The 56,110-nt window shown below is 71.1% G+C and carries 57 protein-coding genes and 2 riboswitches (2 of these 59 running past the window's edge); of the genes, 35 read left to right on the forward strand and 22 right to left on the reverse strand.

The window, feature by feature from the left end; translation table 11 throughout:
- A protein-coding gene (locus ACIBI9_RS29195; protein ID WP_397226284.1) for a hypothetical protein crosses the window boundary here: on the reverse strand, positions 1-1,308 show its 5' end (the start). The gene continues 3,054 nt to the left of window position 1, outside the view; the window shows 1,308 of its 4,362 coding nt (coding positions 1-1,308); its start codon is at positions 1,306-1,308; its stop codon lies beyond the left edge, outside the window.
- A 241-nt stretch (positions 1,309-1,549) separates the two neighbouring features.
- Between ACIBI9_RS29195 and ACIBI9_RS29200 the strand changes: the two genes are divergently transcribed.
- Positions 1,550-1,720, forward strand: coding sequence for a hypothetical protein (locus tag ACIBI9_RS29200; protein ID WP_397226286.1), 171 nt, complete (start codon positions 1,550-1,552; stop codon positions 1,718-1,720).
- On the opposite strand, the gene ACIBI9_RS29205 is transcribed toward ACIBI9_RS29200, so the two are convergent.
- Positions 1,713-2,216, reverse strand: a complete 504-nt coding sequence (locus ACIBI9_RS29205) for a MarR family winged helix-turn-helix transcriptional regulator (RefSeq protein ID WP_397226288.1) — start codon at positions 2,214-2,216, stop codon at positions 1,713-1,715. The two genes, ACIBI9_RS29200 and ACIBI9_RS29205, sit on opposite strands and share 8 nt — an antisense overlap.
- Positions 2,217-2,293: 77 nt before the next feature.
- Here ACIBI9_RS29205 and ACIBI9_RS29210 point away from each other — a divergent pair, with 77 nt between their 5' ends.
- Entirely contained in the window at positions 2,294-3,193 is a 900-nt protein-coding gene (locus tag ACIBI9_RS29210; RefSeq protein ID WP_397226290.1) for an EamA family transporter, read from the forward strand.
- A 1-nt stretch (position 3,194) separates the two neighbouring features.
- Positions 3,195-3,833 carry an NAD(P)-dependent oxidoreductase gene (locus ACIBI9_RS29215; RefSeq protein WP_397226292.1) on the forward strand — a complete coding sequence of 213 codons (639 nt, stop codon included), beginning with the start codon at positions 3,195-3,197 and terminating at the stop codon, positions 3,831-3,833.
- A gap of 21 nt (positions 3,834-3,854) precedes the next feature.
- Here the strand turns inward: ACIBI9_RS29215 and ACIBI9_RS29220 are convergent, their stop codons facing one another.
- Positions 3,855-5,018, reverse strand: coding sequence for a cytochrome P450 (locus tag ACIBI9_RS29220; RefSeq protein WP_397226294.1), 1,164 nt, complete (start codon positions 5,016-5,018; stop codon positions 3,855-3,857).
- Between the two features lie 140 nt (positions 5,019-5,158).
- Between ACIBI9_RS29220 and ACIBI9_RS29225 the strand changes: the two genes are divergently transcribed.
- Both ACIBI9_RS29225 and ACIBI9_RS29230 read left to right on the forward strand, forming a co-directional pair.
- Positions 5,159-5,641: a GbsR/MarR family transcriptional regulator gene (locus tag ACIBI9_RS29225; protein ID WP_397226296.1), complete on the forward strand. Its 483-nt coding sequence runs from the start codon at positions 5,159-5,161 to the stop codon at positions 5,639-5,641.
- A 121-nt stretch (positions 5,642-5,762) separates the two neighbouring features.
- A complete protein-coding gene (locus ACIBI9_RS29230) occupies positions 5,763-6,956 on the forward strand; it encodes a cytochrome P450 (protein ID WP_397226298.1) in 1,194 nt (397 codons plus the stop codon).
- A gap of 14 nt (positions 6,957-6,970) precedes the next feature.
- On the opposite strand, the gene ACIBI9_RS29235 is transcribed toward ACIBI9_RS29230, so the two are convergent.
- The gene (locus tag ACIBI9_RS29235) at positions 6,971-7,705 is read right to left on the reverse strand and encodes a dienelactone hydrolase family protein (protein WP_397226300.1); all 735 of its coding nucleotides are present in this window, start codon (positions 7,703-7,705) and stop codon (positions 6,971-6,973) included.
- A gap of 116 nt (positions 7,706-7,821) precedes the next feature.
- Positions 7,822-7,969, forward strand: a riboswitch (adenosylcobalamin (AdoCbl) riboswitch).
- A gap of 2 nt (positions 7,970-7,971) precedes the next feature.
- Between ACIBI9_RS29235 and ACIBI9_RS29240 the strand changes: the two genes are divergently transcribed.
- From ACIBI9_RS29240 to ACIBI9_RS29265, 6 genes are read left to right on the forward strand one after another with little or no spacing between them, the layout of a single operon-like run.
- Positions 7,972-8,160 (forward strand): CbtB-domain containing protein, encoded by a 189-nt coding sequence (locus ACIBI9_RS29240; protein WP_397226302.1) that lies wholly within the window; start codon positions 7,972-7,974, stop codon positions 8,158-8,160.
- A 9-nt stretch (positions 8,161-8,169) separates the two neighbouring features.
- Entirely contained in the window at positions 8,170-8,901 is a 732-nt protein-coding gene (locus tag ACIBI9_RS29245; RefSeq protein ID WP_397226304.1) for a CbtA family protein, read from the forward strand.
- A gap of 5 nt (positions 8,902-8,906) precedes the next feature.
- A complete protein-coding gene (locus ACIBI9_RS29250) occupies positions 8,907-9,464 on the forward strand; it encodes a histidine phosphatase family protein (protein WP_397226306.1) in 558 nt (185 codons plus the stop codon).
- Positions 9,461-11,593 carry a VWA domain-containing protein gene (locus ACIBI9_RS29255; RefSeq protein WP_397226309.1) on the forward strand — a complete coding sequence of 711 codons (2,133 nt, stop codon included), beginning with the start codon at positions 9,461-9,463 and terminating at the stop codon, positions 11,591-11,593. Before ACIBI9_RS29250 ends, ACIBI9_RS29255 begins: the two co-directional genes overlap by 4 nt.
- A 2-nt stretch (positions 11,594-11,595) precedes the next feature.
- Positions 11,596-12,198: a cob(I)yrinic acid a,c-diamide adenosyltransferase gene (gene cobO / locus ACIBI9_RS29260; RefSeq protein ID WP_397226311.1), complete on the forward strand. Its 603-nt coding sequence runs from the start codon at positions 11,596-11,598 to the stop codon at positions 12,196-12,198.
- Complete coding sequence (locus tag ACIBI9_RS29265; RefSeq protein ID WP_397226313.1) at positions 12,192-13,520, forward strand: cobyrinate a,c-diamide synthase; 1,329 nt, start codon at positions 12,192-12,194, stop codon at positions 13,518-13,520. The genes cobO and ACIBI9_RS29265 overlap by 7 nt, the downstream gene beginning before the upstream one ends.
- On the opposite strand, the gene cobN is transcribed toward ACIBI9_RS29265, so the two are convergent.
- A complete protein-coding gene (gene cobN / locus ACIBI9_RS29270; RefSeq protein WP_397226315.1) occupies positions 13,475-17,074 on the reverse strand; it encodes a cobaltochelatase subunit CobN in 3,600 nt (1,199 codons plus the stop codon). The genes ACIBI9_RS29265 and cobN overlap by 46 nt on opposite strands.
- Before the next feature lie 53 nt (positions 17,075-17,127).
- Positions 17,128-17,253, reverse strand: a riboswitch (cobalamin riboswitch).
- A gap of 70 nt (positions 17,254-17,323) precedes the next feature.
- Between cobN and cobG the strand changes: the two genes are divergently transcribed.
- From cobG to cobJ, 3 genes are read left to right on the forward strand one after another with little or no spacing between them, the layout of a single operon-like run.
- A complete protein-coding gene (cobG, locus tag ACIBI9_RS29275; protein WP_397226317.1) occupies positions 17,324-18,526 on the forward strand; it encodes a precorrin-3B synthase in 1,203 nt (400 codons plus the stop codon).
- Complete coding sequence (locus tag ACIBI9_RS29280; protein ID WP_397226319.1) at positions 18,523-19,143, forward strand: precorrin-8X methylmutase; 621 nt, start codon at positions 18,523-18,525, stop codon at positions 19,141-19,143. The genes cobG and ACIBI9_RS29280 overlap by 4 nt, the downstream gene beginning before the upstream one ends.
- Before the next feature lie 5 nt (positions 19,144-19,148).
- Positions 19,149-20,627 (forward strand): precorrin-3B C(17)-methyltransferase, encoded by a 1,479-nt coding sequence (gene cobJ / locus ACIBI9_RS29285; protein WP_397226321.1) that lies wholly within the window; start codon positions 19,149-19,151, stop codon positions 20,625-20,627.
- On the opposite strand, the gene ACIBI9_RS29290 is transcribed toward cobJ, so the two are convergent.
- The 4 genes from ACIBI9_RS29290 to ACIBI9_RS29305 are packed head-to-tail and all read right to left on the reverse strand — an operon-like array spanning position 20,618 to position 23,743.
- Positions 20,618-21,370 carry a cobalt-precorrin-6A reductase gene (locus ACIBI9_RS29290; protein ID WP_397226323.1) on the reverse strand — a complete coding sequence of 251 codons (753 nt, stop codon included), beginning with the start codon at positions 21,368-21,370 and terminating at the stop codon, positions 20,618-20,620. The genes cobJ and ACIBI9_RS29290 overlap by 10 nt on opposite strands.
- Entirely contained in the window at positions 21,355-22,110 is a 756-nt protein-coding gene (cobM, locus tag ACIBI9_RS29295; protein ID WP_397226325.1) for a precorrin-4 C(11)-methyltransferase, read from the reverse strand. The genes ACIBI9_RS29290 and cobM overlap by 16 nt, the downstream gene beginning before the upstream one ends.
- Positions 22,107-23,360: a precorrin-6y C5,15-methyltransferase (decarboxylating) subunit CbiE gene (gene cbiE, locus ACIBI9_RS29300; RefSeq protein WP_397226327.1), complete on the reverse strand. Its 1,254-nt coding sequence runs from the start codon at positions 23,358-23,360 to the stop codon at positions 22,107-22,109. The genes cobM and cbiE overlap by 4 nt, the downstream gene beginning before the upstream one ends.
- Positions 23,357-23,743, reverse strand: coding sequence for a TIGR03618 family F420-dependent PPOX class oxidoreductase (locus tag ACIBI9_RS29305; RefSeq protein ID WP_397226329.1), 387 nt, complete (start codon positions 23,741-23,743; stop codon positions 23,357-23,359). Before ACIBI9_RS29305 ends, cbiE begins: the two co-directional genes overlap by 4 nt.
- Positions 23,744-23,805: 62 nt before the next feature.
- On the opposite strand from ACIBI9_RS29305, the gene cobF reads away from it, so the two are divergent.
- The 5 genes from cobF (at position 23,806) to ACIBI9_RS29330 (ending at position 26,523) form a co-directional block, all read left to right on the forward strand.
- Positions 23,806-24,549, forward strand: a complete 744-nt coding sequence (cobF, locus tag ACIBI9_RS29310; protein WP_397226331.1) for a precorrin-6A synthase (deacetylating) — start codon at positions 23,806-23,808, stop codon at positions 24,547-24,549.
- Between the two features lie 181 nt (positions 24,550-24,730).
- Positions 24,731-24,955 carry a hypothetical protein gene (locus ACIBI9_RS29315; protein ID WP_397226333.1) on the forward strand — a complete coding sequence of 75 codons (225 nt, stop codon included), beginning with the start codon at positions 24,731-24,733 and terminating at the stop codon, positions 24,953-24,955.
- Positions 24,952-25,380: a Fur family transcriptional regulator gene (locus tag ACIBI9_RS29320; RefSeq protein WP_397226335.1), complete on the forward strand. Its 429-nt coding sequence runs from the start codon at positions 24,952-24,954 to the stop codon at positions 25,378-25,380. The genes ACIBI9_RS29315 and ACIBI9_RS29320 overlap by 4 nt, the downstream gene beginning before the upstream one ends.
- Positions 25,381-25,432: 52 nt before the next feature.
- A complete protein-coding gene (locus ACIBI9_RS29325; protein WP_397226337.1) occupies positions 25,433-26,035 on the forward strand; it encodes a superoxide dismutase in 603 nt (200 codons plus the stop codon).
- 161 nt (positions 26,036-26,196) lie between these two features.
- Complete coding sequence (locus ACIBI9_RS29330; protein WP_397226339.1) at positions 26,197-26,523, forward strand: hypothetical protein; 327 nt, start codon at positions 26,197-26,199, stop codon at positions 26,521-26,523.
- 68 nt (positions 26,524-26,591) lie between these two features.
- Here ACIBI9_RS29330 and ACIBI9_RS29335 read toward each other — a convergent pair whose 3' ends face one another.
- The 3 genes from ACIBI9_RS29335 to ACIBI9_RS29345 form a co-directional block, all read right to left on the reverse strand.
- On the reverse strand, positions 26,592-27,653 hold the full coding sequence (locus ACIBI9_RS29335; RefSeq protein WP_397226341.1) for a helix-turn-helix transcriptional regulator: 1,062 nt from the start codon (positions 27,651-27,653) through the stop codon (positions 26,592-26,594).
- A gap of 310 nt (positions 27,654-27,963) precedes the next feature.
- Positions 27,964-28,842 (reverse strand): hypothetical protein, encoded by an 879-nt coding sequence (locus tag ACIBI9_RS29340; protein WP_397226343.1) that lies wholly within the window; start codon positions 28,840-28,842, stop codon positions 27,964-27,966.
- 1 nt (position 28,843) lies between these two features.
- Positions 28,844-29,191, reverse strand: a complete 348-nt coding sequence (locus tag ACIBI9_RS29345) for a hypothetical protein (RefSeq protein WP_397226345.1) — start codon at positions 29,189-29,191, stop codon at positions 28,844-28,846.
- Between the two features lie 36 nt (positions 29,192-29,227).
- On the opposite strand from ACIBI9_RS29345, the gene ACIBI9_RS29350 reads away from it, so the two are divergent.
- From ACIBI9_RS29350 to ACIBI9_RS29365, 4 genes are all read left to right on the forward strand, one after another.
- Positions 29,228-30,232 carry a tetratricopeptide repeat protein gene (locus ACIBI9_RS29350; RefSeq protein ID WP_397226347.1) on the forward strand — a complete coding sequence of 335 codons (1,005 nt, stop codon included), beginning with the start codon at positions 29,228-29,230 and terminating at the stop codon, positions 30,230-30,232.
- A complete protein-coding gene (locus ACIBI9_RS29355; RefSeq protein ID WP_397226348.1) occupies positions 30,229-32,286 on the forward strand; it encodes a CHAT domain-containing protein in 2,058 nt (685 codons plus the stop codon). The genes ACIBI9_RS29350 and ACIBI9_RS29355 overlap by 4 nt, the downstream gene beginning before the upstream one ends.
- A gap of 403 nt (positions 32,287-32,689) precedes the next feature.
- Positions 32,690-34,048: a hypothetical protein gene (locus tag ACIBI9_RS29360; RefSeq protein WP_397226350.1), complete on the forward strand. Its 1,359-nt coding sequence runs from the start codon at positions 32,690-32,692 to the stop codon at positions 34,046-34,048.
- A gap of 94 nt (positions 34,049-34,142) precedes the next feature.
- Positions 34,143-34,379, forward strand: coding sequence for a hypothetical protein (locus tag ACIBI9_RS29365; RefSeq protein ID WP_397226352.1), 237 nt, complete (start codon positions 34,143-34,145; stop codon positions 34,377-34,379).
- 131 nt (positions 34,380-34,510) lie between these two features.
- Here ACIBI9_RS29365 and ACIBI9_RS29370 read toward each other — a convergent pair whose 3' ends face one another.
- A complete protein-coding gene (locus ACIBI9_RS29370) occupies positions 34,511-34,723 on the reverse strand; it encodes a hypothetical protein (protein ID WP_397226353.1) in 213 nt (70 codons plus the stop codon).
- Between the two features lie 195 nt (positions 34,724-34,918).
- Here ACIBI9_RS29370 and ACIBI9_RS29375 point away from each other — a divergent pair, with 195 nt between their 5' ends.
- The 3 genes from ACIBI9_RS29375 (at position 34,919) to ACIBI9_RS29385 (ending at position 36,727) form a co-directional block, all read left to right on the forward strand.
- The gene (locus tag ACIBI9_RS29375; RefSeq protein ID WP_397226355.1) at positions 34,919-35,686 is read left to right on the forward strand and encodes a hypothetical protein; all 768 of its coding nucleotides are present in this window, start codon (positions 34,919-34,921) and stop codon (positions 35,684-35,686) included.
- 352 nt (positions 35,687-36,038) lie between these two features.
- The gene (locus tag ACIBI9_RS29380) at positions 36,039-36,416 is read left to right on the forward strand and encodes a pentapeptide repeat-containing protein (protein WP_397226357.1); all 378 of its coding nucleotides are present in this window, start codon (positions 36,039-36,041) and stop codon (positions 36,414-36,416) included.
- Complete coding sequence (locus tag ACIBI9_RS29385; RefSeq protein WP_397226358.1) at positions 36,413-36,727, forward strand: hypothetical protein; 315 nt, start codon at positions 36,413-36,415, stop codon at positions 36,725-36,727. Before ACIBI9_RS29380 ends, ACIBI9_RS29385 begins: the two co-directional genes overlap by 4 nt.
- On the opposite strand, the gene ACIBI9_RS29390 is transcribed toward ACIBI9_RS29385, so the two are convergent.
- The 4 genes from ACIBI9_RS29390 to ACIBI9_RS29405 form a co-directional block, all read right to left on the reverse strand.
- A complete protein-coding gene (locus tag ACIBI9_RS29390) occupies positions 36,717-37,493 on the reverse strand; it encodes a maleylpyruvate isomerase family mycothiol-dependent enzyme (RefSeq protein ID WP_397226360.1) in 777 nt (258 codons plus the stop codon). The genes ACIBI9_RS29385 and ACIBI9_RS29390 overlap by 11 nt on opposite strands.
- Before the next feature lie 430 nt (positions 37,494-37,923).
- Entirely contained in the window at positions 37,924-38,361 is a 438-nt protein-coding gene (locus tag ACIBI9_RS29395; protein WP_397226362.1) for a hypothetical protein, read from the reverse strand.
- A 16-nt stretch (positions 38,362-38,377) separates the two neighbouring features.
- Positions 38,378-39,562, reverse strand: coding sequence for an aminotransferase class V-fold PLP-dependent enzyme (locus tag ACIBI9_RS29400; protein ID WP_397226364.1), 1,185 nt, complete (start codon positions 39,560-39,562; stop codon positions 38,378-38,380).
- Between the two features lie 43 nt (positions 39,563-39,605).
- Positions 39,606-41,060 (reverse strand): aminopeptidase P family protein, encoded by a 1,455-nt coding sequence (locus tag ACIBI9_RS29405; protein ID WP_397226366.1) that lies wholly within the window; start codon positions 41,058-41,060, stop codon positions 39,606-39,608.
- A 566-nt stretch (positions 41,061-41,626) separates the two neighbouring features.
- On the opposite strand from ACIBI9_RS29405, the gene ACIBI9_RS29410 reads away from it, so the two are divergent.
- Positions 41,627-42,445, forward strand: coding sequence for a patatin-like phospholipase family protein (locus ACIBI9_RS29410; protein WP_397226368.1), 819 nt, complete (start codon positions 41,627-41,629; stop codon positions 42,443-42,445).
- A 432-nt stretch (positions 42,446-42,877) separates the two neighbouring features.
- Here the strand turns inward: ACIBI9_RS29410 and ACIBI9_RS29415 are convergent, their stop codons facing one another.
- Together ACIBI9_RS29415 and ACIBI9_RS29420 are read right to left on the reverse strand one after the other, a co-directional pair.
- Positions 42,878-43,087 (reverse strand): hypothetical protein, encoded by a 210-nt coding sequence (locus ACIBI9_RS29415; RefSeq protein WP_397226370.1) that lies wholly within the window; start codon positions 43,085-43,087, stop codon positions 42,878-42,880.
- Positions 43,088-43,306: 219 nt separating this feature from the next.
- On the reverse strand, positions 43,307-43,819 hold the full coding sequence (locus tag ACIBI9_RS29420) for an NUDIX hydrolase (protein WP_397226372.1): 513 nt from the start codon (positions 43,817-43,819) through the stop codon (positions 43,307-43,309).
- A gap of 1,443 nt (positions 43,820-45,262) precedes the next feature.
- Between ACIBI9_RS29420 and ACIBI9_RS29425 the strand changes: the two genes are divergently transcribed.
- The 4 genes from ACIBI9_RS29425 (at position 45,263) to ACIBI9_RS29440 (ending at position 47,867) form a co-directional block, all read left to right on the forward strand.
- Positions 45,263-45,883 (forward strand): dihydrofolate reductase family protein, encoded by a 621-nt coding sequence (locus tag ACIBI9_RS29425; protein WP_397226374.1) that lies wholly within the window; start codon positions 45,263-45,265, stop codon positions 45,881-45,883.
- Positions 45,884-45,934: 51 nt separating this feature from the next.
- Positions 45,935-46,258, forward strand: a complete 324-nt coding sequence (locus ACIBI9_RS29430; RefSeq protein WP_397226376.1) for a YciI family protein — start codon at positions 45,935-45,937, stop codon at positions 46,256-46,258.
- Positions 46,255-47,487 (forward strand): RNA polymerase sigma factor, encoded by a 1,233-nt coding sequence (locus tag ACIBI9_RS29435; RefSeq protein ID WP_397226378.1) that lies wholly within the window; start codon positions 46,255-46,257, stop codon positions 47,485-47,487. The genes ACIBI9_RS29430 and ACIBI9_RS29435 overlap by 4 nt, the downstream gene beginning before the upstream one ends.
- 164 nt (positions 47,488-47,651) lie before the next feature.
- A complete protein-coding gene (locus ACIBI9_RS29440; RefSeq protein ID WP_397226380.1) occupies positions 47,652-47,867 on the forward strand; it encodes a hypothetical protein in 216 nt (71 codons plus the stop codon).
- A 191-nt stretch (positions 47,868-48,058) separates the two neighbouring features.
- Here ACIBI9_RS29440 and ACIBI9_RS29445 read toward each other — a convergent pair whose 3' ends face one another.
- The 3 genes from ACIBI9_RS29445 to ACIBI9_RS29455 all read right to left on the reverse strand — a co-directional run bounded on the left by ACIBI9_RS29445 (position 48,059) and on the right by ACIBI9_RS29455 (position 51,114).
- Entirely contained in the window at positions 48,059-48,574 is a 516-nt protein-coding gene (locus tag ACIBI9_RS29445; protein WP_397226382.1) for an AAA family ATPase, read from the reverse strand.
- A 366-nt stretch (positions 48,575-48,940) separates the two neighbouring features.
- A complete protein-coding gene (locus tag ACIBI9_RS29450) occupies positions 48,941-49,903 on the reverse strand; it encodes an ankyrin repeat domain-containing protein (RefSeq protein WP_397226384.1) in 963 nt (320 codons plus the stop codon).
- A gap of 566 nt (positions 49,904-50,469) precedes the next feature.
- Complete coding sequence (locus tag ACIBI9_RS29455) at positions 50,470-51,114, reverse strand: CAP domain-containing protein (RefSeq protein WP_397226385.1); 645 nt, start codon at positions 51,112-51,114, stop codon at positions 50,470-50,472.
- A 460-nt stretch (positions 51,115-51,574) separates the two neighbouring features.
- Here ACIBI9_RS29455 and ACIBI9_RS29460 point away from each other — a divergent pair, with 460 nt between their 5' ends.
- From ACIBI9_RS29460 to ACIBI9_RS29475, 4 genes are all read left to right on the forward strand, one after another.
- Positions 51,575-51,874: a hypothetical protein gene (locus ACIBI9_RS29460; protein ID WP_397226387.1), complete on the forward strand. Its 300-nt coding sequence runs from the start codon at positions 51,575-51,577 to the stop codon at positions 51,872-51,874.
- A 105-nt stretch (positions 51,875-51,979) separates the two neighbouring features.
- Positions 51,980-53,140 carry a TolB family protein gene (locus ACIBI9_RS29465; RefSeq protein ID WP_397226389.1) on the forward strand — a complete coding sequence of 387 codons (1,161 nt, stop codon included), beginning with the start codon at positions 51,980-51,982 and terminating at the stop codon, positions 53,138-53,140.
- A gap of 599 nt (positions 53,141-53,739) precedes the next feature.
- Positions 53,740-55,554 (forward strand): asparagine synthase (glutamine-hydrolyzing), encoded by a 1,815-nt coding sequence (asnB, locus tag ACIBI9_RS29470; RefSeq protein WP_397226391.1) that lies wholly within the window; start codon positions 53,740-53,742, stop codon positions 55,552-55,554.
- Positions 55,555-55,810: 256 nt separating this feature from the next.
- Positions 55,811-56,110, forward strand: partial view of an NADP-dependent oxidoreductase gene (locus ACIBI9_RS29475; protein ID WP_397226393.1) — the 5' portion only. It continues 624 nt past the right edge of the window; 300 of the gene's 924 nt are visible here — the first part of the coding sequence; the start codon lies at positions 55,811-55,813; the stop codon falls past the right edge of the window.

A 56,110-nucleotide genomic window follows, 5' to 3' on the forward strand; every position in this document is an offset into this window, starting at 1 on the left:
GTCCAGCGCCTCGGCCAGCACGGGGTGGGCGTTGCACTCGGTGGCGAAGTCGCCGCGCACGCCCAGGACCACGAGCGCGGACGAGCGGGCCGCCGCCACCAGGGCGGTGGCGAACGCCTCCCGCTCCTCCCGCCCGGCCAGGAGGAACACCTCCTCGAACTGGTCCACGACGAGCACGAGCCGGCCCGGGTCGCGCCGCTTCAGCCGCCCGGCCTCGGCCAGCACGGCGTGCTGCACGGTCAGGTGGGCGTCGCGAGGGTTGGCCCCCAGCGAGCGGCGCACCGCCCCGGCCTCCAGTTCGCCGAGATGGCTCAGCCGGACCGCCAGCTCATCGAGCGGATGCTCTCCCGGCGTCATCAGCAGCTGCGGCCAGTGCTCGCTGCCGGGCGCGCCGGGCAGCAGGCCCCGGGAGATCGCGGGCAGCAGCCCGGCCCGCAGCAGCGAGGACTTGCCCGCTCCCGACGCCCCGGCCACCATGGCCAGGCCCGATCCGGTCAGGCGCTCCGCCAGCCGGCCCAGCAGCCGGGCGGTGTCCCGCTCACGGCCGTGGAAGATCGGTGCGTGCTCCCGCTCGAACGGCCACAGGCCCCGGTACGGCGCCCGCCCGGCACGCCAGCGGGGACCGGGTGCCCCCTCCGGCCGCGCGGCGTCCAGACGCCCGTTGAGCAGCGACAGCTCTTCGAGGATCCGGATCGAATGCTCGTACTGCCTGAGCATGAGATCGCGGTCGCTCCGAGCCCGCGCCTCCTCGCGGTGCCGTGCCCGCAGAAGCTCCGCGACCTTGCGCGACATGTCCTCCAGGAGCAGGCGGAACTCGGCGAAGTCGCCGCTCAGCTCGCCGAACGCCTCGGTGAGGCGCTCCTGGATGCGGCGGTCGCCGCTGACGACCGCCGCCTCGATGGCGGCGCCCGCCGCGTCCACCCGGTGCAGCACCGCCGCCATCGCGCGCCGCAGCTCCCCGGCGCCCTCCCCGCCTTCCTCCAGGCCCGCGAGGAGCCGGGCGACGACTTCGTCCTCGAGCTCCTCCTGCGTGGGGGGACGGCCGGAGGTACGCCGCCGCAGCGCGTCCGCCGCCTTGATCAGCACGTCGGCGAGCACGTTGCCACCCACCCCGCCGAGCACGTCGGCCCCGGCGGCGAGCAGGCTGCCGGAGGTCAGCGGGATGAGGGCGCACGCGCACAGCGTCACCACGATCCCGTGCGGCGACAGCTTCAGCAGACCGCCGCCCATGCGCCGCACCACGACGGCGATCCGTTCCCGGGCCGCGCGTGCCTGCCGGGCTCCGGGCTCCTCCCCGGTCGGCTCCATGCGCGCTCCCGTCCGTCCGCGAAGGCACCCTGCCGTACCGGTTCATCGCCGCCGGAGGACCCGCCGCTACGTCCCGGTTCGAGCGAGCTCCAGCGGGCCCGTGCCGCCCAACCGCGCCCGGCCGCGGGCAAATCGGATAAGGACGGCGTCGTCGTTTCGGGTCGGCCAGGCGCGGCGGCATCGCGGGCTGCTCGTGGACGCCAGTGGGACGGGCGGCGCTGCCGGCGTCAATCGGCTCACCTTGAGCACCAGAGCCGACGGCGCCAGGCCATATCGCCACCTGCTGTCGTCGGAGCCGTTCCATGTGCTCGACGGGCAAGCGGAGTTCCTGCTGGTCTGGAAGCGCCGGAAGCTGCCCGAGCAGCACCGCTACGACGTCCATTTCCGTGTCATGAGGTGCCCGGTCAGGTGAGCGTGGTGGTGTCCCCGAGAGACTCCAGCAGGTCGCGCAGCGTGTGGGCGAGCTCGTCCCGGCGCTCCTTCGGCAGGGCCGAGAGCACGCGGTCCTCGGTCGCGACGTGGTCCGGCAGGGCCCGGTCGATCAGGGCGTGCCCCTCGTCGGTGAGCGTCACGTAGACCACCCGCCCGTCGGCCTCGCTGGGCGTACGGGTCACCAGGCCCCTGGACTCCAGGCGGTCGAGCCGTTGCGTGATCGCCCCCGACGTGACCATGGAGGCCCGCATCAGCTCGGCCGGCGTCAGCCGGTGCGGCGGGTCGCTGCGGCGCAAGGTGGCCAGCACGTCGAAGGAGGCCCGGTCGAGGCCGTGCGCGGCGAACGTACGGCCCAGCTCCGCGTCGATCAGCCGGGTCAGCCGTGACAGCCGCCCGATCACCGCCATCGGTGAGACGTCCAGGTCAGGGCGCTGGGCGTCCCATTGCTTGAGTATCAGGTCGACGTGATCAGCCACCACTCCAGCCTAACGATGCCTTAGCGGTGAGGTAAATCACCTCGCCAAGTACCTTAGCGCTGAGATACTTTGTCTTAGTGCTAAGAAATCAATCGGGAACCGTCCTGCTGACCGCGCTGACCCCCGCCATCTGGGGGACCACGTACCTCGTCACCACCGAACTGCTGCCGCCCGGCCGCCCCCTGCTGGCCGCCGTGATCCGCGCGCTGCCTGCCGGGCTCCTCCTGGTCGCCGTCACCCGCCGCCTGCCCTCGGGCAGCTGGTGGTGGCGCGCCCTGGTGCTCGGCGCGCTGAACATCGGAGTGTTCTTCGCGCTGCTGTTCGTGGGGGCGTACCGGCTGCCCGGAGGGGTGGCCGCCACTGTGGGCGCCATCCAGCCCCTGCTGGTCGCGTTGCTGTCGGCCGGGCTCCTGGGGGAACGCCTGTCCGCGCGTACGACGCTGGCCGCCGTGGCGGGCGTGGCCGGGGTGAGCCTGCTCGTGCTGCGGGCCGACGCCCGGCTGGACGCGCTCGGCGTGGCCGCGGCGCTCGGCGGCGCCGTCGTCATGGCCCTGGGCGTGGTGCTGAGCAAGCGGTGGCAGTCGCCCGCGCCGCTGCTGGCCACCACCGGCTGGCAGCTCGTGGCCGGCGGCATGCTGCTGCTCCCGGTGGCGCTCCTCGTCGAGGGCGCGCCGCCGGCCACCCTGACCGGCGCGAACCTCGCCGGGTACGCCTACCTCACGATCATCGGATCCGCGCTCGCCTACGTCCTGTGGTTCCGGGGCCTGCGGCTGCTGTCGGCGACCAAGGTCACGTTCCTGGGCCTGCTCAGTCCCGTGGTCGCGACCGCGCTCGGCTGGCTCGTCCTCGGCCAGGAGCTCACCGCGGCCCAGGCGCTCGGCGCGCTCGTCGTCCTGGCCGCCCTGGTCGTGGCCCAGCGCCAGCCCGCCCGTACGTTGACCGCGACGCCTCGCGTCCTGGTCGGAAAGGAGTCCTGACATGCGCATCACCGTCTTGGGAGCCGCCGGAGCCGTGGGCAGCAGGGTCGTGGCCGAAGCGCTGACGCGCGGCCACGAGGTCACCGCCGTCGTCCGCGACCCCGCCCGCTTCCCCCTGCTGCCTCCCGCCGCCCACGCCCGCGCCGGCGACGCCTCGGACGTCGAGGACGTGGCCGCGCTCAGCGCCGGGCAGGACCTCGTCATCGGCGCCACCCGGCCCGCGCCCGGCCACGAGGCCGACCTGGTCACGACCGCCAAGGCGCTGCTGGCCGGGGTGGCGAGGGCCGGCGTGCGGCTGCTGCTCGTCGGCGGCGCGGCGGGGCTGACCGTGCCGGGCACCGGCGGCCTCACCGTCGTCGAGACCCCCGGCTTCCCGCCCTCGTGGCGGCCCATCGCGCTGGCCTGCAACGCTCAGCTGGAGGTCTGCCGGGCCGAGCCGGGCGCCGACTGGGCGTACGTGAGCCCGCCCGCGCTGCTGGAGCCGGGGGAGCGTACCGGCCGCTACCGGCTCGGGGGCGACGAGCTGCTGGTCGACGCCGAGGGCCGGTCGGCGATCTCCATGGAGGACCTCGCCGTCGCGCTGCTCGACGAGGCCGAGCACCCCCGGCACCACCGCGCCAGGTTCACCGTCGGCTACTGACCGCTCGGCGCGGGGTCCACCTCATAGGGTCACGGGCAGCGACGTCAGGCGCCAGGTGCCCGGGTCGGGCATGTGCCGCACCTCGCCGGCGAGCGCCAGGCCGGGGAAGCGGCGCAGCAGGGCGCCGAGCGCGATCCCGGTCTGCACGCGGGCCAGCGAGGCGCCGACGCAGAAGTGCGGCCCGTGCGCGAACCCGAGATGACCCGACGGCTCGCGCCGCAGGTCGAACCGGTCCGGCTCGTCGAAGGCGCGTGGGTCGCGGTTCGCCGAGGCGATCGAGGCCGTGACCGGCACGCCCTTGGGGACGTTCACGCCGCCGATCTCGATGTCCTCCGCGGTGAAGCGGGGGATGGTCAGCAGCTGCGGCCCGCACCAGCGCATCAGCTCCTCCACCGCCCGCGGCATGAGGGCCGGGTCGGCCCGCAGCGCGGCGAGCTGGGCGGGGTGGGACAGCAGGGCGGCGACGGCGTTGGCGATGAGGTTCGTGGGCGTCTGGCCGGCCAGGACGAGCGTCCAGATCATGGTGATCAGCTCGGTCTCGGAGAGCCGGTCGCCGTCCTCCTCCATGACGCGGGCCAGGTCGGAGATCAGGTCCTCGCCCGGCTCCGCGCGGCCCCTCGCGACCGCGGCGGTGGCGCCCTCGAGGATCCGCGGGATGGCGTTCCCGAAGCTCTCGCCGTGCCCGGCCGCGACGGCGGCGCCGTACTCGCGCCATCGGGGACGGTCGGCGACGGGGATGCCGACCAGCTCGCAGATCACCTCGATCGGCAGCGGGCCCGCGAAGTGCGCCAGCAGGTCCGGTTCGGTGGGCAGCTCGTCGAGCAGCCGCTCCACGATCGCCTCGATGCGCGGCCCGAACTCGGCCGCCCTGCGCCGCGTGAACGCGGGCGCGACCAGCCGGCGCAGGCGGGCGTGCTCGGCGCCGTTCATCTCCGACATGGTCCGCAGGTACGGCAGGCAGTGCTCCGGCACGTCCGGCCGCTGGTAGCTGTGCTCGTTCGTCGTCAGCCTGGGGTCGCTCAGCATCGCCCTGGCCTCCTCGTGCCGGGTCACCGCCCAGAACGGGCCGAACCCGGGCGCCACCAGCCGCGCCACGGGCGACTGCTCCCTGGCGCTCGTGTACGCGGTGAACGGGTCCGCCAGCACGGCGGGGTCGGTCAGGTCGATCTCGGGCACGTCGGTCATGCCGCTCCTCAAGCGCGAATGATTACATCATCTGAATGCTGACGGTATCTCGATTTGCGAATCTCCGGCAACGCGCGGCGGAAGGCATCGACGTAGACTTCGTGAAGTACGTGCTTTACGACGCTCACGGAGTTGGCAAGGTGGATCAGAAGGAGACCGAGTTCGTCGACCGGATGGGGCTCGTCATGGAGCGCCTCGCCGGCACCCGGACGATGGGCCGCCTGTACGCGTGGCTGCTGATCTGCGACCCGCCGGACCAGTCGCTCACCGATCTGGCCGCCGAGCTCGGCGTCAGCAAGACCATGGTCAGCACGGTAGCCAGGCAGCTGGAGGCCGGCGGGATGGTGGAGCGCGTCCCCACGTCGGGCCGTGAGCACCGCTACCAGGTCGTCCGCGGTGGATGGGCCCAGATCATGCGGGGCCGGCTGGCCGTCGTCGAGCCGATCACCGAGGCACTGGGCCTCGGACTGTCGATCGTCGGTGACGACCGCGCCGAGCAGCGGGCGCTGCTGGAGGAGACCAGGGACTTCTTCGACTTCCTCGTGCGCGACGCGGACGAGTCGCTCCAGCGCTGGAAGGAGTATCGCAAGCGGCTGAAAGACGACGATCAGGGCTCCGGGTGAACACGATCGTCGAGGAGCACGTGCCGTTCACCGCAGGACCCCGGCACGACGCCACCGCGTCCCCTGCCGGGTCGTGTGATCCGCTCAACCGGGAAATCATCCAACGATCAAGGGAGTGGCGATGTCTGACATCGTCGAGCGGTACAACATCCCCGAACAGCTCTTCTGGCTGCACGGCCCGCGGCCGGGCGGCCCGGTCGAGCACAACGCCGCCGCCGGAATGTGGAACGTCTACGGTTACTCCGAACTGCACGAGGTCTTCGGCGACCCCGCGACGTTCTCCTCCGACGTCCTTCGCGTGACCCCCAAGGAACAGAAGCCGGAGGGGCTGTCACTGGAGGGCTTCATCACCCAGATCGACCCGCCGGAGCACGGCAAGCTGCGCAAGCTGGTCAGCAGCGCCTTCACCCGCAAGGTCGTCGCGGACCTCGAGCCGAGGATCGCCGCCGTCACCCACGAACTGCTCGACGCGGCGCGCGAGCGCGGCGGGTTCGAGCTGGTGCGCGACCTGGCCTACCCGCTCCCGGTCATCGTCATCGCCGAGCTGCTGGGCGTGCCCAGCAGTGATCGCGCGCTGTTCAAGCAGTGGGCCGACACGCTGTTCCGGCAGGACACCAAGGTCTCGTTCGACGACCTCTTCGAACGGCGGGAGCAGGACAGGGAGACCACCATGAAGTCGTGGTGGGAGATGTCCGCCTACCTCGCCGGCCACGCCGCCGAACGCCGGCGGCAGCCGCGCGCCGACCTGCTCACGAAGCTGGTCGAGGCCGAGGTGGACGGCGAACGCCTGCCCGACGAGCAGGTGGTCAACTTCGCGATCGTCCTGCTGCTGGCCGGGCACGTCACCACGACGATGCTGCTCGGCAACACGGTGCTGGCCCTGGACGCCTTCCCCGAGCACCAGGAGAGGGCACGGGCCGACCGCGCCACGATCCCGGCGGTCATCGAGGAGTCCCTGCGCTTCTTCACCCCGTTCGCCCTGCTCGCCCGCGCCACCACCCGCGAGGCCGAGCTCGGCGGCATGACGATACCGGCCGATCAGACGGTCCTGGTCTGGCTCGGGGCGGCCAACCGCGATCCCCGGCAGTTCACCGACCCCGACGTCTTCGACCCCGGCCGCGACCCCAACCCGCATCTCGCCTTCGGCCGCGGCATCCACTTCTGCCTGGGCGCCCCCTTGGCCCGGCTGGAGGGCCGGGTCGCCCTGAACATCCTGCTCGACCGGTTCGACCACCTGCGCACCGATCCGGACGACCCCGTGGTGTTCATGCCCATGCCGACCATGACCGGCGTGCGGCGCCTGCCCCTGGTCTGATCCTTGCCCCACCCCTACTCGCGGCCTGCCACGTACCTGTCGAAGAAGGCGAACGTGCGCCGCCACGCCTCGTCCGCCGCCGCGCGGACGAGGCCGTGACGCAGCGGGAACAGCGCGAGCTTGGCGACGGGGTGATGGCCGTCGGTCATGAAGGAGTGCCCGGCGTCCGGATAGATCTCGACGTCGTGCTCGATGCCGAGCGCCCGCATGTGCTCCCGCAGCCGCGTGCCGTGCCGCCGGAAGCCCTGGTCGCGGCCGCCGTAGGAACCTACGACCGGGCACACCGGCCGCAACTGCTCCTGGTCGCTGGGGACCGCGCCGTAATTGACCGAGGCGGCCCGTACGCCGGGCGGCGCGCTCGCCGCGTACGCGAGGGCGAACCCGCCGCCCATGCAGAAGCCGATCACACCGAGCCGGTCGCCGTCGACGTCGTCGCGGCCGGCCAGCCATTGGCGGGTGGCGTCGATGTCGGCGGCCGGCTGGCCCGGCTTCTCGGTCACGAACTGGTGCATGGCCCGCGCCAGGCACGCGACCCTGGTGCCGTGGCTGTAGAGGTCCGGTAAGACGGCCGCGTACCCGTGCTCGGCGAACAGGTCCACCACGTCCAGCATGTCCGGTTCGATGCCGTAGATCTCGTGCACGACCACCACGCCCGGCCACCCGGCCGCGGGCGCGGTCCCCTGCGGCAGCGCCACCGTCGCGTCCAGCGAACCGCCGTCCGGCAGCGGGATGCGTACGTCCTGTCTCATCAGCAGTCCTTAACCGACCCAAGAACAAGAAACGTAACGTAACACCTCAGCCGTCCTGCCCGGCGAGGGCTGCGATGGCGATGGCGTCATTGACGCGAACGGGAGGAAGGGATACATTCCGGTAGATTTCACGGTTGTCCAAGGGAAATCCGGTGAGATGCCGGTGCGGACGCGCCACTGTATCCGGGACGTAGATCCCGGGAGCCAGGTCGCTTGGACATTCGTGACCTCGTTGGTTGGGACGCGTCATCCCTGAGGAGGCATGTATGAGTGGTGTGTCCACTCCTTCGGCAATCCCCTTTCCCCGTCTGCGGCTGTGGCTGCTCGCCGTTCCGGTGCTGCTGCTGGTCGCCTATCTGGTGCTGATGGACAACGGGGCCATCTCGCAAACCGGTGCCTACCTGCACGAACTCATGCACGACGGGCGGCACCTGCTCGGCGTCCCCTGCCACTGAGGCACGCGCATGGTACGCACCCTGCTGGTCAGGGGCCTGCTTCTGGGCCTGCTGGCCGGATTGATCGCGGGCGGCTTCGCCTTCGCCTTCGGGGAACCGGGGGTGGACAGCGCCATCGCGCTGGAGGAGGCCCACGCCGCCCAGGAAGCGCCCGGCCATGACCACGGCGAGGAGGCACTCGTCAGCAGGCCGGGACAGAAGGCCGGGCTCTTCCTGGCCACGGGCCTGTACGGGCTGGCCGTAGGAGGGATCTTCGCCCTCGTGTACGCGGGCCTGCGCGGACGGGTCGGCCCCCGGTCGGACGGCGGGCTGGCCCTCGCCGCCGCCGGGACGGCGTTCGTGGCGGTGATCCTTGTGCCGTTCGTGAAATATCCGGCCAACCCACCGGCCGTGGGCGATCCGGAGACGATCAACAGCCGCACCCTGCTCTACGTGGTCACGACCCTCGTCGGACTGGCCGCGACGGCGATCGCGGTGGCCACCGCGCGCCGGGTCACCGCCGGGCCGTGGGCGCGGTGGGGTGCGGCGGTGGCGGCGTTCCTGGTTCCGGTGATCGCGGCGTGGACCCTGCTGCCGACCGTGGACGAGGTGCCCGAAGGTTTCCCCGCCACGCTGTTGTGGCAGTTCAGGCTGGCGTCGCTGGGGACGCAGTTCGTCTTCTGGGCGGCCTTCGGCGTGCTGTTCGGGTGGGTCGCCGACCGCGCGGCCCGTCGCACGGCGACCGCCGCCTCGCTGGGCTGAGCGGGGTGCTGTTCGTACGGCACGCGAGCACACCGGGGATGCGGGCCGCCTGCTTCCCCGCGTCCGACGAGAACGCCGACGCGGCGAGCCTGACCAGAGCCACCGCCTTGACCCGGACGGTGGCCGGGGCGGTGGTGTGGGCGGCTCCCAGTGTTGCCGCTTGTCAGACCGTCGCCGCCCTTGGGCTGGAGGCGCGGGTGGTCCCGGCGCTGGTGGAGGTGGATTGCGGCCGGTGGCGGGGCCTGCCGTACGAGCGGGTCGCGCGGGAGGAGCCGGACGCGCTGGCGAGGTGGCTGACCGACCCGCACGCGGTCCCGCACGGCGGTGAGAGCCTGGCCGCGCACGCCGAGCGGGTCACCGCCTGGCTCGAGTCGGTACGCGCTGAGCCCGGCGGAGTCGCCGTCTGCGACGCGGGCACCATCCGGGCGGCGCTCGGCCACGCGCTCGGCCTGGACCCGCTGAGCGCCGCCCGTTTCGATCTCGCGCCGCTGTCCGGCACCGAGCTGACCGTCATGCGCACCGGCTGGCGGGTCGCCCATGTCAACCGGAAGGTCCTGATTTGATCGTCACATATCCGTTCAGCGCGGTCGTCGGGCTCGACGACCTGAAGCTGGCGCTGGTGCTCAACGCGGTCTCTCCCCGGGCGGGCGGCGTGCTCGTACGCGGGGAGAAGGGCACCGCCAAGTCGACCATCGTGCGCGCGCTGGCCGCCCAGCTGCCCGCCGTGAACGTGGTGCCCGGATGCCGCTTCGCCTGCGACCCGGCCGCGCCCGACGCCGGATGCCCGGACGGGCCGCACGAACCCGGTGGCCAGGGGCTGGAGCGCCCGGCCGCGCTGGTGGAGCTGCCGGTCGGCGCCTCGGAGGACCGGCTGGTCGGCTCGCTGGACGTGGAGCGGGCGCTGACGGAAGGGGTGAAGGCGTTCGAGCCGGGCCTGCTGGCCGCCGCCCACCGCGGCGTCCTGTACGTGGACGAGGTGAACCTCCTCCACGACCACCTCGTCGACCTGCTGCTCGACGCGGCGGCCCTGGGCACGTGCTACGTGGAACGTGAGTCGGTGTCGGTACGGCATGCCGCCAGGTTCCTGCTGGTCGGGACCATGAACCCGGAGGAGGGCGAGCTCCGGCCGCAGCTGCTGGACAGGTTCGGGCTGACCGTCGAGGTCAAGGCGTCCAGGAACCCGGACGAACGCGCCGAGGTGGTGCGCAGACGGCTCGCCTTCGACGCGGACCCCGGCGCGTTCGCGGCCCGGTGGGCAGCCGAGGAAGCGGCCCTGGCGAGCCGGATCGCCCAGGCCCGCGCCCGGGTGCCGGGCGTGCGGCTGCCCGACGCGCGGCTGCGGCAGATCGCGACCGTGTGCGCGGCGTTCGAGGTGGACGGTCTTCGGGCCGACCTGGTGACGGCGAGCACCGCCATCGCCCACGCCGCCTGGCAGGGCAGGGACGTGGTGACCACCGAGGACGTGCGCGCCGCGGCGCGGCTGTCGCTGCCGCACCGGCGGCGGCGCGATCCGTTCGACGCGCCCGGGCTGGACGAGGCCCTGCTGGACGAGCTGCTGGCGAGGACGTCGGGGGATGAGGAGGATCCGGACGATCCCGACGGCAGAGGTCCTGATATTTCCGGACCTAGCGGGCCGGAGGGCTCGCCCACGGCTGCCGGAGACGGCACCCCGCCGCCCGGCGGTCCCCAAGGCGGATCTGACGATGGCGGCCTCGAGAGCAGCGACGGTCCCCAAGGCGAGCTCGAAGGCGGACCCGAGGGCGGCGGGGGCGGGGCGGATGGCGGGCGGGGGCGGGAACGTCCGTTTGATGGCAGGTACTCATCGTCAGCCGACGACCCCGAGGGCACAGCGCCGTCGGTGACCGGCGAAGGCGCGTTGAAGGAACAGAGCGGGCAAGTGGCCGGGGTGGCGGTGCCGTACCGGGTGCCGTTGCTGGAGGTGCCGGGCGTCGGCGAGGGCGCGGCGGGGCGGCGGTCGCGCTCGCGCACCCCGCACGGCCGGGCCACCGGCTCGCGCCGCCCCGCCGGACGCGTGCGCGACCTGCACGTGACGGCGACGGTGCTGGCCGCGGCGCCCCATCAGCTGCGGCGCGGGCGGCGAGGTCCCGGGCTAATACTGCGCGAGGACGACCTGCGCGAGGTGGTGCGCGAGGGCAGGGAGGGCAACCTCGTGCTGTTCGTGGTCGACGCGAGCGGCTCGATGGCGGCGCGCAAGCGGATGACCGCGGTCAAGACGGCGGTGCTCAGCCTGCTGCTCGACGCCTACCAGCGGCGCGACAAGGTCGGCCTGGTCACCTTCCGCGGCCAGGGCGCGGCGGTCGCGCTGCCGCCGACCTCGTCGGTGGAGGCGGGCGCGGCGCGGTTGCGTTCGCTGCCGACCGGCGGGCGCACCCCGCTGGCGGCCGGGCTGGCGCGGGCCGCCGAGGTCCTGCGCGTGGAGCGGCTGCGTGACCCGGCGCGGCGGCCGCTGCTGGTGCTGGTGACGGACGGGCGCGCCACGGCGGGCGGCGACGTGGACCGGGCGGCGGCGCTGCTGGAGGGCACGGCGGCAGTGGTCGTGGACTGCGAGAGCGGCCCGGTACGGCTGGGCCTCGCGGTCCGCCTGGCGGCCCGGTTGCGGGCCCGGCTCGTCCCCCTCGACTCCCTGGCCGATCTCGGGTCGGTCGTGCGCGATCACAGGAAGGCGGTCTGACCATGCCGCAGGGAAAGCCCGCCATAGTGCCCGACGACGGCCTCACCACCCGGCAGCGCCGCAACCGGCCGCTGCTGATCGTGCACACCGGTCCCGGCAAGGGCAAGTCGACGGCGGCGTTCGGGATGGCGTTGCGGGCCTGGAACCAGGGCTGGCCGGTCGGGGTGTTCCAGTTCGTGAAGTCGGCCAAGTGGCGCATCGGCGAGGAACGGGCGCTGAAGGTGCTCGGGGAGACGGGCGAGGGCGGCTCGGTGACCTGGCACAAGATGGGCGAGGGCTGGTCGTGGATCCAGCGGCCGGGCACCGAGGAGGACCACGCGGCCGACGCCCGTGAGGGCTGGGAGCAGATCAAGCGGGACCTGGCGGCCGAGACGTACCGGTTCTACGTGCTGGACGAGTTCACGTACCCGCTGAAGTGGGGCTGGCTGGAACTCGACGACGTGGTGGCCGCGCTCGCCGGGCGGCCCGGCAACCAGCACGTGGTGATCACCGGCAGGGACGCGCCCGAGCGGCTGATCGAGGTGGCGGACCTGGTGACGGAGATGGGCAAGGTTCGCCATCCCATGGATGCCGGGCAGAAGGGGCAGAAGGGTATCGAGTGGTAGTTCCCCGGCTCGTCATCGGGGCGCCGTCGTCGGGCAGCGGCAAGACGACGGTGGCCACGGGGCTGATGGCGGCGCTGCGGGCGCGGGGGCTGCGGGTCTCGCCGCACAAGGTGGGCCCCGACTACATCGACCCCGGCTATCACGCGCTGGCCACCGGCCGTCCCGGCCGCAACCTGGATCCGTGGCTGGTGGGTGAGGAGCGCGTGCGGCCGCTGTTCCTGCACGGGGCGGCGGGGTGCGACGTGGCGGTGGTCGAGGGCGTGATGGGGCTGTTCGACGGCAAGGGGGACACCGATTTCGCCTCGACCGCCCACGTGGCCAGGCTGCTGGACGCCCCGGTCGTGCTGGTGGTGGACGCGGCGCGGCAGAGCAGGTCGGTGGCGGCGGTGGTGCACGGGTTCGCCACGTTCGACCCCCGGGTGCGGGTGGGTGGGGTGGTGCTGAACCGGGTGGGCTCCGACCGGCACGAGGAGCTGTGCCGGTCCGCGCTGGCCGCCGCCGGGGTGCCGGTGCTGGGGGCGATCCGCCGCGACGACGCCGTCTCCACGCCGTCGCGGCATCTGGGGCTGGTGCCCGCCGCCGAACGGGAGGCCGAGGCGCTGGCCGCGGTGGACCGGCTGGCCGCGCTGGTGACCCGCTCGTGCGACCTCGACGCGCTGCTCCGGCTGGCGGCGTCGGCTCCACGGCTCGACGCGGTCCCCTGGGAGCCCGCGCGGGGGGAGCGCAAGGACCGGCCGGTGGTGGCGGTGGCGGGCGGGGCGGCGTTCACGTTCGGCTACGCCGAGCACGTCGAGCTGCTGCGGGCGGCCGGCGCGGACGTCGCGGTGTTCGACCCGCTGCGGGACGAGCGGCTGCCGGACGGGACCGCGGCGCTCGTGATCGGCGGCGGCTTCCCCGAGGTGTACGCCGCCGAACTGGCCGCCAACGAGCCGCTGCGCGAGCAGGTGGCGGCCTTCCGCGGCCCGATCGCCGCCGAGTGCGCCGGGCTGCTCTACCTGTGCGAGGAGCTGGACGGGCGGCGGATGTGCGGGCGGATGCCGGGCCGGGCGCGCATGACGTCGAGGCTGACGCTCGGCTACCGGGACGCGGTCGCGCTCAGGCGTTCGCCGCTGACGGAGCCGGGCGAGCGCTTCCGCGGGCACGAGTTCCACCGCACCGCCGTTGAGCATGCAGGCGAGCCGTTGTTCCAATGGGAGGGCGGCGCCGACGGCTTCGGCGACGCCCTGGTGACCGCGTCCTACCTGCACCTGCACTGGGCAGGACAGCTGATGACGGCTCAGCGGCTGGTGTCGTCCTCCAGGTCGCCCTCGGTCTTGAGGTAGACCTCCTGCAGGCCGCGCAGGACCTCCGGGTCGGGGTGCTGCCACATGCCCCGCTCGGCGGCCTCCAGCAGGCGTTCTGCGATGCCGTGCAGCGCCCAGGGGTTGGACTGCGCCATGAACGCCTGGTTCTCCGGGTCGAGCACGTACGCCTCGGTGAGCTTGTCGTACATCCAGTCGGCGATCACCCCGGTCGTGGCGTCGTAGCCGAACAGGTAGTCGACCGTGGCGGCCAGCTCGAAGGCGCCCTTGTAGCCGTGGCGGCGCATCGCGGCCAGCCAGCGCGGGTTGACGACCCTGGCCCGGAAGATGCGCGAGGTCTCCTCCGACAGGGTGCGGGTGCGGACGGCGTCGGGGCGGGTGCTGTCGCCGACGTACGCGGCCGGGGCCCTGCCGGTCAGCGCGCGGACGGTGGCGATCATCCCGCCGTGGTACTGGAAGTAGTCGTCGGAGTCGGCGATGTCGTGCTCGCGGGTGTCGACGTTCTTGGCGGCCACCGCGATCCTGCGGTAGGCGTCCTCCATCTGCGGGCGGGCCGCCACGCCGTCGAGGTCGCGGCCGTAGGCGAAGCCGCCCCACACCGCGTACACCTCGGCCAGGTCGGCGTCGTCGCGCCAGTTGCGGCTGTCGATCAGGGGCAGCAACCCGGCCCCGTACGCGCCCGGCGCCGACCCGAAGACACGCATGGTCGCCTGGCGCTCGTCGCCCCCGGTCGCGGCGACGTGGGCGCGCACGTAGTTGTCCTCGTGCGGCTCGTCCAGCCCGGCGGCCAGCCGTACGGCGTCGTCGAGCATGGCCACCACGTGCGGGAACGCGTCGCGGAAGAAACCGCTGATGCGCACCGTCACGTCGATCCTGGGACGGCCCAGCTCGGCGAGGGGGATCGGCTCCAGGGACGTGACGCGGCGCGAGGCCTCGTCCCATTCGGGGCGGATGCCGAGCAGGGCCAGCACCTCGGCCACGTCGTCGCCCGCCGTGCGCATGGCGCTGGTGCCCCAGACCGACAGCCCCACCGAACGCGGCCACTCGCCGGTGTCCGCCCGGTAGCGCTCCAGCAGCGACTCGGCCATCGCCTGGCCGGTCTCCCAGGCGAGCCGGCTCGGGACCGCGCGGGGATCGACGGAGTAGAAGTTACGGCCGGTCGGCAGCACGTTGACCAGGCCACGCAGCGGCGAGCCGCTCGGCCCGGCGGGAACGTAGCCGCCGTCCAGGGCGTGCAGGACGTGGTCGAGCTCGTCGGTGGTGCGGGCCAGGCGCGGCACCACCTCGGTGGCGGCGAAGACGAGGACCCGCGTCACCAGGTCGCGCCGCTCGTCCGGCAGCCCGCGCGTGACCTCCCGCGTGACCTCCGCTGGCGCGTCCGGCGCCCAGCCGCGTTCCTCCATGGCCTCCACCAGCGCCCGGGCGGTCGCCTCGGCCCGGTCCACGCTGCCGAGCCCCGCCGTGCCGTCCTCGGCCAGGCCGAGCGCCTCGCGCAGGCCGGGCAGCGTCTCGCGGCCCGACCACATCTGCCGGGCGCGCAGCATCGCCAGGACCAGGTCCACGCGCACCTGCCCGGCCGGCGCCTGCCCGAGCACGTGCAGGCCGTCGCGGATCTGCGCGTCCTTGACCTCGCACAGCCAGCCGTCCACGTGCAGGATGAAGTCGTCGAACTCGCTGTCGTGCGGCCGGTCCGCCAGCCCCAGGTCGTGGTCGAGCCGGGCGGCCTGGATGAGCGTCCAGATCTGCGCCCGGATGGCGGGCAGCTTGGCCGGGTCCATGGCCGCGATCGTGGCGTGCTCGTCCAGCAGCTGCTCCAGCCGGGCGATGTCGCCGTACGTCTCCGCCCGCGCCATCGGCGGCACCAGATGGTCCACCAGCACGGCGTGCGCCCGCCGCTTGGCCTGTGTGCCCTCGCCCGGGTCGTTCACCAGGAACGGGTAGACCAGCGGCAGGTCGCCGATGGCCGCGTCGGTGCCGCACGCGGCGGACATGCCGGCCGACTTGCCCGGCAGCCACTCCAGGTTGCCGTGCTTGCCCACGTGCACCATCGCATGGGCGCCGAACTCGGCAGACAGCCAGCGGTAGGCGGCCAGGTAGTGATGGCTGGGCGGCAGGTCGGGATCGTGGTAGATGGCGATCGGGTTCTCCCCGAAGCCGCGCGGCGGCTGCACCATCACCACCAGGTTCCCGGCCCGCAGCGCCGCCAGCACGATGTCTCCCTCGTGCACGAACAACTCTCCCGGCGGCGGCCCCCAGTGCCGCTCCATCGCCGCCCGCAGCTCCTCGGGCAGGGTCCGGTACCAGCGCTCATAGGACGCGGCGGAGATGCGTACCGGATTGCCCGCCAGGTGCTCCTCGGTCAGCCAGTCCGGGTCCTGGCCGCCGGCCGCGATCAGCGCGTGGATGAGCGCGTCGCCGTCCTGCTCGGCCACGCCGGGGAAGCCCTCGCCGAGGTCGTAACCCGCCTCGGCGAGCCTGGCCAGCAGCCGGACCGTGCTGGCCGGGGTGTCCAGGCCGACCGCGTTGCCCACCCGGGAGTGCTTGGTCGGGTACGCCGACAGCATCACGACCAGGCGGCGCTCGGCGGGCGGGGTGTGCCGGAGCAGCCCGTGCCGTACCGCGATGCCCGCCACCCGGGCGGCCCGCTCGGGGTCGGCGACGTAGACGGTCAGCCCCTCGGGGTCGATCTCCTTGAACGAGAACGGCACCGTGATGATCCGCCCGTCGAACTCCGGGATGGCCACCTGCGAGGCGGCGTCCAGCGGCGACAGCCCGTCGTCGTTCTCCTCCCACGCCCCCCTGCTGGTGGTCAGGCAGAGCCCCTGCAGGATCGGCACGTCGAGGGCGGCCAGCGCGCCCACGTCCCACGCCTCGTCGTCGCCGCCCGCGCTCGCCGTCGCGGGGCGCGAGCCGCCCGCCGCCAGCACGGTCACCACCAGCGCGTCGGCGGCGCGCAGCGTGTCGAGCAGTTCGGGCTCGGCGGTGCGCAGCGAGGAGCAGAACACCGGCAGCGCCTGCCCGCCCGCCTCCTCGACGGCCGCGCAGAGCGTCTCCACGAACGCCGTGTTGCCCGCCAGGTGATGCGCCCGGTAGTAGAGCACCCCGATCACGGGCCCCTCTCCGGGCCGCGCGTCGCGTTCCAGCAGCCCCCAGGAGGGCGTCTGCTCCGGCGGCGCGAACCCGCGCCCGGTCAGCAGCACCGTGTCCGACAGGAACGCGTGCAGCTCGGCCAGGTTCGGCGGCCCGCCGTGGGCCAGGTAGGCATGGGCCTCGGCGCAGACGCCGCCGCTGACCGTGGACAGCTCCATCAACTCGGCGTCCGGCGCCTGCTCGCCACCCAGCACCACCACCGGACGAGGGCCGGCCAGCAGCGCGTCCAGGCCCTCCTCCCAGGCGCGGCGCCCGCCGAGCAGGCGCACCACGACGACGTCGACGCCCTCCAGCAGGGCGGGCAGGTCCTCGGCCGCCAGCCGGGCCGGGTTGCCCAACCGGTAGGCGGCACCGCTCGCGCGAGCGCTGAGCAGGTCGGTGTCGGAGGTCGAGAGCAGCAGGACGGTACGGCTGTCGCCAGGCACGGCGCAATCCTCCCTCGGGGTCCTCGCCCCGGTCGCGGGTGTCGCGGCGGCCGGAGTCTCCTGGCTCCCGGATCAGCGCTCACCCCGGCCTTCCCACCCGTCGCCGGGCAGTGGCCTGCGGTGGGGTTCGCTCCCCGGTCACAGTGGCGGGACCGCGCCGGATTCGCACCGGCTTCCTCCCTAGCCATCGCCTACAGGGAGCCTACGACAGGAGCGACCCCCGCCAGAAGTGGCGTTACCATCCTGATCGTGTCCATAGCCGACTTTTCCGGACGTTTGCGTCCCGACGCCTGTCCGGGGGCGCTACAGGTGCACGAGGCCGCCGACGGCCCGCTGGCCCGGGTCCGCCTGCCCGGCGGCGCGATCTCACCCGTCCGCCTCCGCGAGCTGGCCGCCTGCGCGGCCGACCTCGGCTCGGACGTGATCGAGCTGACCTCCCGGGCGAACGTCCAGGTGCGCGGCCTGCGCTCACCCGCCGCCTTCGCCGAGCGGATCGCCGCCGCCGGCCTGCTGCCGTCGGAGGCGCACGAGCGCGTACGCAACATCGTGGCCTCGCCGCTCGGCGGTCGCACCGGCCCCGGCCTACTGGACCCGCAGCCCCTGGTGGAGGCGCTGGACCGGGCGCTGTGCTCGCGGCCCCGTCTGGCCGGGCTGCCGGGGCGGTTCCTGTTCGCGGTGGACGAGGGCAGCGGCGACATGCTCGCGCTGGGGGCCGACGTCACGTTCTTCGACGGGCGGCTGCTGCTGGCGGGCGTGGACTTTGGGCTCGCCGTGGGGGCGGACGCGGCGGCCGGACGCATGGTCGCCGCCGCCGAGGCGTTCCTCGACGAACGGCCGGAAGGGGATCGGGGCGCGTGGCGGATCGCGGAGCTGGACAACGGCCCCGCCCGCATCGCCACCCGCCTCCACGTCACCGGCACCCCCGACCGCGCCACAGCCACCCCCCTGTCGCGGCCGACGGCGCCGCGTGCCGGGCGGGTCGGGCAGTGGGACGGGCGGGTGGCGCTGGAGGTCGTGGTGCCGCTGGGACGGCTGTCCGCCGCCCAGGCACGCGCCATCGCCGCAGCGGCCGAAGTGAACGGCCCGGCCGGCACCATTGGCGCGCCCGGTCCGGGCGGCGTGCCCGTCCGGTTCACGCCGTGGCGGACCGTCGTACTCCTCGACCTTCCGCCCACCACCATCGACCGGGCGGCGCGAATGCTGGAGGCGGCCGGGCTGGTGACCGACCCGGCGTCGCCGTGGGCCGGCGTGAGCGCCTGCACCGGCCGTCCGGGCTGCGCCAAGTCCCTGGCCGACGTCCAGGAGGACGCGCGGCGCTGGGTGGCGACCCTGGACGGCCCTCCGGCGACGCCCGTGCATTGGGCCGGTTGCGAGCGGCGCTGCGGGCTGCCGCGCGGCCGGGTCGTCCAGATGGTCGCCACCGGCGACGGATACCAGGAAAGGCATCAGTGAGCGACTACATCCGCGACGGGGCCGAGATCTACCGGCGCTCGTTCGCGACCATCCGTGCCGAGACCGACCTCACCGGGCTGCCGCCCGAGGTCGCGCAGGTGGCGGTGCGGATGATCCACGCCTGCGGCATGACCGACCTCGTGGCCGACCTGGACTGGTCGCCCGCCGTGGTCGTCCGGGCGCGCGAGGCGCTGCGCGGGGGCGCGCCCGTGCTGTGCGACGCGCAGATGGTCGCCTCCGGCGTGACCAGGCGACGGCTACCAGCGGACAACCCCGTGGTGTGCACGCTGGGCGACCCCGGCGTGCCGGGGCTGGCCGAACGGCTCGGCACCACGCGCAGCGCCGCCGCCCTTGAGCTGTGGCGCGACCGCCTCGACGGCGCGGTGGTGGCGATCGGCAACGCGCCGACCGCGCTGTTCCGGCTGCTCGAACTGGTCGCGGAGGGCGCGGGCAGGCCCGCCGCCGTGCTCGGCATCCCGGTGGGGTTCATCGGCGCGGCCGAGTCCAAGCGGGCGCTGGCGGACAGCGACCTGGAATATCTGGTGGTGCACGGCCGCCGCGGCGGCAGTGCGATGACGGCGGCGGCGGTCAACGCCATCGCGAACGAGACGGAGTGATGGCGATGACGGGACGGCTGTACGGGGTCGGGCTCGGTCCCGGGGATCCCGAGCTGGTCACGGTCAAGACGGCCCGGCTGATCGGCGAGGCCGACGTGATCGCCTACCACGCCGCCAGGCACGGCCGCAGCATCGCCCGCTCGATCGCGCTGCCGTACATGAAGGAAGGGCAGATCGAGGAGCTGCTGCTCTACCCGCTGACCACGGAGACCACCGACCACCCCGGCGGCTACCAGGGCGCGCTCGACGACTTCTACGCCGACTGCGCCGAGCGGCTGGCCGCCCACCTGGACGCGGGCCGGACCGTGGTGGTGCTGTCCGAGGGAGACCCGCTGTTCTACGGCTCGTACATGCACATGCACAAGCGGCTCGCCCACCGCTACCCGACCGAGGTGGTGCCCGGCGTCACCTCCGTCAGCGCCGCCTCGGCCGTGCTGGGCCGGCCGCTGGTGGAACGGGACGAGGTCCTGACCGTGCTGCCCGGCACGCTGCCCGCCGAGGTGCTGGCGGACAAGCTGCGCGGCACCGACTCGGCGGCGGTGCTCAAGCTGGGCCGGACGTTCGAGAAGGTCCGCGACGCGCTGGCCGAGGCCGGGCGGCTGGACGACGCCTGGTACGTCGAGCGCGCCACCATGGGAGCCGAACGGGTCGCGCCGCTCAAGGACGTGGACGCCGACGGCGTGCCGTACTTCTCGCTGGCCCTGCTCGCCAGCCCCGCCGAGCGGACCTTCGTCCCCGAACCGCCCGCGGCCGAGGCCCGGGGCGAGGTGGTCGTGGTGGGCCTCGGGCCCGCCGGGCGGCCGTGGCTCACGCCCGAGGCCCAGGAGGCGCTGGCGGCGGCGACCGACCTCGTCGGGTACGGCCCGTACGTGGACCGGGTCGCCCCGAACCCGCGCCAGCGCCGCCACCGCACCGACAACCGGGTCGAGGCCGAGCGCGCCCGGCACGCGCTGGAGCTGGCCCGCGAGGGTGCGCGGGTGGCCGTGGTGTCCTCCGGCGATCCGGGAGTGTTCGCCATGGCCAGCGCGGTGCTGGAGGCGGGGGCGGACTTCCCGGACGTACCGGTGCGGATCGTTCCCGGACTGACCGCCGCCCAGGCCGTGGCCAGCCGGGTGGGCGCGCCGCTGGGCCACGACTACTGCGTGCTGTCGCTGTCGGACCTGCTCAAGCCGTGGGAGGTGGTGGCCGACCGGCTGAGCGCCGCGGCGAAGGCGGACCTGGTGCTCGCGATCTACAACCCGGCTTCGCGCAGCCGTACGTGGCAGGTCGCCGCCGCCCGTGACCTGCTGCTGGAGCACCGCGACGCCGCCACCCCGGTGGTGGTCGGACGCGACGTCGGCGGCGAGCGGGAGAGCGTCACCGTAACCACGCTCGGCGAGCTCGACCCCGCGCAGGTGGACATGCGCTGCCTGCTGATCGTCGGCTCCTCGACGACCCGGGTCACCGAGCGCGGCGTCGTCTACACCCCGCGCCGCTATCCCTGAGCCCAGGCGGCCGCCTCCACGGCGGTTTCCACCAGCCGGACATCGGCGGGGAGCGGCGGCCGGTCCACCATGATCACCGCCAGGCCGAGCTCGCGGGCCGCGACCAGCTTGGCGGTGGTCATCGGCCCGCCGCTGTCCTTGGTGGCCAGCACGTCCAGCCGGTGCTCGCCGATGAGGGCACGTTCGCCCTCGACCGTGTACGGGCCGCGGTCCAGCAGGACGTGCACGTTGTCCGGGACCGGCGGCTCGGGCGGATCGACGGACCTGGCCAGCAGCCACACCCCGGCCAGGCCGGTGAAGACCGGCAGGCTCCGGCGGCCGGTGGTCAGGAACACCCGCACCGGGCCGCCGCTCTGGCGTGATGCGGCCTTGGTCAGTCGTGCGGCGGCCGCGTGCAGGGAGGGCACGCGCTGCCAGGCGTCGCCCGGCCCCTCCCGCCAGCCCGGGCGGCGCAGGACCAGCAGCGGCACCCCCGTCCTCGCCGACGCCTCGGCCGCCGAGGCCGTCATCCGCGCGGCGAACGGGTGCGTGGCGTCCACCAGGGCGTCGATCCGCTCGGCCGCCAGCCAGGCGGCCAGCCCGTCCGGCCCGCCGAACCCGCCCTCGCGCACCTCCCCGACCGGCAACCGCGGGTTGCTCACCCGCCCGGCCAGCGACGACACCACGTGAACGCCGCGGCCGGTCAGCTCGGCGGCCAGCGCCCGCGCCTCGGCCGTGCCGCCCAGGATCAGGACCCGTCGCACGGCCGTTCCCGCTCCGCGCTGTAGAGGTGGCTGTCGGGGAACTGCGTGGCCGACAGCACCCGGCCGACGACGATCATCGCCGTACGCCGGATCCCGGCCGCGTGGACCTGCTCCGCGATGTCCGCCAGCGTGCCACGCAGGATCACCTCGTCGGGCCTGCTGGCCCGGGCCACCACCGCCACCGGGCAGTCCGGCCCGTAGGAGGGCAGCAGCTCCGCCACCACCGCGTCGATCCGCTGCACGGCCAGGTGCAGCACGATCGTGGCGCCGCTCGCGCCCAGGGTCTTCAGGTCCTCGCCTTCGGGCATCGGCGTGGCCCGCGCCGAGGTGCGGGTCAGGATGATCGTCTGGCCGACGCCGGGCACGGTCAGCTCCCTGCTCAGCGAGGCCGCCGCCGCCGCGAACGCCGGCACCCCTGGGACCACCTCGTACGGCACGCCGAGCTCGTCCAGCCTGCGCATCTGCTCGGCCACCGCGCTGAACACCGACGGGTCGCCGGAGTGCAGCCGCGCCACGTCCAGGCCCGCGCGGTGGGCGGTGAGCAGCTCCACCACGATCTCGTCGAGGGTCAGGTTCGCGGTGTCGACGAGCTTGGTTCCCACGGGGCAGGCGTCCAGGAGTTCGCGGGGCACGAGCGAGCCCGCGTACAGGCAGACCGGCGACGACTGCAGCCGCCGCAGGCCGCGCAGGGTGATCAGATCGGCGGCGCCGGGGCCCGCCCCGATGAAGTACACGGTCACGGCACGTCCTTCCTGGTGACCGACCACACGGTCACCGGCATCGCGGCCCGCCAGCCCGTGAAGGAGCCGACGGGCGAGGCCCGTTGGACGGACATACGCACCAGGTCGCCGCCGAGCCGGGCGTACCACTGGGCAATGACGGACTCGGACTCCAGGGTGACGGCGTTGGCCACCAGCCTGCCGCCGGGCCGCAGCGCCGCCCAGCAGCTCTCCAGCAGCCCGGGCACGGTCGCGCCGCCGCCGACGAACACCGCGTCCGGCGCCGGCAGGCCCGCCAGCGCGGCCGGCGCCCTGCCTTCGACGATCCGCAGCGACGGCACGCCGAGCCGGTCGGCGTTGCGCGCGATGGCGGCGGCGCGGTCGGCCCTGCTCTCGATCGCCACGGCCGCGCACGCCGGGTGGCTGCGCATCCACTCGATGGCGATGCTGCCCGCGCCCGCGCCCACGTCCCACAGCATCTCCCCGGGCAGCGGGGCGAGCCGGGACAGGGTGACGGCGCGGACCTCGCGCTTGGTGAGCTGCCCGTCGTGCTCGAACGCGGCATCGGGCAGGCCGGGGACGCGGGGGAGAGGTTCGGCACCGGGTGCGGGGACGCATTCGAGGGCGATCGCGTTCAGCGCGGACGGTTCAGGTCCCTGCGCCGCCCAGGTCTCCGCCGTTCCCGTCAGGACGCTCTCCGAGTCCGCGCCCAGGTCCGACAGGACGGTCATGGGGCTGGGGCCGTACCCGAGGCCGGTTGCCAGCCCGGCCACGAGGGACGGGGAGTCGCGACCGGCGCCGAGCACGACGAGCCGCCGCCCGGGCAGGATCGCGGCGTTCAGCGCGGCCGGGGGACGGCCCACGAGGCTGACCACGTCCACCTGCTCCACCGGCCAGCCGAGCCGGGCGCACGCCAGCGACAGCGACGACACGTGCGGCATCACGCGGATGTTCGCCGTGCCCAGCAATCGCACCAGCGTGGTGCCGATGCCGTAGAACATGGGGTCGCCGCTGGCCAGCACGCACACCTCGCGCCCGGCGTACGTCTCCATGAGCGAGGGCAGCGCGGGCAGCAACGGGGAGGGCCAGGCCACGCGCTCGGCCGCCGCCGCGGGCACGAGGTCGAGTTGCCCGCGCCCGCCCACCGAGGCGGGTACGAGGTCGAGCTGCCTGCGCCCGCCCATGAGGACCTCGGCGGCCTCCAGCGCCCGCCTCGCGTCCGGGGACAACCCGTCCCAGCCGTCCGCGCCGACGCCGACGACCGTGATCACACGTTGCCCAGGACGCGCGTCACCTGGATCTCCACGACCACCCGCGACGGGTTGGGGCGGGGCGGCTTGTAGCGGGCGGCGTAGCGGTGCTCGGCGTCGGCCACCTGCTCAGGCTCGGTACGCAGCACCGCCCGGCCCTCCAGCGTCGACCAGCGGCGGCCGTCCACCTGGCAGAGGGCCACCGGCGCGCCGTCGGCGCCGATGAGCCGGGCCTTGACCGAGGTGCCCGAGGTGATCACCCGGGCGATGCCGGTGGCCAGGTCCAGCGTCGCGCCCACCGGCACCACGTGCGGCGGGCCGTCGGGACGCGTGGTGGAGAGCGTGCACAGGTGCCGCTCCTGCCAGAACGCGGCGAAGGCGTCGCCCTGTTCGACGAGATTCACGGCCCTCCTTGGGTGATTTGCGAGGCATATCGTATATCTGCCGTTCTGGCAGACTCTTGCGAGTGAAGCGGCTACTCGTCATCGGCATCGGCGCAGGCGATCCCGACCATCTCACCCTGCAGGCGGTCAAGGCCATCGGCGCCACGGACGTGTTCCTCATCGTGGACAAGGGTGAGGTCAAGCACGAACTGGTCCAGCTCCGGCTGGATCTCATCGCCGAGCACGGCCGCGCGCCGTACCGGATCGCGGAGGCCCGCGACCCCGAGCGCGACCGGTCCACCCCGGCGTACACCGCCGCCGTCGAGGACTGGCGCTCGCGCCGCGCGCTCGCCTGCGAGGCGCTCATCCGGGACGAGCTGGGCGACGGCCAGACCGGGGCGTTCCTGGTGTGGGGCGATCCGGGCGTGTACGACAGCACGCTCGCCATCGTCGAGGAGATCCTCCAGCGCGGCAACGTGACGTTCGAGTACGAGGTCATCCCCGGGATCAGCAGCGTGGCCGCGCTCACCGCCCGCCACCGCACCAGCCTCACCCAGGTCGGACGGCCCGTGCACCTCACCACCGGGCGGCGCCTGGCCGAGCACGGCCCCACCGCCGACGACGTGGTCGTCATGCTGGACGCCCACTGCTCCTTCGCCGGTCTCGACGAGTTCCACATCCATTGGGGCGCCTACCTGGGCACGCCCGACGAGATCCTGGTCTCGGGGCCGGTGGCCGAGGTCGGCGACCGCATCCGCGAACTGCGCGCCGAGGCGCGTGCCCGCAAGGGCTGGATCATGGATACGTACCTCCTGCGCCGCCTGTAGTCCTGACGGTCCGTCCTGGTTCGTTTAATCGCCTGTTGTTCGCAAGAGCATATTCAATGCAGACTGATCATCTGAAGGCGGACCGGGGAGGTGGTCGCACATCGAGGTGCCCGCATTCGGAAGCTCGGGGGGTGGCGCGTACCGGGCCTGGTCGCCGTACGCGGCGGCGCAGCCGCTCCCGATGAGGACCCCACGGGAGCAGCCCTGGAACCCGCCACTGCCCCTACCGCCCCCCGACCACCGCCTCCAGTCCTCCCCACCCGCCATCCGCACGCCCGTCACTCGTGCACCGGTGCGGGGCGTGCTCTCGACGGTGGCCGGGTCGCCCGCGCCCTCCTGGGCGGCGGCGTACGTCATCCTGGCGGTGCTCCGTAAGCCGTTCGTCTTCCGTCCGCGGCCGGCATGAGCGGAGAGGAGGACCTGGGGGAGACGCTGACCCGTCTCGGTCTGCGCAAGACCGTGCCGAGGCTGACGATCCTGATCGCCTTGCGCGAGGCGGCGACCCACCTCAGCGTGCCGCGCCTGCACCGGTTGGTGACCTCCACGTACGAGATGATCAGCGTGTCCACCGTCTACCGGAACGTGACGGTGATGACCGCCCGCGGCGTCCTGCACAGCATCGACCACGCCGGTGAGACGCTCTTCGGGCTCTCGGTGACGCCTCACCACCACCTGATCTGCCGCCGCTGCGACGTACTCGTCGAGCTCCCCGCGGACCGCCTCGCCGCGGCGGAGGCGGCGGTCATGGAGAGCACCGGCTTCGCGATGGATCCCGTCGGCCAGGTGCTGCGCGGCTACTGCCGCCGATGTCGACGGCAGCTACTTGCATGATTATTGTTCTTGCAAGGTATTTGCAAGTAACAGCTTTCGAGGAGAGACGCCCATGGGTGAGTACACCCTTCCGGACATGCCGTACGATTACGCGGCCCTGGAGCCCGCGATCACCGGGGAGATCCTGGAGCTGCACCACGCCAAGCACCACGCCGCCTACGTCAAGGGCGCCAACGACACCCTTGAGCGGCTGGCCGAGGCGCGTGACAAGGGCGAGTTCGGCGGCCTGGTCGGGCTGGAGAAGACGTTCGCGTTCAACCTGTCCGGCCACGTCCTGCACACGATCTTCTGGGAGAACCTGTCCCCCGAAGGCGGCGACCGCCCCGATGGCGAGCTGGGCGAGGCGATCATCGAGCACTTCGGTTCGTTCGACGCGTTCAAGAAGCAGCTCACCACCGCCACCGCCACCGTGCAGGGCTCCGGCTGGGGCGTGCTGGCCTGGGAGCCGCTCGGCCGCCGCCTGGTGGTCGAGCAGGTCTACGACCACCACGGCAACGTCGGCATGAACACCACCCCGCTGCTCGTGTTCGACGCCTGGGAGCACGCCTACTACCTGCAGTACCGCAACGTGCGCCCGGACTACGTCGAGAAGCTCTGGGGCCTGATCAACTGGAACGACGTCATCGCCCGCTACGACGCCGCCCGCGGCGCCTGACGTCCCGACACCGGCGCCGCCCGCCCATCGGTGGGTGGGCGCCGCTCATCTCGACCTCCGCCTCATCGCGCCCGCGTTGCCGAAGCGCCTGTCGATCTGATCAGCGGCCGTTCGTATGAAAGACGAAAGAAGGGCGTGGCGCGCGTCGCGTCGTTGCGACTGTGCGAGGCAGCCTCCTGATCGTCTCGTCCCCGGACGGCCGGCTGCTGCGCGTGGAGCCCGATGGGGCGCCGGCCACCCATGCGGATCTCGGCCATGGAACGACATCGTGGTGGACGGCCGCGGCAACGCCCACGTCAACCGCGGCGGACGGCTCGCTGTCCAACCGCCGGATCTGGGCCGAACTCGGCGAGGGCACCCCGGACGGGAGGGCGCTGTTCGTCGTGGCGGCGGAGTGGCAAGGCATGATCGAGCCCGACCTGGTGGTGCCTGGCTCCGGGCGGGTGCTCACGGTCGAGGTCGAGGTGCCTGGGGCCGGCCGGCCGTGAGGTGCGTCCGGGGGTGGGTGCCGGTCGTTTGCCGATGTGCCCGGCCCTCTCTGGCCAGGCAGCGGTGGTCAGCCGGCGATCGCCGCGATGAGCTCATCGCGGCTCTGTGCCCGGGTCTTCCGGTACACCGATTTCAAGTGGTCGTTGACGGTGTACGTGGACAGGTCCAGGATTCGGGCGATCTGTTTCGCCGAGGCCCCGGCGTACAGATATTCGATGACGCGGCGTTCGCCGTTTGTGATGCCGTACCAATCGCAAAAAGACGGCAGGAGCAGTTTGCCGCCTGCCGCCTGGATGAGAATGGCCACGTCGCTGTCGCCGTTCTCATCCAGTGGCTGGCCATGGATCAATATCCAGCGCCCGAAATTCGCCGCCGGCGCGCAGATCAGCGGTGTCCAGGCGCGCGGATCGCGAGTATGTGCCCGTACGTGCAGCGACAGGCCGACCCAGAATGCGTCGGCGATCCAATCCGGCACCCCGCTCCCGGCGGCGGGCCACATTTGCCGCACCCATGCTCGCGCCTGAGGCGAGATCGATCGGACCGTGTGGTCAGGGCTGATCGTGATGACCCCCGTCGGCAGCGCCGGAACGGTGGGTGTCAGCGGACCGGCTGTCACATATCCGCGCAATGCCGCCACCAGAGCAGGGCCGAGCTGCTGGATCCGGTGAAAGTCCCTTTCGTCGAAGGGCCGGCTGCCCTCGGCGCGAAGCAGGCCGAGCAGCCCCCACACTCCGTGGCGGTCCCGTATCAGCAGGCGCAGTTCGCTGCCCGCTCCGTGGGAGGCCAGGACCCGCCGGATCAGCGTGTTGCGCCGGCCGTCGCCGGCACCGGCGCCGACGACGCACACCGGCACGCTCTGCCGGGCGAGGGCCGGCAGCGGGCAGGGGTCGCCGTGCAGATACCGGTTGAGCACCAAGGCGCTGATCAGCGCGGGCTGGTATTCGTGCCAGAAGCTGAACGCGCCCAGGCCGATGCCGATCGCCGGGTTCAGGCCGACCAACCGGAGCGCGTCGTGCGCCACCTGGCGGCTGACGATCCGCGAAATCGCCGCGCCCACCTCGGCCGGAGTGGCGGGCGGGCCGAGCGCCGCGCACAGTTCACGGGCGATTCGCCCCTCACCGTCTGTCACCCGGCCTCCGTTCTGGTGGTGCGGGTCTCGATCATCGCAGTTCCCCTTCCGTTGGGCCTTCCTGTGATTTCGCGGAAATCGGGATTGGCGGAGCTTTCCGGCCGGTCGGGAAGTCGCTGCATATGGCCAAATTTGTCGCTATAGGATGATTGGTGCGGCTCGTTTCTTGCGTGCCAGGCTTTTTATTTTAGGTCCCTTGGGAAAAGGTGGCTACGTGGTGGAATTAAAGAACGTCCGGCTTCCTGCATAGGAGTTTTGTGGTCTTGACAGAGTGCTCACGACACCCTCGCCTGCCCTGAGCCGGCGACGGTCACGTTCCCTTGCGGAGGAGACGGGTGATCTTCAGGCCGACGTCCCGGCTGAACGAGATATCCGACTCCAGGAGCCCCAGTTCGATCGCCAGCAACTTCGCGTTCAAGTCGGTCGTGGCCTCGACCAGGTCGGCGTAGGCGGCCACGGCGAGGCGGGTGCGATACCAGCCGGTCAGCGCGGTCATCAGGCCCGCGACCGCGGCCGGCCACCAGAAGGCGCCGAGGGCGACGTACAGCAGGCCCCAGCCGACCAGGCCGCCGGCCTGGTTGAACGCGTCGCGGGCTGCCATGATCTGGGCGCGGGTCGAGTCGGTGACGATCAGCCACAGCCGGGGCCAGGCTGAGCCGAGGTCGAGGCCATGCGTGTGCCAGACCCGGACTTCCACGCTGCGGGCCCGATCGCCGATCCAGGTGGGATGGGCCGGGAAGGCAAGCGCGATGTTGTTCCGTACCGCTGCGAGCTCGTGTTCACGCGCGGTGTCCTCCCGGGTGTCGGCCAGGTGGTCCGCGAGCTCGTCATCGGCCGCCGTCCAATCGGCCTGCCGCCTCTCGACCAGGCGGCGGGCGAGCGGCCCGCGCCACTGCCGCAGCCAGAGTCTCTGGATGAGAAAGCCGCCCCCTCGGGCGGCGAGGGCCGCCGCTGACGCGCACACCATCATCACGGTGACCGCCAGGATGACGGGAACGGTTCCGCCCCTCCCCACCCCGGCTGTCACGGCACCGATCTGGACGAGAAGGAAGCGCGGGTCGAGAGCGTGCTCGTGCGACAGCGACCACGCGATCAGGACGGCTCCGGCGAAGAGAAGGCCGGGCAGGACGAGCGTCGTCAGCCACTTCTCCGCGATCTTGCCACCCAGGCCGGAGAGGAACGACTCCACGCTAGTCCTTGACCATGGTGGTGCCCACGAGCGAGCACAGCGGGGGCGGGCCCTTTCCCGGGACGTTGAGCCAGGTTCGTGAGCACAGGTCCGCCGGGCACACATAAAGGTCCGAGGCGCTGTACCCGCCGCTCAGCCCGAACACCCCGGCAATGGTCCGGTTTCGGGGAGGCTCGGAGACGCCGAGCCGTGCGGCCAGGGCGGCCCGGTCGGCCTCGACGTCCGCACCGTTCCTGGCGGCCGTCGCCAGAGCCTCAAGGGTGGCCATGTCGGGCGCCGAGATCGCTTTCGCGTGTAATTGCGCGAACTGCTGGCACAGCCGCCGAATGCTGGACCTCGGTTCGGACACGCTCGTACGATAAACCCAAATGGCTGGGGGTGGTAGGTGGACCCGAGTACGGCACGGGAGCATCTCGCCGGAATGATCCAGTCGGGGGAGGCCGCGGTGGTGGTGCTGGCCGAAGCGGAGAAATTCCTCAAGGAATTCGACTGGCATGTGGGACTGGTTTCCGACGTCGGTTCGTACGCCAGCAACGAGGGTGTCTTCGACATGGCGATCCGCTGTTTCGAGGCCGCCATCGATCTGGAGCCCGACAACCCCCTCCACCACTATGACCTCGGGGTCGTTCTCCAGCGTTGTGATGAGCACGCCCGGGCCAGGCGTTCGCTGGAACAGGCGGTCATGCTCCTGCCTTATTACACCGACGCGCTGGTCAACCTCTGCTACGCCTATCTCGTCACGGACGACCTGGTGGCCGCCTATTTCGCCTCCGTCCGGGTCATGGCCCTCTACGCCGATCAGCCAAGGCCGGAAAACGTGCAACTCCTCCTCTCTCTCATCGGTGAGTGGCTCCGGTCGGATCGGCAGGAGCGGTCAGCACTGCTCACCGCGGCCCTGGGACCTTTGAACGAGGGAGATCTGGACCTCGCGTACGAGCGCATGACCGCGCTCGCCGCCGGCCTGGACCCGGGCAGTGCCGGCAGGGCGATCAGCGAGGAGTTCGCGGCCACCATCGGTTTTCACCTCGACCGGCACACCGAATACCTCATGGGAGCGCGGGAGCGCCGCGAGACGGTGCCGTGCGCGCAGGCGTTCATACCTCCACTGGCCGTTCGTATCCTCGAGGCGGGAATGCACAAGGACGTCAACAAGCTCTGCCATGAACTGGTCCGCCAAGTGGACCCCGGCCATATCGCGGAAGGTCCGGTCACCAACGAACGGGGCCTCGATAAGAAGGGCGAGACGGCCCGGGTTTTCTCGGTCCTGGGAACCGACGGCTTCTATAGGCTGACCCCCATTGGCAACGTGGTCGACGTGCGCACTCCGGCGGGTGAAATCCATCGCTTCATCGACTACACCGGCGCCTACAACGCGTTCTACGAGTCATGACCGGTTTCGACGCCGCGTTGCGGGCGGGACGGATCGAGGACGCCCTGCGTCTGGCCGAGGAGTCGGTCGCCAGGGGAGGCCCCGAGGTCGCGGGGGCGTTTCGTGACCTCGCACGCGCCCGGATCCGGGTGGGCCAGTTGCCGGCGGCGGTGGCGGCCGCCGAGAAGGGCCTGCACAACGACACCGGTGCGTACGAGCCGGAGTTGCGGATGGTCCTCGCCGACGCCTATGAACGCCTTGGCGAGTTCGCCTGCGCGGAGGCGCTGTGCGTGCAGGTCAGTAAGTTCGTCGCCGACCTGCCGTACACGCTGGAACGGTTCACGACGCTGGTCCACCGCAACGTGGCCACCGCGCGGCTGAACGAACGGCGCGGCCAGTTACATCGGGCCGCGTACCTGCTCAAGGCGACTCTGATCGCGGGGCGGCAGGCCACCGCTCCCGCCAGCGAGGCGGTCGCGCGCGCGGCCGCCGTCGCGTTCTTCGGTGAGATCGAGCATCTCGTGCACCTGCATCTCGGCCGGGTGGCCCGCAAACTCGGCGATCCCGAGCTGGCCCGTACCGAACTGAGCTCGGCGCTCGCCGGTGCACGGGCCATCGGTGACGCCGAGGTCATGATGCAGACGCACGTCGAGTTCGCCCTGCTGGCGGGCGGCCCCGCGGAAGGGCTGAACCACCTGCTCGAAGCGCTCTGGTGGCACGAATCCCCGCTGTCGGCCGTGCGTGACGATGAGCTGCGGGCGGCAGTGCGCTCCACCCGCGAGGAACTCTTCCAGCATGCGATCGACCAGGCGTACGCCTGCGGAGCAGGGGCCATGGTGTGGCGATTGAGCGAGCACGCCCGAGCCAGGGTGTTCCTCGCCCGCATGCGCCTCACACCTCCTGTTCCCGCCCCGGACACGCGCGGGCAGCGTGCCCGAGCCTCCCGCGAGGTCGTCGCCGCGGCGCGCAAGTTCTCCGCCAGGCCCGGGCAACGGCGGCACGACCATCTGGTGAAGGCACTGGAGACCAAGGAACGAATCGTCCTCGGCGACTCGCCCGGCCCGTTCGCCCCGCGGCCTTGGGGGGCCGGGACCGGGGTGCTGGAGTTCTTCGTCAGTGAATCCCGGCTGTACTCGTTTCTCACGACAGCGGATGAGGCGAGACTGTTCGACCTCCCGCTCCGCCCCGATGTTCTGAACAGGAAGGTGACCCAGCTCCGTCAACTCCTGGAGTCGCAGGACAGCGGCGTCACCCGGCTCGCGGAACAACTGCACCGCTGGCTCATCGAGCCGGGCCAGGAGGTCATCGACCGCCTGGAGCGCCTGGTGATCATTCCGTACGGTGTGCTCGCGTACCTGCCGTTCGCGATGCTCGGCGGCGAGCAGTCGCTCGTGGAGCGCGTAGATGTCTCCTACGCGCCGAGCGCGGCCATCCTCGATCAGTTGCTCCGCCGGACGCCCGCACCCTTGCGCAATATGATGATCATGGCGAATCCGCATCCCGATGACGACGAGCTCGCCCTTCCGTACAGCGAGGACGAGAGCCGGCGGATCGCCGCCCTGCTCGACGCGGACACAGCGACGGGGCAAGCCGTCACCACGGCGGCCTTCCGCGCCGCTCTCACGACGCACGACGTCGTGCATCTCGCCTGCCACGCCTGGTTCGACCCGCATGAGCCCCGCGACTCGGGCCTGCTCCTGGCCGAGCCCGGCGACCCGCGCCGGCCCGGCCGCGTGACGGTCGCGGAGTTGAACGACCATCGCGCGCGGGCCCGGCTGGTCGTCCTCAGCGGCTGCCAGACCGGATTGGCCGACCTCACCCCGGGCGGCGAACTCGACGGGCTGGTCCGCGCGTTCCTGACTGCGGGGGTGCCCAGTGTGGTCGCCTCGCTCTGGAGAGTCGACGACCGGGTGACGGCCGACCTCATGCTGGGTCTGTACGGCGCTCTCTCCGACGGTCTCGACGTCGCGGCGGCGCTTCGCCGGGCCCAACTCGCGGTTCGTGCCGACACCAGCCATCCCTACTACTGGGCGTCCTTCTGCCAGTTCGGCAGTTGGCTGACGGCAGCAGGCTGAGCGGATCGCCGGCATCCTGCCACTGAGTGGGTGACGCCGAGCGGTGAGCGAGGTCATCGCTCGGCGCCCTGGACCCTGTCCAGCCCCGCGCCTTCTGGCCTACCAGAACCGGGTGTAACCCGTCAGGACCTGAGATCTCCGCGCAGGCCCGACCGGTCCATGACAGCCCGGCGCGCGTCCGCCTTGACGCTGGTCAGGCGAGCGGCGGGTCCTTGCCGGCCTGCTCCAGGCCGGTGCGCGCCCGGAGCGTGGGTGCGAAGTAACAGCGCCGGCCGCGGGGCTGGTCTTCGCGGCGGCGGCGGCGACATCGGCCGGTCTCTGTACGGTCTTGTACGGATAATTCAGGGCGCGTTCCAAACGGCTAGGCCATCTCCGATCGTCGATCTGACGAAAGGAGCGCAACGTGCTGGTACTTGGCCGTACAAGACGGTGGGCCGCGGCAATCGCCGCGGCACTGGCATTGATCGTGGGGTTTCCCACCAGCGCGCAGGCAGCGGTGGGTGACCTCGTGTTCGTCCGGACGATCGCCCAGAACGTGCCCGGTGCCGTGGACATCGGCCCGGTCAATCCGCTGGACTGGGCGTCGGCGGCGACGTTGTCGGGCAACGGGAGCACCGTCTACGTCGTGGCCGGCGGCGATGGCGGGTCAGGCACGGCGCAGCCGGCGATCTCCACGTTCCGCCGGGCCGCGAACGACACGCTGTCCCTCACCGGCTGCATGGGCGGCCTTCCGGGGTGCCGCCCGACGAAGGTGAACGACCAGGAGATCCCGAGCCGCTTGTACGCCGCCAGCTCCGTGGTGACGGCGGGCGTCCACGCGTACGTAGCCACTCCCGCCGCCGTGGTCGGCTTCAGCACGGCGGCCAACGGCGACCTCGTGACGGACTTCTGCGTCTGGGATCCGTCATGCGGCAGTGTGGCGGCCCTGCCCGGGCTCGCTCCCTGGGCGACCTCGCAGAATGCGCTGACGGCTACCGCGGACGGCCGTGACCTGTACCTGTACGCGGCAGGCGGCGGTAAGGGCGCGGTCTACCACCTGCGGCGTGACGGCGCCACTGGTCGCCTGGCTTACAGCGGCTGCATCGGGGAGGCGATGCCGGGCTGCACCTCGATCGGCCGTACCGGCGTCATGACATCCTCGGGCGACGTCGTCGTCAGCGCCGACGGGCGCAGCCTGTACGTCGTGGCCCAGCGGCCCGGCTCGGTGACGCACTTCCGGCGAGACCTCACCACGGGCTCGCTCACGGAGGCGGGCTGCGTGGGCGAGTCCGGGGTCGGCGGCTGCGCCATCCCCGTCACCGACGGCCTGCTCGGCATCACCCAGGGCGCGATCACCCAGGCCGGCGACAGCCTTTATGTGTCGGGACCGGGTGGCGTCACCCATCTGCGCCGCGACACCACCACCGGGAACATCGCCTACTGGGGCTGCATCGGTTACGCCGCAGAGTGCCGTGCCACCGGTCCCCAGGGCCAGTACGTCGACGTGGCGGTCACCGCCGACGGCACGAGCGTCTACGTGAGCACCCAAGGCCCGGCCTTCGCGTGGGGAGCAGTCACCCACCTGCGCCGTTCCCCCCAAGGGGACTTGACGTACGCCGGATGCATCGGAGAAGGCCTGCCGCAATGGTGCCGCCCGATCGGGCTGACGGGGGTGATGAACCACGCCGGCCCGGTGCTCGCTCCCGCCAGTTCGCAGGTCGTCTACAGCTTGGGTGTTCACGCGCGCGGGGCGATCAGCCAGTTCACCCGGCTGACGTCGTAGAAGGGGACCGGTAGGGCCGGCCGGGGGAGTGCACTGTCGGCCGTCCTGGCGCGCGGAGCCCTCCGCGAGCTCGCCGCCGGCCGCCCGCGTCGCGGTGTATGGGGCCGGCGCGGTCGCCACCCAGGAGGCCGACGAGGACGTCACACGGACCGCCGACGAGCGCCGCTCGGGCGAGACCGCGTTAGCCACCGCTCCGGCGAGCTGTGGATCGCCCAACTCGGCGACCGCGACGAGGTCCGCCCGATCGTCTCCGGCCTTCTACCACCCTCTGCACAGCGACGACGCGCTCACCGCGTACGTCGAGACGGCCCCGACATGGCGCATGCATTGACCGTGTTCGTGGTGAACGTCGGCGAAGGCCGCGCCGCCATGATCGACCGGATCGGCACCGTGGCGGCCGTCCGGCTCAAGAGCAAGGTGATGCTTGCCGGCCCCAGCCTGTCTGCGGCCGGCAGGCGGACCTCACACCGGGCGCTTGGCGCCCGATTCGCCATCGGCCAGCACCATGGCGCACTGCGGCGGACGGACCACGTTCGTGTTCGCGGACGACCCGGCGCTCGCACTGGCTGGAGTGGTGCACAGCGCCAGGACGGCAACCAGACCGGCGGCGGAGGCGGCGGTACGGCGAGTCCAGGTACGGGTCTGCATGCGGCTCTCCAGTCGGCCGATGATCACGACAGTACTCCCTCCCAGCATCGGCGCCGGACCCCCGCCCGTCCACCCCCCGAGTCATGGGCGCATGGAAGCCGGGCTCGACCGGGAAGAAGCGGACGATCGCGGACGCACTCGCTCATACCCGTGCCCTCGGGAGGAGGTGATGCTGACTGCCGCGACTCCTTGGACTCGACGCACGCCCTACGATGGCCGGTCATGGGAACGGATTGGGTGCCCGCGGCAGTACGCGACCATGCTGACCCCACCGAACTCGAACACCTCGTCCGCACGCACGCAGCCCTCCACACGCAGGGCACCCACGCACGCAACGACGTGGACCAGCGACTGCGCGCCCTACTGATCATCGACACCGACGAGGACGGCGCCTGGCCGAGCCACCGGGTGGCCGTCATCGGCCACAACCCCCTGTTCCCGCCCGAGTGGCGGCAGGCCGCCTGGTCGACCCTCCTGCCGGACGAGCTTCAGGCGTGGTCGGCGCGATGGCAACACTGGTACGACTCCGTCATGGCCGGCCGATACCGCCACTACCTTCACCGGCTGCGCACCTGGGAGATGAGCCAGGAGCTCGCCCAGGCCCAGGCCGAGCTGGTCACGGCGGCGCGCGCCACCGAGAGCCGTACGAACGCCTGGACCCGCAGACCCGATTTCCGCCGCGCCCGCGACCTCGTGTCCGCTCCCCCGCCCCCGCCCCTCATTCCGGCTCCCGGCCCGCCTCCGCACACTGATGCCGAGGACCGGGAGACCTCCGGGCAGGCGGCCTGCGAAGAGACGGTGGCCCGGCACCGCGCCGTGTTGGAGCGCGCCGCCCGCGAGTTCAGCCGTACGGTGCCGAGCCGGTTCAAGCGCAACCCCCGCTGGTCGCCCGGCGTAGAGGAGCTGTTGCCCGACACCTGGCTGGAGGAGTTCTTCGCCTGGCTGGACCCGGTGGTCCGGTCAGGCCGGGGCCTGTACCTGTGGTTCTGACCGCTTCCCTTCGAGGTCAACTTCTAGCGACGTCAGCACGCGCCGCTCGATCTGCCCCTGGCTCGAGGTTGCGGAAGCTGGCGAACCGGGCCCCTGGCACCCTCACAACCCGGTAGGCCCGGCGCTCTCTCGCCGAGCGTTCGGCTCATGCCCGGCGGCATCACCGCGATCACGCCGGCCGGCGACCATCCCGCCCTGGATTGAGGCCGGACTCCCATCCGCGAGCCTGGAATCCGCTGACCTTCATGCCAAAAGAGCGCGCGGCGGTCATTGGTGCCGAGGAGACGTCCACCATGGCCGCCGACACGGGTGAGCGGAGAGGCTTGTCGGGGCCGACTGCGAGACTCCGCGCATGAACGCGTTTGAGCGGTTCACCTTCGAGCCGAGCAACGAAGCTTGGCGAAGCGCGAGGATCGCCCGCGGAGAGCCCTGTGACCAGCGGCTCCAGCCGCCCCCAGGGGTGACTGACGCGATCTTCGACCGGGCGCGGTTGGTGAACGTGGACTTCACCGAGACGCGGTTCCCCCGTTTCCTCGCCTACGGCAGCGAGTTCGACGGATGCGACTTCTCCGGCGCCGCCTTCGAGGAGCTGTCGATGGGCAGCACCGGCACCGGCGTCGATGGACAAGCGCGGGAGGGCACCCGCATGGCCGCAGGCCGTCTTCCGCGATTGCGTGTTCCGCCGCACCCGTTTCGCCGAGCACACCTTCTTCGGCAACGTCCGGTTTGAGAAGTGCACCTCCGATCGGTCTCGCCTGCGGGGGGCAGACGGTCGCCACCGAGGCCGAGTTCGTCGACTGTGTCTTCCTCGGCCCGGTGCGCGACATCAACTTCTGGGGCCGCCCGACCGAACATCGGGACGCGCTGGGCAGGGATCACAACGACTTCATCGCCGCCGATCTCAACCACGTTGCCTTCCACCACATCGACCTGCACGCCCAGCGCTTGCCCGGCTACGCGCTCCTCGACCGGGTCGCCGAACGGGTGAGCGCGGTGCTGCCGCTGGTCGACAGCATCCAAGCGTGGGCTGTCAGCCGGTGACCCAGTCCATGTGTTCGATCCAGTGGTCGAGCAGCGCCCGATCCCCCTGCAATTCCAGCGTAGGAGCCGCATCCAGTGAACGACGCCTGCTGATCACGAGCAGGAGCTCGGCGGCTGGGCCGCGTACCACGACGTCCGCCTTGGTGTGCGTGCGCTCCAGCACGACCATGTCCGGTTCCCGGCGTGCCACCCACTCCCCGGGCGCGTCGGTTGCGTGGAAATGCAGAGTCTGACCGTCCCCGCGCATCGCATCGGCGAAGCCCGGCCTGTTCTCCCAATAGCCGCGGGAAGTCAGCGTGTCCAGCCAGTCCTCGAGGGCCGCAACGGCAAGCTCCGGCGCCAACTCGTACCGCATGCCGAGCGCCGCAGCCGCGTCCGCGCGATGCACGCAAGCCTCGCCGAACAGCCGACGTGACCAGAACGGCACGCCTGCGGCGCCGCCCGACGGATCCCACACCGGCGTGTCATCGGCGACCGACGCGAACGCCTGTCTCGCCTCGGCCGCGCCGTCGTTCAGCCAGGCGCGCCACTGGCCCGAATCGGTCGGACCCGGAACGTACCCGGCGTACGCCCTGCTCGGCTCGGTCATCTGCTCACCCACGAGCATTGTCACCATACGTTGTGTCCCGCCGACATGGTCGACGAGATCGGCCAGCGTCCACTTCGGACATGTCGGCACCGGGGCCGCCGCATCCCTGCCGTGCACCCAATCGGCAAGGGTGCTCGTCTGCTCGACAACGGCCTTCAAGTACGCGGATGTGTCCATCGGTGCGCCTCCAGGTGCTTTGTGATCTTCCCCTAGTTCGCGGGCCACATATGTGGCACTATGCCGGAAAACAGGGCTGCCGTGATTACGTTTGACTGTCGTGAATGACATCCGACAGCAACCGGCATCCCTATTAGGCCCTCCGCTCGCCGGGTAGCCCCGGTGCATCGCTGCACCGAGGCCCCTCAGACCCGTGCGTGCCACTCCTCGTGGCACACGGCTCAAGCAAGTCTCGAAAGGCGGTTCAGGTTCGCTGTGCTGGGCTCCTGCGACGCCGGGCGAGACAGCTCCGGTGGCACCAGGCGTGAACGCGGCGGGTCTGGTCACCGTCCGGTGAGCCGGGGTAGCGACCGGAAGGACTCGCCCACTGCCGACTCGCCGGTGGCGTCCCCGTTGCGCCTGTTGTGCTTCTCCGGTCGCAACCATGGGGCTACGACACGGGCCCTCCACCATCCGGCCCGCGTTCGTGGTTCATCGGTTCCGGTACACACGGTGCTACCGGTCCGCGTACGATTCCGACGCCTCCGCCGAAGCCCTTGCTCGGATCGTTGTGCTTGAAGTGCATCACGATGACCAGCGTCTCATCCGGCTCCAGGCTCTTCGGGTCGATCAAGAACGTCCCGTCCTCTTCGGTGTCTTGCAGGGGATCCACGGGTGCGGGAACGGTTTCGCCTCGGTCCAGCTGACAGTTCTGGCCATCGGGGAGGTAGTCGATCACGGCCTTGACTCCTGCCTCGGCCAGCTTGTTCTCGAGCTCCTTCGACTTGGCCAGCTCGTGGATCCGTACGGTGACCGTGCCGTCGGGATTCTTCTCGACCGCGAACGCCGGAGTACTGGGCAGCAGCGGCATCGCGGTCACCACCACCACCGCGGTTCGGTCGTGGTCAGGTTCGGCGCGAGCTCAGCGTTGCGCACAGCGTGTCGATCTCCTCGTCGGTGTTGTAGTAGTGCACCGATGCCCGTACCACCGCAGGGAGGTTGCGTGCGCCCAGGTCGTAGCGGGCAGAGGTGACCGCTGAGACGCTGGTGTTGATGCCTGCCGCGGCGAGACGGCGGTGGACGTCGACGGCGGGCACGCCGTCGACGGTGAAGGTGACGATTCCGCACAGGCGCCGGCCTCGGTCCTGGACCGTCAATCCGGGCAACTGGCCGAGCTGGTGCCTTAGCCGTGTGGCCAGAGCGGTGACGCGTTCCTCGATCGCTTCGATACCCCAGTCCAGGGCGTAGTCCACCGCGACGCCGAGGCCTATCTTGGCCGCGTAGTTGGTCTCCCAGTTTTCGAACCGGCGCGCGTCGGGGCGGATGTCGTAGGTCTGTGCGTCGGTCCAGGTGGCGGCGTGCAGGTCGAGGAAGGGCGGCTCCATCGTTTCGACGAGCCGGCCGGAGACGTAGAGGAAGCCGGTGCCGCGCGGCCCGCGCAGGAACTTGCGGCCGGTGGCTGACAGCATGTCGCAGCCGATCTCCTGCACGTTGACGGGCAGTTGCCCGACGGACTGGCAGGCATCGAGCAGGAACGGTACGCCGGCGGCGCGGGTCAGCCGGCCGATCTCGGCCGCGGGGTTGACCAGGCCGCTCTGCGTGGGGACGTGGGTGACGGCGACGAGCTTGACGTCGTCGTCCAGGCGCCGCTCCAGGTCCTTGACCGACAGCTGGCCGTGCTCGTCGTCGTCGACCACCTCGATGTGGGCGCCGGTACGGCGGGCGACCTGGAGGAAAGCGATGACGTTGCTGGCGTACTCGGCGCGGGAGGTCAGGATACGGTCGCCGGGTCCGAAGCGCATCGCGTAGAAGGCCATGTCCCAGGCGCGGGTGGCGTTTTCGACCACGGCGACCTCGTGCGGCCGGCAACCGATCAAGCGGGCGATCGACTCATAGACGGCGTCCACCTTCGGGGCGGCGGCCGCGGCGGCCTCGTAGCCGCCGAGCCGCGCCTCCAGCTGAAGGTGATCGATGACGGCGTCGAGCACCGGAGCCGGAGCAAGTGCCGCGCCGGCGTTGTTGAGATGCACGACCCCGGAGCACCCGGGGGTGTCGTGGCGGGCGCGGGCCACGTCCACTGGTATCGGCATGGGCATTCCTGTTCGCGTTCGTCATGGGAGGTGGCGGCGGGGTTCAGGGCAGGCGCGGGCCTGCGTCCCGCTGGGCGGCGAGCCAGGCCTCCACCTCCTCGGCCCGCCGTGGCAGGCCGGCAGATAGGTTGACCGCGCCCTCGGCAGTGACGAGTACGTCGTCCTCCAGCCGGATGCCGACCCCACGGAGCTCGGCCGGAACCAGGTCGTCCTCAGGCTGGAAGTACAACCCCGGTTCGACGGTCAGCACGTTGCCCTCGCTGAGTTCGCCCTCGCGATAGCGGTCCGGGCGGGCCGCCGCGCAGTCGTGCACGTCGATGCCGAGCATGTGACCGAAGCTGTGCAGCGTCCAGCGCCGGTAGAGCATGGAGGCGGGATCCATCGCCTCATCGGCACTCACCCGCAGCACGCCCAGCTCCACCAGGCCCTCGGCGAGCACACGCATGCAGGTGAGGTGGACGTCGGCGAACCTCACGCCCGGTTTGACGGCCTCCATACCGGCCTGCTGAGAGGCGTAGACGATGTCATAGACCTCGCGCTGGAGCGGGGAGAAGGTGCCCGAGACGGGCAGGGTGCGGGTCACGTCGGCGGTGTAGAGGTGGTTGTTCTCCACACCCATGTCCATCAGCAGCAACTGGCCGGGCACGGTGAGGCCGTCGTTGCGCTTCCAGCACAAGATCGTGGCGTGCGGGCCGGCGCAGACGATCGAGCCGTATCCGACGTCGTTGCCATCGTGGCGGGCGCGCAGGCCGAAGACGCCTTCGATGAGGCGCTCGGACACGCCGCGGTCGGCCGGCACCGCGCGGGCGACGTCTTCGAAGCCGCGGACGGTGGCGTCGATCGCGTCCTGCAACTGGGCGATCTCCCACTCGTCTTTGACGAGCTTCAGTTCGGAAATCGCCGCTGCGAGCTCGCGGTCGCGGGTGCCGGTGGTGTGCACGGCCGCATCGACCCGGGGGTCCAGGCCGCGCAGCACGCGGGTCCGGCCGGGCGCGCAGCGGGCCAGGGCGGTGTCGAGGTCAGCGAGCGGGGCCGTGTCGATGCCCAGTTCGGCCGTTTTCTCCGCCAGAGTACGACGGCGGCCGGCCCACAGCTCGCCGTCCCTGTCACGGAAGAACTCATCAGTCTCCCGCGAGGAGCGCTGCCTGGTGTACAGGAGGGCGTCGTGGCCGTCGCCGCTCGGCCGCAGGATCAGTACGCCGTCCGGATCGTGATCGCCGGTGAGGTAGGCGAAGTCGCTTCCCGGGCGAAAGGGGTAGAGCGTGTCGTTGGCGCGTACCTTGGCCGGCCCGGTGGGGATGACGAGCGTTTCCCCGGGGAAGGCGTCAGACAGCGCGTCGCGGCGTCGCCCATGGTGGGGCGCCGCGGGGTGGGGCCGTACCTCGATCGGATGGTCCAGCCACCCGGCTCGCATGAACTCCAGCAGCTTCTGCGGGAAGTCAGGGTCGTGCGAGGCCGTACGCGCGGTCGCGAACCGGCTCACTCCTTGGTCCGACATCAATACCTCCGCTCCTGCGTACCCACCTCCGTGAGCCGCGATCAGCAGTATGTACTATTGCAAGCTATTCGCAATAGCTAAAGACAGGCATCAAGTTGGCCTCCGAGGAGGACCGGACCCAGGCGACAGTCGGGATCGTGGCGAAAGTTCTGATATCCGTGCGGGCGTGAAATTCGGTGGGGTGCGAGGGAGGCAGGCCAAGTAAGCCGGAAGAGGCAAGCCGCAGGTCAGCGGCGGCGCGCGGCGGGCGCGACGGGCATGCGCGTGGAAGAGGCCCCGGCCGCTGCACGCCGGGGCGAGGCGTAGTGAGGGGTGCGGTGGGTGAGTACTCGGCGTGTGCGGCGCCGTGCCGCGGGGTCGTGTTCGGCGGTGATGCGGGCGGAGGTTTCCTTGTCGAGGCGTACCACGGCATCATGTTCAAGATCTCGGGCCGTCCCGACGACGTTGGTATCGTCATCTCCGCCAGGCAATGCGCGCTCGGCCTGTCCTGCCTCGGCCCTCGCTCCGCACGACCGAGCCGCCTGACGCGTTGACCTCAAGCATGGTTGAGGAAGCAGGATGACGGCATGACCTCTCCTCAGTACGGGAAAGCGCTGGTTCTCGGTGCCGGTGGACCTGTCGGCACGGCGTGGCTGGCGGGCCTCACCGCAGGGCTGCGCCACGCGGGCATCGACCTCGCCGATGCCGATCTCATCGTGGGTACCTCGGCCGGAGCGATCGCCGCAGCCATGCTCACCACCGGCCGGGCCCTGGCCGATGTGGAGGTGTTGCCCGCGCGCGCCGGACGTTCCGGGCCGCCGGACCTGGCTGCGATGGGACAGGCGTTCGCCACGCTGGGCGACCCGACCCTGGACCCGGACGACAGACGCCGCCGGGCCGGGCGTATCGCGCTCACTGCCGAGGCCCCGTCCGAGGACGGACACCTGGCCGGGATCTCCTTCCTGGTCGAGACCGAGACGTGGCCCGACCGCCCCTTGCTGATCACCGCCGTGGATGTCGAGACCGGCGAACCGAAGGTATGGGACCGCGACGGCGAGGCGACCCTGGTCGAGGCCGTGGCGTCGAGCTCCGCGTTTCCCGGAACGGTCGCTCCGATCACTGTCAACGGCCGCCGCTACATGGACGGCGCTCTGCGCAACGGCGTGAACGCCGACCTTGCCGCCACCGCCGTGACCCGCGTTTTCATCGAGCCGATGGCCGACCGTTCCCCGGCGAGCGAACTCCAGGACGTGCGCATCGGCCCGGATGCCGAGGCGTTGGCGGCGTTCGGCCCCGATCTCGGCAACCGGGAGGCGTGGACGCCCGCCTACCGCGCCGGAGTCCGACAGGCCCCGCAGGTCGCCGTGCTCCTGCGGCCCGTCTGGGACGCGGCTCCCGTCACCTGACCGCGAACGGCTGGCCCCGTCCCGTCCTGCGCCGCCTGCGCCGCCTGCGCCGCCTGCGCCAAGGCGGCGCCGATGTCGCCCAAGTCCAAGCGCTACTGAGCCACGCCTCCCTGGACTTCACCGACCGGCGCTGCCCGTCTCCCCTTTCCGGCCTACTTGATCCAGCCCCGGATAACGGTGTGCCTGCCGGACGGACACGCCGAACCGCTCGGCCAGCGTCCGGGCCGCCTGCGCTGTCGGCGTTCCCGCGCGCACCAGCTCCTCAGAGCAGTCTGCGGGAGCCATCGGGTGAGGACAACGGCGGCCGTTTCGGGGATGGGCTGACTGTTCGAGATGACGGCGTCTTCGAGACCGGAGGGTTCCAGGACGTCCCGCTCAGCAGGAGCTGCCCTCCGGACACCACCTGATTGGCGTGCGCGGCGGTCGATTCGCTCACGGATGGCCAGGGGCCGCCCACATCTGCCCGACCACCGGCCGCGGCCGGTTGTCGTACCCGCGCACCGCGTACCTGTTCAGACCGCCTCCGCCGGCCTCGACCCGCACGGCCAAGGCCGGACGCCGCGCCGGCTGCGCCACAGCGCGCTGACCCACCTGGCCGCCGCCGGCCGCACCGCGCCAGAACTGCAGGCCAAGAGCCGCCATCAGCACCTGGCCAACCTCGGCCGCTACATCTGCCTCGGCGACGAGACCTCCGCCCGCATCACCGCCAAGCACGACCCCGCGGCCCTGCCAGTGCCCCCTTCTTCGACGGCCACACTCCCGATGCTGACCAAGAGGCGCGACGGTCGGGGTGGCAGAATGGCTCGCCACCCCGACCTCGACCTCCGGCGCGAACTCGCCCGCCGCGGAGTCACCAACCCCTCAATGACGGCTCCTCCAACGGGCCAGCCACGCCGCGTGCTGACGGATGCGTGTGACGTCCTCGGGAAAGCAGCTCTCCCAGTCCTCATCCAAACGCATCCAGGCCACGGGCTGCCCGGGCTCCGCGACGAACGGAGTTACCGCATCGACAACCGCGGCATACGACAGCCCGAGAGTGGCAGAGAGGTCTGGGTGGTAGGAGCGAACTGCAACCGCTGCCGGCTCGTCCAGCAGTTCCACTCGAAGACCGGTCTCCTCGAAGAGTTCCCGGGCCGCACCCTCACGCGGCGTCTCTCCGAACTCGACTTTCCCGCCTGGCGGAACCCAGCCTCGCCAACGATGCTTGACCAACAGGAGCTGGGCGAGACCCTCGTCAAAGACCCAGGCCTCGGCTGCGAGCGGCCCCATCGGTCCTTGCTGAGCAACGGCCAGCCACTGGCGAGCCTCGTCGAACTCGGCCACAGCCCGCCCGGCATCGATGACTGCCGCCTCGAGAACCCGCTTGTCGACCACGTTCCGAACCATCCGGCCAAGATACGGTGACGCACTGACATCGAAAGTACGTCACGGCGATCTCATGAACATTCCGACCAGCAGGAAGAGGTCGCTCCGCAACGCGAACCGCCGATAAGGCGCGGGGCCTGCACGTGTACTTCGCGGTCGCGCCGGGCGGCCCTTCATCGGATCGACCAGCGGTCGCGACCCGCGAGCGCCGCTCGGACCCGGCATCGAGCACCTCGTGGGCCCCGGTTCCGTCGTTGACGGCCACGCCTACACCATCGACCGCGACCTGCCGATCATCGCCCTGCCCAGTTGGCTGACCAGCCTGCTCACTCGCCCTGTGGCAGGACGGGGCTGCCCGCGCCGCGCAATCCACAGATGACCGAGGTGGTGGGCCCGCTTCCAGCGTGAGACGGGTCCGCCACGATCCGCACCTGAACCGGCTCCACCGACGAACAATTGTTATCCGGGGTTGTTGACCTCCCTCCGCAGGTCAGAGCGAGATGATCTCGTCTGGCACGTAAGGCACGTCGGCCAGCCATTGAGTCGTGTTGCAGCAGTGCCCTGTTGACACGGGTCAGGGTGATGCGGGGCTGGTCCGGCTGGTTGGTGCCGCTCTTCATTCGCGCTCACCGGGGTGAGAACGCGGCCAACCGCTACGTCCAGCCGGCACACCCGTGATCGAGGGCTGATGACGCACCCGCCTGACCGGAATGTCACACGCCCCTGCCAGGCCCGGCGCCAACGAGGGAGCCGGCGAGACGTCTGTCGTGCCCGGCCTGGCTGCGCGATCCTGTCCTTTTGAGGAGATGCACCCAGCGTGAGACGAGCCGCTCCAGCGGTGCGTGCAGGCAGATCCCGGCCGGTCGCCGGGCCAAGGGACCGGGGCACGGCGCGGTCCCCGTAGTACTCGGGAAAAGTCGGGCGGATATGGCTGGGTAGGCTTCTGACCAGGGGATCTTGGGGTTCTGGTGGAAGTTGCCGGGCGGTTGCTCCGGTGTTCACGTATGAAGAGCTGGAGGCGCTGCAGCGGTTCCCGGAGATCGGCCGGGAGGACTTGTTCCGGTTCTTCACCCTGGCCCCGGCGGATCGGTTGGGGTTGGCGGTCGCGGTGTGCCGTTGCCGTGGCTGGGTTCGTGCCGGATGAGGTGGCTTCAGCGTCGCAGGCGGCGGTGGTGCGCCCGGCTGAGCAGCTCGACGTTGATCCGGCCACGATCCGCTCGTACGGGCGTCGGCGGAACATCTTCGGCTGGCGGCCGAGTATCTGGGGTGGCGGGCGCCGACGACGATGCAGCTGGGCGCGCTTGAGGAGGTGGAGCGCAGTCGCCGCGACACCGGCGTCCCGGAAAGTTCTTCAAAGAAGTCCGGGAGGCGGTGTCGGATCGAGGCGGTGGTGTTCGTAGCAGGGGTGAGGGCGCCCACGAGGGGCGGCGTCAAGGCGAAGGAAGCGCGATCATGAAGCTGACGACCATGACTCAGGTCACCATCGATGGAGTGATGCAGGGAAACGGCGGCGCGTCGGATGAGGACCGCAGGAACGGATTCGAGCGCGGCGGATGGGCCCTGGGCAAGGGCGACAACGAGACCCACGCGTTCATCAACCAGACCTACCAGCGCGCCGACGCGTTCCTGCTCGGCCGGCGGACCTACGAGCTGTTCGCCGGCTCGTGGGGATCCTGGACGGCCCAGGATGTCCCCGGCTGGGAGCCCGTCGTGCGGGCGTTGAACACACGGCCCAAGTACGTGGCATCGACCACCCTCGCCGATCCGGCGTGGTCGGGCACCACCGTCCTGTCCGACGACCTCGCGACCGCCATCGCGGACCTGAAAGCCAAGCCGGGAGGTGAGCTGCAGGTGCACGGAAGTGGCACCCTGACCCGGTGGCTGCTGGAGAACGATCTGGTCGACGAGATGACGCTGATTGTCGTTCCCGTGGTTCTCGGCCAGGGCGCGCGGTTGTTCCCGGAGGCCGGCCCGGATCTTGCGCTCGAGCCGATCGAGTCGCGAGTCGACTCCAAGGGCGTGACGATCCAGGTCTACCGGCCGGCCGGACGCCCGCAGTATGCAACGCCTTGAAGTCCCTGACCGGTACACCACACTGTCTTGACACCACAGGAGGATGTTCAGATGCAGTACCTGGTTTCCGTGATCCACGACCAGGCCGGCCTCGCCACCCCGGACGAGGACGCTGCGATCGACGTGTTCAACGACCGGCTCCAGGCCGAGGGCCACTGGGTCTTCGCCGGCGGCCTCGCCTCGCCCAACACGGCCACCGTCATCGACAACCGGGGTGGGGAGGCGATGGTCACCGACGGGCCCTTCCTGGAGTCCAAGGAGTACCTCGCCGGCTTCTGGATCATCGAGGCAGCCGACCTCGACGCGGCGCTCAAGCTCGCCGCCGAGGGGTCGAAGGCCTGCAATCGGAAAGTCGAGGTGCGGCCGTTCCTGTGAGCAGGATCGACATCCGTGAGGCGGTCACCCGGGCGCACCATGAGGAGTGGGCGCGGGTGGTCGCCTCCCTGACCAGGCGCTTCGGTGACCTCGACATCGCCGAGGAGGCGGCCGCCGAGGCGTTCACGACCGCCGTCGAACGGTGGCCGGCCGACGGCCTGCCCCCCAACCCGGGCGCCTGGCTGACCACCACCGCCAACCGCAAGGCCATCGACCGGATCCGGCGCGAGAACAAACGCGACGACAAGCACAAGGAGGCTCAGATGCTGCACGACAACACCCCACCCGAGCCGCTGGGCGCCATCGACGACGACCGGCTCCGGCTGATCTTCACCTGCTGCCACCCGGCGCTGGCGATGGAAGCCCGCCTGGCGTTGACGCTGCGCATGGTCGGCGGTCTGACCGTGCCCGAGATCGCCCGTGCCTTCCTGGTGGCCGAGAGCGCCATGGGGCAGCGGATCACCCGCGCGAAGGCCAAGATCAAGGCGGCTCGCATCCCCTACCGCGTGCCGTCCGCCGACGATCTGCCGGCACGCGTCTCCGGCGTCCTCGCCGTCCTCTACCTCGTCTTCAACGAGGGCTACCTGGCCACCGGCCCCGACACCGATCCCGTACGGCACGAGCTGACCGCCGAGGCGATCCGGCTCACTCGCCTGATCCGCGCCCTCCTGCCCGACGACGGTGAGGTGGCCGGGCTGCTGGCGCTGATGCTGCTCATCGAGGCCCGCCGCCCCGCCCGGGTCTCGGCCGGCGGCGAACTGGTCGCTCTCGACGAGCAGGACCGCGGGGCCTGGGACGCGGCGCTGATCGCCGAGGGTCACCAGTTGGTACGCGAGCGCCTGGCCTCCGGGGTGGCTCCAGGGCGTTACCAGATTCTCGCGGCGATCAACGCCGTGCACACCTCCGCCCGCGACATGCACGACACCGACTGGTCGCAGGTCCTCGCCCTCTACGACCAGCTCGTCCGCCTCGACTCCTCGCCGATCATCGCCCTCAACAGGGCCATCGCGGTCGCCGAGCTCGACGGCCCGGAGGTGGCACTGGCGGCCGTGGACCGTCTTGAGCCCAGGTTGGCCGGCTATCACGCCTACCACGCCACCCGCGCCGACCTGCTGCGCCGGCTGGGCCGCAGTCATGAGGCGCGCGCAGCCTACGACAAAGCCATCGACCTGGCGGGCAACACCGCCGAGACCGCCTCCCTGACCCGCCGCCGCGACCAACTGCGGTAGCGCCCACGGACGCATCTCGCACGGGAGGTCCGGTGGTGTTCCATAAAGCGACCCCCACCGGAACACTCGCCAGCCGAGACAGATGATGGGGGTTATCCGAAACACTTGGAGCCGTAAACGGGAGCCGTGTCGGCTACGCCCGCTGCGGGACCGACGAAAAAGACGTGATCATCCAGACCGAGCAACTCCTGACCCTCGAAGTCCCCGAAGACCGGATCTACATCGACTGCGGCTTCTCCGGCACCACCCGCCGCAACCGCGCCAGCCTCGACCAGGCCCTCGCCGCCGTATGGGACTTCATCGTGACAAACTGCCCGCACCCGCCAGGCGCTCCATCCGCCGTCGATACGCCGAGGGCGAGGTGTCCCTGGCCGACCTGACCACCGGGTACAGCGTCGGATGCTCCACCATCCACCGCATCATCCACGGGCCAGAAACCTCCAGTTAGGGCGATCACGCGCCCGAAGCCGGACGTCATACTTCGCGCCGGATCATTCTCAGCGCCAACCGGCTGTTCTTGGGCTCCTCGACCCGAATCCTCTCGTCATGCCGATCCGGCTGCGACCTTGAGTTAAGGAGGTCCGGGTTGGAGGACTCCGGTCACTTCGGCCACGCGCCGAGCCACCTCGAATGGGGTGAGGTCGTCGGTGTCAACTACGTGATCCACCATGGTTGTTTGGGCCTGTGTGTACCTGCTCCTGTAGAAGTCGGTCAGGCCCGGACGCTCAGGGTCCGACTCGAAGCGTTGGTGCCATGTCTCACGGCTGGCGTGCAGTTGAACGGAAATGGCCGGCGTACCGGATGGAAGCAGTCCGGCGACCAGTCGGTGCATCTCTGTGGACTGGAACACCCAGGTGATCACGAGGATGTCCACTTCGGCCGTTGCGGCGTGCTCGGCCACGGCACGCAGATTCGCCCGCACCATGGTCGTCATCCGCTCATCGACGCGCCAGGGCTGGTGCTGCCACAGGCTGTCGACGTCGAGCCACTGGACCAGTTGCTGCCCGGCCTGTACCAGGTCCAGGAGTCTCCTGGCCACTGTCGTCTTGCCGACGCCAGGAGCGCCGCCCAACATCACCGCTCGCACCGAGGCACTGTAGTCGCCGCGTGATCACCATCGCCACCGCTTTCCGCAGCACATTTGCGTCAGCCGGAGATCTTCCAGGCCGCAGTGCGGCATGTCCGCGCTGCTGAACCGTCCGTGCGCCGGGAAGGACCTGTCCTTCCACCTGGAGGACCGCTTACACACGACGGCGCGGGCAAGCACCCCGCCCGAAGGATGACGAGCCTGACCTACCGGTCCGCTCGGCATGTCGAATCCGACAACCAACTGACAGAGAAGTTCGGATTTCGGCAGCGAAACGCGGATCCTGCAAGACAGATGCGATCTTCGAACCATTTGGCACACCATGTTGCGTCGGGTCGACACCGCTTCGTTCGGCCCCGCAACGCGTCAGGACCAGTAGTCGCGGTCGGGGAGGCGTAGCCACGTGTCGGGTGGGCCGATGATCGGGCGGGGGTCGGTGAGGCGGAGGCCCGCGCCGGCGCAGCAGTAGGCGAGGGCGTGGCCGCGGTAGAGGTAGGTGGCGAGGATTTCGTCGGAGGGTTCGTCGCAGGCGACATAACCGCCGCCCGGGTGGGTGTCCCAGGCGGTGAAGGCGCCGTCGCGGGTGACGCGTCCCTGGTTGCCGCTCTTGGCGTTGGCGTACATGGCATAGCAGACGGTGCCGGGCGAGACGCGCTTCATGACGCCGGGGGTGGAGGCGCCGTAGCCCCACGGCTGGGAGATGACGCAGCCGCCCGGCACGTCGGTGATGCCGACGATGGTGAGGCAGCGGTCGAAGTCGGACCACGGGTCGTCCTCGATGAGTTCGAGGTCGTCCTCGTCGGCGTGGGTGGCTTCGAGGCGCCGGGTCGCCTCCGCGGCGGTGATGCCGGCCACGCAGGCCAGGCTCAAGCCTTCGTAGTAGAGGCTGCCGAGCGCGGCGATCAGGCGTCTGGCCTCGGCCACGGCGGCCGCCTCGGCTTCCGACAGGCCGAGCTCCGGTGAGGGCGGGGAGAAGAGGCCGGGGGTGGGCCCGGCCTGGGCGAGACGACCCGGTGACCAGCCGTTCATCATGGGACGCCACGGGTCAGCCCCGGCCGAGAGCAGGGCCTGGACGTTGTGGGGGCGGTCGGCGAAGACGGCCGTCCACAACGCGGTGCGACCTTCGAATTCGGTGTCGACGTCGTCGACGCGTCCGGCCAGCTCGGCGATCACCTCGGGTGAGCCCCACTCGGCCGCGGCGTGCAGCGGGGTCCGGAGGTGATCCACGCGGGCATTCGGGTCGGCGCCGGCGTCGAGCCGTGCACGGATCAGCTCAGGCTCCGCCCAGGCGTTCCAGCCGATCCCGAGCCATCCGCTTTCGTCACCCATGGCGCTCCTCATCGTGGGTCGGGTAACTGATCTTGGCGTACGGGACCGACAGAATTCGATGCGGCGCGGGCTTGGGGCAAGCCCTCTGGCTGGCGGGCTGACGTACAGGTCCCAGAAGAAGAGCCGGCGCCTCCGTGAGCCGTACCGCTTCTCCAGGCGGCCTGGCCGGGCTTGAAGGCTTGGAAACTCTGGCAGAAACGAACAACGCGACGGCAACCCAGTGAGGCACGACCCGAAGGCCGGCCCCTTGACCACCGGGGACTCGCCCCTACCAGCCAGCGGCCGGATCCCCTTGCTGTCTTCCCACGCGCACCCGGATGCCGTCGGCTGGAGAGCTCGTCCACGGCGCAGAACGGCGTTGCGCAGGCTGGAGATTGCGGCGACCGCGACCACGCATGCCATGGCTGTGACCTCCTGGGGCCAGGTGCCGCGGCGGGCGTCGATGGCGTCGAGGCGCGGGGGCGGTCGGGCCGTGGCAGCAGGTGGCCTGGAACGTACGATGAATCAGGCGGCTACCGAGGCCCTGGCGCTGTGCGTGCAGGCGAACGCCAGCCTGGTGCCCAACCTCAACGACAGGAGCCGAACACCTCTGTCGTGAGCATGGCCACGTCGGTGAACAGGCGCGGGCGAGCCTTGCCGTACCTGACCGAGACGCCGGTCTGCTTCATGGCCGGGTCGAGAATGGCGGCTCGGTGCTCGTCGCTGTTCATCCACCAGCGGACGGCCGCGCGCGGCGTGGCGGTGCCGTCCCAGCCCGAGAAGACGTTCTCCTTGACCTGCCAGGTGCCGGTCGGGCAGTAGCCGGCCGCCCTGACCCGGACGCCGACGTCGGAGTGCGTGACCGGGTTGATGTGCCACTGCTTGTTCTTCGGGTCCTCCGGCCGGTCGATCCACCACTTGAGCAGCCTGGCCGCCTGCACGTGCTCGTCGGCCGCCTTGTACAGGCGGTAGCTGTCCTCCAGGGGCGCGACGCCGATGCGGGCGCGCTCGGCGTTGACCAGGCAGCGGATGGCGTTGGACGCGAAGCCCTCCATGAGGACGATCGCCGCCTTGCGCTGGCCTTCGGTCAGCTCGGGTTTGTGCTTCTTGAACCAGGGTTCGGTGCGGACGGGGTTGTCGGCGAAGGCGCAGTCGGCCCGCTGTGCGTGGGCGGGCGCGGCGGTGGCCGCCAGCCCGGTGGCCAGCAGCGCCGCTGCGAGGAAGGCTCTCATGTCTCGACTGTGCTTTGCACCGCGCGGTGCCGCATGAGTAAGGCCTACTCAAAAGGAGGATGGTCGCCGCTGCGCTGTGCGACTGTGAGACCGCTCGGCCAGGCGCGCCCCCTTCGGGGCCGGGCACAGGCCGGGATCTGTACGAGTATCGCCACTCCTGGCTGACGAGATCATCTTGTCGTAGCGGTTCGGTACGCTCTCCGCCGATCAACTTCGCGCGAGAGGCTGCCGATGTTCCGTCTCCTGGCCATCCTGGCGGCCACCGCGCCGACCTTCTTATCCATCCTGATGCTCCGCAGCTTCGGCTGGTTCGGCCACGAGCCGCCACAACCGGATCCGCTGGAGCTCGCGATCGGGGTGGCCTACGGCTACGTCACCGACTACCTGCCGGTCCTGCTGGCGTTCCTCGCGCTCTGGGCTGCCGCGATGGCTTCCCAAGGTCGGCGCGATCGCCGCGGCCGTGGCGCTGGTGGTCACCGTGTCGACCCTCGTGGTCTCTGGAACCGGCGGCTTCGGCCCGCAGTTCGGCTCCATATTGGCCTGCCAGGCGATCGCCGTCGTCGCTCTCCTACGGACCCGCCCGGAGCAGCGAGTGCCATGGCCACGGGCGGTCATCTGGAGCGCGGTCGTGCTGCTCGCGCTCGGCCGGACCCTGGCCAGGAACACCCTCACCAGCGACTTCGGCTGCTACGCGGACATGAAGGGGACAGCGGATCCTCCGCCTGACGGGCCGAGCGGCCCCCGCCCGCAGCAGCGATGACTTCCCCGCCGCCTCCGTCCGTACGGCGCTGCGATTCCCTCATGGTGCTCAACTGATCATGTCCCGTGCTGGTCAAGGAAGGCCGCTCCGTACGATGATCGCTGCATGCCGTCCCGTCCGTCCGCCGCGCTGGCAGGCTTAGCCCTGGCCGTCCTGGCCGCCGGATGCGCCGATCCGGCCGCCGGCCGGGTGTCGCTCGTCAGCGCGTCCCAGCCCCCGGCGTCCCCGCCACTGCCGTCTCTCACGGTGGTCCCGCCGCCGTCCTCGCCCATGGAGTCCTCGGGTCCCGTACGGCACCCGTTCCCGATGGCGACCTCCTTGGCCGAGCCCATGGCGACCGGAGCACCCCTGACTGCGACGGGCCCGCCGCGGTTCTTCGTCTCCGCGCGCACGCCGCTCGCCCACTTCCCCGGCAAGTCCAAGACTGCTGTCTTCACCCCGGTACCGCCCGCCGTGCACAACGCCGAGACCGGGTCGTTCATCGCGAACATCCCGCTGCCGCCCGGCGTCGGAAGTTCCTGGCACCTCGTGGCAGCCGCTCGGGACAACCGGACATTCGCCATCGCCGGCTGGACTGAGCCGAAGAACCCCCACATTCGCTTCTTCCTGGTACGCCTCGGCGAGGACGGGCGGCCCGGGAAACCGGTTGTCGTCACCCAGACCGACCCCGACGACCTCACTCTCGTTTACGACCTCGCCCTCAGCGCCGACGGCAGCCGGCTGGCCTACGCCACGCCGCTCATCGGAGGCGGCGCCAAGATTTCCGTGCTCGACGTCGCCACCGGCCGGCGCCGAGACTGGAAGGCGGTGTCGCACCCAATGCTGAGCAGCCTGTCCTGGGCCCCGGACGGCCGCTCGCTCGCCTTCGTACTGGGTGGCCGGGCCATCGCCTCGCTCGACCTCGCCCGCCTGAGCGCCGACCCGGACAGCACTGCCTACCAGATCATCAAGAACGCCACGGGCGCCACACCGATCGAGTCGCTCGCCCACACCCCCGACGGCAGCGCGCTGATCTACGCGTCCGGGCACGGCGTCGAACGCGTCCCCGTGACGGGCGGGCCGGCGCAGGTCCTGGCCCGGCCGGAGTTGCCGCCCGGCGCCTCGCTGAGCCTGCGCTTCAGCGTCGACGGGACCGGCGAGCACCTTTTGTACGTGCACCAGTGGCGCGCCTACCAGATCGACCTCGCCGACGGCACGGTCACCTCGGTGCGGCTCAGCGTCGCCGAGCGTCCGAATGAGGGCGACTCGCCGCGCGCAGCATGGTGACCACCGGCTGAAACGCTCGCCAGGCTCCGCGAGCTCGGCCGCGCGCCGGTCGATGTAGTCCTGAAGGGGCGCGCTCATTCCGGCGGCGAGGTGCAGCAGCGTGCCCAGCTGTATGGCGCCGGCGGGCTCAGGTCGTCACGCATGCGCCGGCCTCGTTCGGCCCGGGGCAATGGACCGCGGACGGTCGGCCGTACGGGCAGTTCATGGTGAGGAAGGCCGCCTCGTCGTGGTCCGCGCTCGCGTAGCAGCGATCTTGTGCGCGCAGGGGAAGGGCTCTACCACGCCACGTTCACTCGACGTCACAGACGGCGCCCGGCCATCGTGACGCAAGAACCCTGCACCACAGACCGAACCGCGAAGCCGGACCTTTCGGGTACGGCGGGCCAGCACCGTACTGTCACGCCCCCCGGAACGCCGGAAAACCAGCGTCACGCAGCCATACGAAGACTCAAGGGATATTGCTCAGCCGCGCAGACCGCCTTCGGCCCGCTGATCGCCTATGGACCGACCCGCCCTGCGCGGTTATGTTGCGAGGGCGTCAGGCAAGCTGTCAGGCCGACGCCAGGGAGCACCATGACATCATCTGAGAGGACCCGCGCATGTGCGGCATCGCAGGATGGGTGGACTTCGACCGCGACCTGACCGACGAGCGCGCCACCGCCCTCGCCATGACCGAGACCATGAGCTGCCGGGGCCCCGACGACCAGGGCCTCCACCTCGGCCCGCGCGCCGCGCTCGGCAACCGCAGGCTGGCCGTCATCGACATCGAAGGCGGCCACATGCCCATGACGGCAGAGGGACTGGCCGTCATCACCTACAGCGGCGAGGTCTACAACTTCGGTGAGCTGCGCGCCGAACTGGCCGCCAAAGGCCACCGCTTCCGCACCCGGAGTGACACCGAGGTCGTGCTGCACGGCTACCTGGAGTGGGGCGAGGCCGTCGCCGACCGGCTCAACGGCATGTACGCCTTCGCTCTGTGGGACGAGCGCACCCAGGAACTCCTCCTGATCCGCGACCGTATGGGCATCAAGCCCCTCTACTACTACCCCCTCCCCAACGGCGTGCTGTTCGGCTCGGAGCCCAAGGCGATCCTGGCCAATCCGCTGGCCCCGCCCGTGGTGGACCTCGACGGTCTGCGCCAGCTCCTCAGCCTGGCCAGCCTCCGGCAACGGCCCGTCTACAAGGGCATGTACGAACTGCCTCCGGGCCACCTGCTGCGCGTCAGCAGACAGGGCACCCGGCTGCGCCGCTACTGGGCGCTGGACGCCCGCGAGCACACCGACGACCTCGACACCACCGTACGCACGGTGCGTGAGCTGCTCGAAGACATCGTCAGCAGGCAGCTCGTCTCCGATGTCCCGCTCTGCAGCCTGCTGTCCGGCGGCCTTGACTCCAGCATCGTCACCGCGCTGGCCAGCAAGCACGGGCGGATCCGCTCGTTCGCCGTGGACTACGCGGGTTACGCGGAGAACTTCCAGGCCGACGAGCTGCGCGGCGACCCGGACGCGCCGTTCGTGCGGATGCTGGCCGAGCACGTCGGCTCCGACCACACCGACATCGTCCTCGGGCCGGACGAGCTGGCCGACCCGAGGCTGCGCGCCGCCGTCGTACGCGCCTGGGACGTGCCCCACTTCGTCGGCGACATGAACTCATCGCTCTACATGCTGTTCCGCGCGATCCGCGAACACTCCACGGTGGCGTTGTCGGGTGAGTCCGCCGACGAGGTGTTCGGCGGGTACGCCTGGTTCCACCTGCCGCAGGCGGTCCAGGCCGACACCTTCCCGTGGCTGGCCATGGTGATGCGCGAGCATCAGCCGACCGACATCCTGGACACGTCGCTGAAACAGCGGCTCGACATGGACGCCTACACGGCCGACGGCTACCGTACGGCGCTGGGCGAGGTGCCCCACGTGGACGGGCAGGACGACCGCGAGCGGCGCATGCGCGAGATCTGCTACCTGCACCTGACCCGCTTCCTGCCCTTCCTGCTCGACCGCAAGGACCGGATGAGCATGGCCGTCGGGCTGGAGGTGCGGGTGCCGTTCTGCGACCACCGCCTGGTCGAGTACGTCTTCAACACCCCGTGGTCCATGAAGACGTTCGACGGCAGGGAGAAGAGCCTGCTGCGCGCGGCCGGGGCCGACCTGTTGCCCGAGCCGATCCTGCGCCGCGTCAAGGCCCCGTACCCGGTGACCCAGGACCTGGGCTACGAGCAGGCGCTCCGCGCGGCGCTGCGCGAGGTCGCCAGTGACAAGGAGGCCCCGGTACTGCCGCTGCTCGACCGGGCGGCCGTCCGTGAGGCGGTCACGGCCCCGGCCGAGAAGGTGACCACCACGATGACCCGGTTCGGCCTGGAGCTGGCACTGGACCTGAACGTCTGGCTGACCGCCTACGGGGTCCGCCTGGATCTATAGGGGCAGACGGGGCGGATGACATCCAGCGATCATCTGCCGGTCACGCTGTGAGCCGTAGTCATGACCTGGGCATGGAGGAAACAACACACGCGGTTCCGGATGACGACGACTCGAGCGAAACGCCCGATGTCGACCATAGGAGTCTGGTTCGGCAGCGCCATCAGCGACTCGCCGCAGTGAGTTCGAACGTATCTGACCCCGGCGCAGGCGGGTACGTTCGTCCTGTCCGATATTTCACCGCTCGCGAGGACCCGTCATGCAAGCCATCACCGTTCGAGACCGCGCCGCCGGTCTGGCCGGGCTTTCCCTGACGGAAGAGCCATACCCGCACGCCGCCGAGAACGACGTCGTCGTCCGGGTGCATGCCGCAGGGTTCACCCCCGGAGAGCTCGACTGGCCCGGAACATGGTCCGATCGCGCGGGCCGCGACCGGACGCCGAGTGTGCCCGGGCATGAGGTGTCGGGTGTCGTCGCCGAGTTGGGGTACGGAACCACCGGCCTGACCGTCGGTCAGCGGGTGTTCGGGCTGACTGACTGGGCACGCAACGGCTCGCTG

It is taken from the genome of Nonomuraea sp. NPDC050451 (assembly GCF_044458585.1).

Coding starts and splice junctions, on each gene's coding strand:
- ACIBI9_RS29215 (WP_397226292.1), top strand. CDS start 3,195: ATGCGCATCACCGTCTTGGGAGCCGCCGGAGCCGTGGGCAGCAGGGTC.
- ACIBI9_RS29220 (WP_397226294.1), bottom strand. CDS start 5,018: ATGACCGACGTGCCCGAGATCGACCTGACCGACCCCGCCGTGCTGGCG.
- ACIBI9_RS29230 (WP_397226298.1), top strand. CDS start 5,763: ATGTCTGACATCGTCGAGCGGTACAACATCCCCGAACAGCTCTTCTGG.
- ACIBI9_RS29235 (WP_397226300.1), bottom strand. CDS start 7,705: ATGAGACAGGACGTACGCATCCCGCTGCCGGACGGCGGTTCGCTGGAC.
- ACIBI9_RS29240 (WP_397226302.1), top strand. CDS start 7,972: ATGAGTGGTGTGTCCACTCCTTCGGCAATCCCCTTTCCCCGTCTGCGG.
- ACIBI9_RS29245 (WP_397226304.1), top strand. CDS start 8,170: ATGGTACGCACCCTGCTGGTCAGGGGCCTGCTTCTGGGCCTGCTGGCC.
- cobO (WP_397226311.1), top strand. CDS start 11,596: ATGCCGCAGGGAAAGCCCGCCATAGTGCCCGACGACGGCCTCACCACC.
- cobJ (WP_397226321.1), top strand. CDS start 19,149: ATGACGGGACGGCTGTACGGGGTCGGGCTCGGTCCCGGGGATCCCGAG.
- ACIBI9_RS29315 (WP_397226333.1), top strand. CDS start 24,731: ATGAGGACCCCACGGGAGCAGCCCTGGAACCCGCCACTGCCCCTACCG.
- ACIBI9_RS29320 (WP_397226335.1), top strand. CDS start 24,952: ATGAGCGGAGAGGAGGACCTGGGGGAGACGCTGACCCGTCTCGGTCTG.
- ACIBI9_RS29325 (WP_397226337.1), top strand. CDS start 25,433: ATGGGTGAGTACACCCTTCCGGACATGCCGTACGATTACGCGGCCCTG.
- ACIBI9_RS29355 (WP_397226348.1), top strand. CDS start 30,229: ATGACCGGTTTCGACGCCGCGTTGCGGGCGGGACGGATCGAGGACGCC.
- ACIBI9_RS29375 (WP_397226355.1), top strand. CDS start 34,919: ATGGGAACGGATTGGGTGCCCGCGGCAGTACGCGACCATGCTGACCCC.
- ACIBI9_RS29380 (WP_397226357.1), top strand. CDS start 36,039: ATGAACGCGTTTGAGCGGTTCACCTTCGAGCCGAGCAACGAAGCTTGG.
- ACIBI9_RS29390 (WP_397226360.1), bottom strand. CDS start 37,493: ATGGACACATCCGCGTACTTGAAGGCCGTTGTCGAGCAGACGAGCACC.
- ACIBI9_RS29400 (WP_397226364.1), bottom strand. CDS start 39,562: ATGCCGATACCAGTGGACGTGGCCCGCGCCCGCCACGACACCCCCGGG.
- ACIBI9_RS29405 (WP_397226366.1), bottom strand. CDS start 41,060: ATGTCGGACCAAGGAGTGAGCCGGTTCGCGACCGCGCGTACGGCCTCG.
- ACIBI9_RS29410 (WP_397226368.1), top strand. CDS start 41,627: ATGACCTCTCCTCAGTACGGGAAAGCGCTGGTTCTCGGTGCCGGTGGA.
- ACIBI9_RS29415 (WP_397226370.1), bottom strand. CDS start 43,087: ATGGCGGCTCTTGGCCTGCAGTTCTGGCGCGGTGCGGCCGGCGGCGGC.
- ACIBI9_RS29425 (WP_397226374.1), top strand. CDS start 45,263: ATGAAGCTGACGACCATGACTCAGGTCACCATCGATGGAGTGATGCAG.
- ACIBI9_RS29430 (WP_397226376.1), top strand. CDS start 45,935: ATGCAGTACCTGGTTTCCGTGATCCACGACCAGGCCGGCCTCGCCACC.
- ACIBI9_RS29450 (WP_397226384.1), bottom strand. CDS start 49,903: ATGGGTGACGAAAGCGGATGGCTCGGGATCGGCTGGAACGCCTGGGCG.
- ACIBI9_RS29455 (WP_397226385.1), bottom strand. CDS start 51,114: ATGAGAGCCTTCCTCGCAGCGGCGCTGCTGGCCACCGGGCTGGCGGCC.
- ACIBI9_RS29465 (WP_397226389.1), top strand. CDS start 51,980: ATGCCGTCCCGTCCGTCCGCCGCGCTGGCAGGCTTAGCCCTGGCCGTC.
- asnB (WP_397226391.1), top strand. CDS start 53,740: ATGTGCGGCATCGCAGGATGGGTGGACTTCGACCGCGACCTGACCGAC.